This window comes from Aeromonas sp. PI_26, from assembly GCF_027854445.1.
In the GTDB taxonomy this organism is placed as follows: domain Bacteria; phylum Pseudomonadota; class Gammaproteobacteria; order Enterobacterales; family Aeromonadaceae; genus Aeromonas; species Aeromonas veronii.
Genome location: NZ_JAJNOE010000006.1, coordinates 1 through 56,256, shown reverse-complemented (window position 1 = coordinate 56,256; position 56,256 = coordinate 1). Strand labels below are relative to the sequence as shown.

The following is a 56,256-nucleotide window of genomic DNA, read 5'->3' as shown; positions in this document are numbered from 1 at the left end:
TTTCAACAAGATAACGTTTTCAGACTGAAACTTCGATCCGGCTCACAGACCTCGCGGCCATTTGGCCTCATATCTGGAAAACGGCAGTCACGGGGTCAGAAAAGCAATGTCTGATCAAGTGGATACACAAGGAGTAAGCAATGAAACGGATTGAAGAGCAGGCAAGACGACTCGATCAGGAGTATCAGGCGATCGGGCAGCTGTTCGACCAGTTCTGCCAGCAGGCTGGCGCCCTGGCCGAACAGTATCACTTCTTCAACTGGCCCGATTATGAAGACTCACCCCCGCTGAGCCGCGCCTTTACCCTGCTGGGGGAACCCCGCGAACTGCGGCTGCGCTGTCAGCCCGGTGAGCGCTCCGCCCTCAATGGCCTGATCCAGGTGGTCTCGGAGGATGGCACCATAGATGCCAGCCTCGGATTTCGCGCCGATGGCCAGTTGCTGCTGGAGTCCGGCAAACTGCTGGACAACCCGCCCGGACTGCTGCTCAAGTTGCTGCTCGGCGCTGTGTGGCAACACAAACCCCAGGATGAGCTCACCGGGCAGCCGCACTGACATCAGAGTGCCAACGGCACTGAAACCAAGGGGGCCAACGGCCCCCACTATTTATCCTATTCGCTGGTGATTTCGATGGTCACATGCACCAGCTCTTCATGGATCGCCAGCCGCTCGCGGATCTGCTGCGCCGGTAGCGGATTGACCATCAGCAGAGAGAGCACGCAGGCATACTGCTGCTGCCCTACCCGCCAGACGTGCAGATCGCGGATATCAGTGCCCGGCAGCTCGGCAATCACCTCGCGGATCTCCGCCACCAGCGGGGTATCCATCTCGGCATCCAGCAGCACCCGACCAGAGTCGCGCAGCAGTCCCCAGGCCCACACCGCGACCAGCCCGGCACCCACTATGCCCATCAGCGGATCCAGCCAGTCGGCCCCCCACAACATACCCCCAGTCAGCGCCAGAATCGCCAGCACGGAAGTGGCCGCATCCGCCAGCACGTGGATATAGGCGGCGCGCAGGTTGAGATCCTGATGGCCGTGGTGATCGTCATGGTCATGATGATGATCGTGGTCGTGATGCTCATGATGGTGGTCATGGCCGTGGTGATGGTGGCCGTGATCATCCTTGAGCAGCCAGGCACAGGCGAGATTCACCAGCAGCCCCACCAGCGCGATAGCGATCGCCTGTTGATAGTGGATCGGGCTGGGATCGAGCAGCCGGAACACCGACTCGAACAGCATCAACCCGGCCACTCCTACCAGCAACAGGGCGCTGGTGAAGCCACCCAGCACCTCGATCTTCCAGGTGCCGAAGCTGAATCTGTGGTCACGGGCGAAATGGCGGGCGGCGCGGTAGGCCAGCACAGAGAGACCGAGCGCCAGTGCGTGGGAGCTCATGTGCCAGCCATCCGCCAACAGCGCCATGGAGTTGTAGAACCAGCCGCCGCCAATCTCCGCCATCATCATGATGACGGTCAACAATACGGCCCAGCGGGTCTTCTGTTCGGCCAGCGGATTGCCCTCGTGGATGACGGGTTGATGGCAGTGGGATTGAGCGAGGGATGACATGGATTTCTCCTGAGAGCGATGATGCAATATACTATACCCCAGTATAGTTTTATTGATCGAGAGGATCCGTCATGTCCCACACCATTCACGACAAAAAGAAGTTGCTGGCACGGGTGCGCCGCATCAAGGGACAGGCCGGTGCGCTGGAGAGCGCGCTGGAGCAGGAGAGCGACTGCACCGCCATTTTGCAGCAGATCGCCGCCATCCGCGGCGCCGTCAACGGCCTGATGCTGGAGGTGCTGGAGGGACATATGCGCGAGCATCTCGGCGCCCCCGATGCCACCCCTTCCGAGCGGCTGGAGGATCTGGATCAGGTGGTCAACGTCCTGAGATCCTATTTGAAGTAAGCAGGATTGCGGCGCCATCCCTTCAGGCTCGACCAGCGTCGGGCTTGAGCCACCGCCAGCTTTGCGCCATGATGTCCAGCCCGGCTGACCGCCGGTTTTACTGGACAGTCAATTTCAAGGATCCCCCATGTTTGAACACGTCGATGCCTATGCTGGCGACCCCATCCTGACGCTAGTCGAGACCTTCCACAAAGACACCCGCGAGCAGAAGGTGAACCTGGGGATCGGCCTCTATTACGACGAGCAGGGGCGCATTCCGCTGCTGCCGTCGGTGCAGCAGGCCGAAGCCCAGCGCGCGGCCGCCCCTGCCCCGCGCCCCTACCAGCCGATGGAAGGCGCCGCCAACTACCGCACCGCGGTGCAGCACCTGCTGTTTGGTGCCGACCATGAAGCGATCAAGGCGGGACGTATCGCCACCATCCAGACCATCGGTGGCTCGGGCGCATTGAAGATCGGCGCAGATCTGCTCAAGCGCTACTTCCCGGCCTCCGAGGTGTGGGTCAGCAATCCGACATGGGACAACCACAAGGCGATGTTCGAGGGCGCCGGCATCAAGGTGCACGACTACCCCTACTACGATGCGGCCACCGGCGGCGTGCAGTTTGATGCGATGATCGACTGCCTGAGTACCCTGCCGGCCAAGAGCATCGTGCTGCTGCACCCCTGCTGCCACAACCCGACCGGGGTGGATCTCTCCCGTGCCCAGTGGGATCGGGTGATCGCGCTGGTGGTCGAGAAGAACCTGATCCCCTTTATGGATATCGCCTATCAGGGCTTCGGCGACGGGCTGGAAGAGGATGCCTACGCCATTCGCGCCATGGTGGCCGCCGGCGTAAGCTTCTTCGTCAGCAACTCCTTTTCCAAGAACCTCTCCTTCTACGGCGAGCGGTGCGGCGGCCTGTCGGTCATCTGCAAGGATGCCGAAGAAGCCAGCCGCGTACTGGGTCAGATGAAGGCCACCGTGCGTCGCAACTACTCAAGCCCGCCCACCCACGGTGGCCAGATCACCGCGGCTGTGATGAGCCAGCCCGAGCTGCACGCCATGTGGGTCGACGAAGTGACCGAGATGCGCACCCGCATCAAGGCCATGCGCCAGAAGCTGTTCGAGGTGCTGAGCACCAAGGTACCGGGCCGCGATTTCAGCTACTTCATCAACCAGCGCGGCATGTTCAGCTACACCGGCTTCACCCCTGAGCAGGTAGATCGCCTGCGCGAAGAGTTCGCAGTCTATCTGGTGCGATCCGGTCGCATGTGCGTGGCGGGCCTCAATAGCCGCAACGTCGACTATGTGGCTGACGCCATGGCGGCGGTGCTCAAGGGCTAATCCGCATCAGCCCCGCTTTGGCGGGGCTTTCTTGTCTTGTCTCTTCCCTTCGCTTGTGGAGTACTTATGGATCTGATCGCACTCTCTCGGCTGGGAGGTCGCCATCTGGTCACCCTGCATCTGCTGCTTGACAACCAGAGCGTCACCCGCACCGCCGAGCGGCTCTGCACCACGCCTTCCACCGTTAGCAAGACCCTCAACCAGCTGCGGGGTCTGCTGGGGGATCAACTGCTCTACCGCCAGGGCAACCAGCTGCTGCTCACCCCCATGGCCGAGCGACTGGCTCCCACCCTGCACCGGTTGTTGGGGGAGCTGAACGGCCTCACTCGCCAGAATGCCTTCAACCCCCAGCAGTGGCAGGGCTGCTTGCGGCTGGGATTGCGCGAGAGCGTGATGACCTGGCCGGTGGGCCCCATTCTGGGTCAGCTGATGAAAGAAGTCCCGGGCATGGTGCCGGAGATCTGGAACAAGGATGAGCAGGGGCTGGAGGCGCTGGCAGCGGGCAAACTCGACTTCGTGATCCTGCCCCATGACCAGAGCCAGCCGTTACCGCGCCAGCCTGGGCTGGTGTGGGAGACCCTGCGGGAAGAGAAACTGGTCTGTCTGCTGCGCAAAGACCACCCGGCGCTGGCCAAGCCCTGGGATCTCGATGCCTACCTGAGCTGGCGCCATATCGCCATCCGGGATCAGGAGCTGGCCAACCCCTTCTTCGAGCAGAGCCTTGCCCAGCAACAGGTGCGTCGCCAGATTGGCGCCACCCTGCCCGATTTTGCCAGCGCGGCGGCCCTGCTGCCCCAGACTGATCTGATCCTCACCGCCATCGGTGGCTGGGCGGCCTGCATGGCCAGTCAGCCGGATCTGGTGATGCGTCCGGCACCGTTCGATTACGGCAAGGTGAGTCACAGTCTGGTCTGGTATGGCCCGGCCGGTGATGGCTCGGCCCGTCACTGGTTCCGCCAGCGGATCCTGCAACTGGGTCGCGAATTGATTGAGCCCTGAGCCGGATGACAGCGAGAAGAGATGGATGTTTCACCGCGGCGAAACATCAACGGCAAGTAGGGACTAGGGACGTTTGGTATAGATGGGGCTGGGGAAGGAGGCGACGTTGCTACCCAGATCCGTGATGCGGGCAGCCCCCTGCTTTTTCACCTGATCGATGCGCAACACCTGATGCATTGGGATAAGGGTGTGACGCACATCGGCAAATTCGCTCTTGAGCTTTTCATGGCTGGGATCGACGATAAGCGCCGTGTGGTTGTCCCAGACAAAATCGGCGATCTCGATAAAACCGAACAGTTGGCCCTGATTCACCTGGCGCACATAGACCTCGTAGCGCTCGTTGTGGCAAATAAACTGAACCCGATATAACGCCTTGCTTTCACTCATGATTTATCTGTGATGGAGGAGGGACGGATGGGCAATATCATAACGAGCCCCAAGGCCCCCTCCAATAGACAGAAGTCACAGTTGTGTGCTTTTACTACACAGCAAGGGAATCGATCAGACCTCTTTAGATCAGCGGTGGCAAGGTCACCGCCCCCACTCCCGCAGCACGCAACCGACTCGCCAGCCACTTCAGCTCGCTGCGGGTCGCCTCTGGCCATTGCGCCGCCTCCCCCCGCACCCCGTGGTGGCGAAAACCGTTGAGGCGAATGGGCACAGGCCCAAGCTGCTGCAAGAAGGCGGCGAGATCCACGTCCAGCTCACCACTCGCATCCAGAAAATCGCTTTTGCCCGGCACATGGAGCAGCCGCAGTTCGGTCAGCTTGCCGTGGCGTGCCAGTAGTTGCAGCGACCCCAGCACCCGCTCGCGGCCATAGCCGGTCAGGGTGTGATGGACCGAGTCGCGCCAGCCCTTGAGATCGAGCATGGCGCCGTCGAGCACCGGCAGCAGCCGCTGCCAGCCGGTTTCGGCCAGAGAACCGTTGCTGTCGAGCAGGCAAGTGAGATGGGTCAGATCCGGCGCGCCCTTGATGGCAGCAAACAGCGCAACCACAAAGGGGAGCTGGGTGGTCGCCTCACCACCGGAGACGGTAATGCCGGTCAGCAAGGGGCCGTAGCGTCGCAGTAGAGCCAGCACGTCGGCCACCGTCATGGTGGCCGTCTTGGGGTTGGCGCTGCGCGGGCAGGCCTCCAGACAGGCGTCGCAGTCGGTACAGAGCATCGCCTGCCAATGAACCTTGCCTTCGCTCATGGATAGGGCGCCGCTCGGACAGACCGCAAGGCAGTCGCCACAATCGTCGCACAGCCCTATGGTGTGCGGGTTGTGGCAGCCGGGGCAGCGAAAGTTGCAGCCCTGCAGAAACAGCACCAGCCGGTTGCCCGGCCCGTCGACACAGGAGAACGACAGCACCCTGCTCACCAGAGCGCTGCGTGTTGGCAAGACATCAGCCATCGGTGCGAACTCAATACTCGCCGATGGTCGATTCGTGGGCGACTACCCGCGGAGCCCGCTGACGAATGGCGGTCACTTCACTCGCCTCGGCACCGAGACAGGTGGTCTGCAAGCGCGATCCCTCCTCTGCGAAGCGAGCCACGTCGCTCTTGCGGATCATGTAGCCGGTCACCCGCACCAGATCGCTGTCGGCCACGTTGGCGGTGAACTCGCGCATACCGATGGCGAGCGCCCCCTTGCAGAGCTGCAGCAGCGCCTGCGGGTTCTGGCGGATGGTGGGATCCAGCGTGAGGATCTCGCTGATCCCCGAATGGTAATAAGTGTGGTGCGGCGCCAGCGCCAGCACATGGCTGGCCGGATCCGGCTCCTGCCCGTAGGGGATGCGCACCCCGGGGGTGACTGCCACATCGATGCTGAGGCCACCTTGCGAGTGCAGCAGGGCGCGACCACCCCAGGCATGGGTTTGCGGCGTCGCAGTGACATATTCCGAGAGCTGGGCCGAGATGCGATAGCCAAGCTGGTTCGCCTCCTCGCCGTGACCATAGCGATCCGGCAGATTCTCTTTATCCATCAGGATATTGACCGCTTCCGCCATGCCGTAGATGCCGAACATGGGGACGAAGCGATCCTCATCCAGCAGCCCCTCTTTCACCAGGAAGCTGTTGAAGAAGCCGGACTCCTGATGCAAGAAAGCGGCCCGCGCTTCGATCAACTGGGAGGCCAGACGGCAGTAGTGGGGCAGCAGGCAGCCGAGGAAGTCATCGATCCCCTGGCACTGCTCGGCGACCCGCTTGAGGGAGATGCGCACCAGGGTATTGGCGCCACCGGCCTGCGGCAAGGCGTTGTAACAGCTGACGATGCCAAAACCACGCTGGTCAAAGGTATCGCGATGGATCGGGTAGTTGGCGATGTGCGGCTTGCTGCACTCGGCGATGTTCTTCACCGCCTGCAGCAGCAGGCTGTCCGGGGTCTGCTCCGGATCGTGGAAGAAGGTGAGGTTCGGCGCCACCTGCTTGAGCTCGTTGTCGATGCGCAGGATCAGGCGGCAGATGCGGTTGTCATCAGGCCCGATGTTGACGTGCATGAAGGCGTCCGGCAGCACCCGATCCAGATAGACCCAGAACCCCTTCAGCTTGCGATAGAGGCTCTCGTCATCCAGTTCGCCGACAAACGGCAACAGCAGATGGTCGAGCCGTCCCAGCCAGACCGGCATGCCGGTGACGGAGGGGACATGGTGATAGAGGATGCGCAGGGCGTTGAGCGCCTCGTCGAAATCCTGCGGCGCCGTCAGCTCCAGCCAGGCAGAGCCCTGAGTCAGGAATTTTTCATAGTCCGGCAGCACATAACGCGGCTTGTAGGGGGCATGCCCTTCGAACATGTCGCAGATAAATCCCTGCTCCATCGCCTCGGCGACTGCGGCAGGCAGGTCGGGGTAGGGCAACGCATTCTCGGCGGCCAGCGCCAGTGCGTGGCTCTTCTGAGCAGCGGAGAGATGGGGATCGCGCACGATGCGCTGACAGGTTTCGGTCAAAGACATGGGACACTCCTTCACGGATAGAGCACATATCCTCACCATTTGCAGGCTTTTTTTGAAGTGACATTCACAACAATGCGAATGTCTCAAAAAGACATCCGTTAAAGGGGATCACAACCAGAACAGAACGGGGGCCTTGTCTGCCGACAAGGCCCCCGTTGTGCGGATCAGGGCTCGATGATGATGGGCGTACCCGGGTCAATGGCATTCCAGAGCTCATCCATCTCGTGGTTAAGTACCGCAATACAACCGTTGGTCCAGTTGGAGGGCTGTACCCGACGGTTACCCATCCGGTTAAGCTGACCATGGATCATGATCATGCCACCCGGGTTCACCCCCAACTCATTGGCGCGCTTGATATCGTCCAGATTCGGGTAGTTGATATGTATCGCTTTATAAAAGCCGGAGTTGCTCTTCTTGTAATCCAGGGTGTAGCGCCCCTCCGGGGTACGTTGATCCCCTTCCCGCTGCTTGTGCCCCTTGGGCGCCGGGCCCAGTGCAACCCAGTAGCGCTTCAGTTCCTTGCCATCCTTCATCAGGGTGAGGCTGTAGGTAGACTTCTTGACCACCACCAAATCGGCTTTTTCGGTAAAGGCAAAACTCAGCGCGGGCCACAGCCCCAGCACACACAACAATACGGCTCTCATTCCATCCCTCGACAAGCCTCTGGCAGGGCTTTTTATGGTTGTCACATCATCTGAATAGGCTCGCCCGTTGGCGAGCGAGCGCCATGATATTGGATCGCCATCAATACTCAATAGACCCAATAAAACATATCTTGGCTGCGAACGGTGAATGGTCCATGAACGACCTGCGCAAACATGACTAATTGACAATAAAAACAAAAACATAGATTACATTTTCTGGCTAGCCATGATGCCGCAGATCGGTAAATATGTAACAATTGAACCTGATTCAGGATGACATCATGCCTCTGCACTTCTTGCCGAACTCTTCGCTGACCCGCCTGCTGCTGGTCAGCGCACTGCTCTGGCTGCCCGCCAGTGTCGCCGCCGATGCACTCTGGCTGCGCGAGCCCGCCCTCTCCCCCGATGGCAAGCGGCTTGCTTTCACCTGGCAGGGGCGCATTTTTGTCGCCAGTGCCGAGGGTGGCCCCGCTACGGCGCTCACCGGCAGCGACTACCTGAGCCAGCGGCCAATCTGGTCACCGGATGGCAAACAGCTCGCCTTTGCCGCCAATCTCTACGGCAACGAGGATGTGTTCGTGGTGCCTGCCAGCGGCGGCGAGATGGTGCGCCTCACCCGCGATTCGCGCACCGATCTGCCGCAAGCCTTCAGCGCCGATGGCAAACGGCTGCTGCTGAGTAGCCAGCGCCTGGGGGCGCCCGATGCCGACCATTTTGTCGCGGAAGGCTACCAATGGGGTGAGCTCTACTGGACCCCGCTCAACGGCGGCACCTTGCAGGCCGATCTGCCGCTGCCTGCGACCCTCGCTCGCCCCCACGGGGAGCGGCTCGTCTATCAGATGCCCGCGGCGGATCAACCCTTTCGCAAGCATCAGCACTCGTTCGCGGTGCCCCGTCTCTGGCTGTTTGATGGCAAGCAGCACAAGCAGCTGACCGAAGATCGGGTGGCGGCCACCGATCCGGTCTGGAGCGACAAGGGGGACACCCTCTTTTACCTGAGCGAGCGCAGCGGTGATTTCAACGTCTGGCGCCGGGATCTTGCCAGCGGCAAGGAGCAACAGCTGACCCACTATCAGGGCCATCCGGTGCGGGGGCTCAGCGCCTCTCGCAATGGCGATCTGGTCTGGTCATGGCTGGGCGAGCTCTATCGCCTCGATGCCGGTAGCAGCGAGCCACGCAAGCTGACCCTCACACCGCAAGTGGCGAGCACGCCGGATGAGGCGAGCGAGGCCCTGACCCTGGCAGACGAAGCGCTGGTCAGCGAAGAGGCGGACGAGCTGATCCTGGTGAGCGAGGGCAACCTGTTTGCCGTCGACCCCGAGCGGGAGCGGGTGCGCCAGCTGACCCGCGATCCGAGCGAGCAATCCAGCCCCCTCTTCGCCGAGCAGGGCCGCGCCCTCATCTATCTGTCGGAGCAGCAGGGGCACGCCGCCCTCTATCGCCTGCGCAAGGGAGATCCGGATCTGCTGTTCAGCGATCCCGGCACTCTGACCGAGAGCCTGCTGCTGGCCATTCCCGACAAGGGGATCAGCCGTCCGGTGCTCTCCCCCGATGGCAAACAGCTCGCCTTCGTGGTGGATGGCCAGGCCATCCACCTGCTCGATCTGGCGAGCAACAAGCAGCGGGAGCTGGTGCCTGCCAGCTTCAACCCCTCGCGCCACGAGGTGCATCTCGCCTTTGCCCCCGACTCCCGCCATCTGGCGCTCACCTTCCGCCCCGATGCGGCAGAGCAGGAGATCGCGGTGATCGACACGGCCAATCCCAAGGCCAAACCGGTCAATGTCAGCCTCAACGGCTATCAGGATGGGCAACCGGGCTGGAGTCAGGATGGCGCCATTCTCTACTGGCAATCGACCCGGTTTGGCGCACTGGGGCCCGATGGCGAGCCCCTCGTCACCAACCTGCTCGGCATCTACAGCAGCCGCGCCGCCAAAGCCGATGCCATTGCCGAGCTGGAGCCGCCGAAAGGGGGATACGGCTTTGAGAGCGATCGTCTCAACCATAGAGAAGCGCTGCTGCTGCAACCCACCGGCACCCTGCTCGCCAGCCGCATCATCGGCGACCAAGTGATCTATCTGGTGGAAGAGATGGGGGTCAACAGCGAGAGCGAGATCAAGGGCTACAGACAGGATCTGCGCAAGGGCAAAACCAGCGAACTGTTTGGTGAGCAGCCCGGCCCAGCGCTGGCAAGCCTCAACCAGCAGGGCACCCTGGCTACCCTGGTGCGGGATGGGGAGATCACCCGGATCCATCTCGACTCCGGCGAGACCACCTGTGCCCCCTTCGCCTTGCAGCCCACCAGCCGCTGGCAGGCACGCATGACCGCCGCCTTCGATCAGATCGCCCGCCTAACCCGGGACGAGTTCTATCTGGACGACATGAACGGGGTAGATTGGGAGAGCTATGTCGCCGCTTACCGCCGCCTGCTGCCAGGCATCGGCAACCCGCGGGACTTTGGCAACCTGTTGGCAGAGCTGGCTGGCGAGCTCAATGTCTCCCACACCTGGGGCAGCGGCCCCGCGCCTTTCCCGCGCATGGCGGACGAGACCGCCAGCCTGGGCGGCTACTGGCAGGATGGCGAGCAGGGGGTGATGCTCACCGCCATGCTCTCTGGCGGCCCGCTGGATCAGGAGAGCGATATCGCCCCGGGCGCCCGCCTGCTCACCATCAACGGCGTCCCGATTGCCAATCTGGCCGAGCTGGATCAGGCCCTCAACCATCAGGCTGACGCCCGGCTTGCCCTCACCTTCCAGCAGGCGGGCAACAAGCAAACTGACGAGGTGGTGCTCACCGCCATCGACAAGCAGCAGGAGTACCAGCTGCAACAGGATCGCTGGATTGAGAAACGGCGGGATCTGGTGGCCAGCCTGAGTGGAGGACGGGTCGGCTACGTCTATCTGCCGGCAATGAATAGCGAGGTCTACGATGCAGTGGTGGCGGATGCCCTCGGCAGGCAGCGCAATCGCGAGGCGCTGATCGTCGATGTCCGCTTCAACAGCGGCGGCTATCTCGCCAATACCCTGGTGGAGTTTCTGACCGGCAGCGGCAGCGCCAAGGGAATGGCCAGCAGTTGGCCCCGTCAGGGCAAGGGTGAAACCGACGCCGCCACTCGCCAGTGGACCAAGCCCTCGGTGGTGCTGGTCAACGCTGGCAGCTACTCGGAAGGCTCCGCCTTCCCCGAGTACTACCGCACCCTCAAGGTCGGCCCCATCGTCGGCGATCCGGTGCCCGGCACCGGCACCATGGTCTACAGCCACGACTCCCGGCTGATCCCGGGCCTCTCCTACGGCATCCCGACCCTGGGGCTGCGCAAACCGGACGGCACCTTCTACGAGAATCAGGAGCTGATCCCGGATCTACAGGTGCCACTCACCCCCGCCGACATGGTGGTCGGGCGCGACCCGCAACTGGAGGCGGCAGTACAAGCCGCCCTCAAGCAGTTGCCAGCCAGCGCCAAATAACGGCGACCGTCGAGCTCAACGAAAGCGAAACAGCTCGCGATGCAGATGCCCGTCCGGCAACAGCCGGGTCAGGGCATCTGCCATCCCCTCCGGCCCGCAAAACCACACTTGCTCGGGCGCATCCTGCGCGATGCGGGCCAGATCCAGCCGCCCGGCTGTCTTGTCCAGATGCAGCTGATAGCGCACGCCGGTGCGATGGCAGAGCTCGGCCAACCGTCGGTGGTAGACGGCGCCTGCCAGATCCGGCGCACACTGGATCAGGGAGATCCCCTCGCTGCGCTCCCCACGGGCAGCCAACCCCTCCAGCCAGGCGACGAACGGTGTGATACCGATCCCGGCCCCCAGCCAGAGGGCTCTACCTCCCCCTTGCGGGGCGACAAAGGCGCCATAGGGCCCGGTCACCACCACCCCATCCCCGGCGCGCGCCTCTGCCACCAGCTGACGGGTATGATCCCCGAGCGCCCGCACCGCGATCACCAGCTGGCGCCGATCCGCCGACACCCGCACCAGGGTAAAGGGGTGCGGCCCCTCCTTGGCGTCAAACTCGAAGAAGGCAAACTGGCCCGGGCGGTAATGGGCGATCGGCCGCTCCAGCTGCATGGTCAGCTCGCAGGTGTGATCCGCCAGCGTGCGCACCGCAACGACCAGGCCTGGATGGCGATCCCGCGCCCCCACTTGTCCCAACAGGGAGTAGAGGGCCCCGATAGCACCGATCCCGCCGATCAACCAGATCGATACCCCAATAGGCGTCATGGCTCCCACCTGAGGCAGCAGGCAGAGCCCGTGCCCCCACCCCGCAAGATAGATGAGCGGCGCCAGCCGGTGGATCAGCCGAAAACGGCCATAACTCACCAGCGCCAGCAAGCTCACTACCACCAACGCGATCAGTAGATAGAAACTCCACTCACCCAGGGTATTGCCAAGGGCATGGAGCGAGATGCCATTACCTGCACCAGCTCCAGCTGCACTGGCCCCACGCCGGGCGGGACGACTCAGCCAACCCGCCGAGACTGCCCACTTGGGCACCTCCACCACCAGCCAATGCGCAGTGAGCGCCAATGCACCGCCAATGGCCGTCTGACGGTGCAATCGCAACATCCGGTCCAGACCGCCACACCACACCTCCAACTGCGGCAGACGCAAGGCCAGCAGCAGCGAAATGGCCATATAGGCCATCCCCAGCAGGCCGGTCAGTAACAACATCTCATGGCGCCAGGGCCACACCCCGTTGGCATCCCCCGCATAACCCAGCCACCAGACCCCGACCGCCAGCAGCGGCAACAGCCACCACATCCATTTGTTCGTCATAACATGCTCCCTGGTTCCATCGCGGCAGGGCCTGATCTCCCTGCTGATGGCACCATTGCACACCTGTCTGGTCACAAAACTTTGCCAGTGGGGGAAGCTTGTGTGGCAATGTGTGACAAACGGAAACAAAAGAGGGGCCGACTGGCCCCTCATGATCACCCTTGTTGGCTCGCCCCTTTTCACAGGAGATGGCGCACAATCCATCTCCGCTGTGATTGACGACCTGCCAGAAAAAGGAATCAAATGGGGACGTTACATATCTGCGGCGGAAAACCTGCTGCCCACTCTTCCAGACAAGGAGATCCCCCTTGCTTTCATCCACCGAACAACGCGTCTGCCCCAGCTGTCAGCGCGAGACCAACCATGTCGTAGTACTGGTCGACAAATCCTATGGAAAAGAGGTGAAACCAGAGCAAAAGCGCAAAGCGTTTATCAAGGACTTCATTACCGGCTGGGCCGCCGACCCCTTTCTGGCCAACATGGATCGCTTTGAACGCCATGCCATCTGTGAAAAGTGCGGAAATAAAGTCATTGATGAATCGTGAATAATGAAAAAAAGAATGGCAGGAAGGTCGCCCCTCCTGCCAATTGCCTATTCATATCAAGCCTGCCTTCATCACATCACTTACTGCACGCAGCTCAGCGCCTCTCTGACATCTCCAGCAAAGTAGCACCGGGTAATCCACGCCTCGAAGTCGGCCAGCATGCGGGTTTCCGACTCGCGGTTGTCGGCGATAAGCTCGGCGCCGTGTACCACCCGGATATGGGCGTCGAGCGGGCCTCCCTCACCCGCCGCGGGACGCTGCTGCGCGGCGGCCATGCAGGCTTGCGCCTGTTGCCACGATTCGGCGGCGCTCAGGTTGCACGCCTCGGCCAGCGGCACCGCGCTGAATCCCTCGCCAGTCAGGCTGCGCAGGGTCTCATCATGAGTCATGCCATTGCCCGGCCCCCAGTAGTGGGTAGCCAGATCCGGCCCGATACGCGGGTTGTCGGTAAGGTAGCCATCACGTTTGAGGAAAAAGGCGCGGGTCTGCTCCACCGCCATCAGCGCTAGCAGGTAGCCGTGATAGGCACAGGCTGACTCCTGATTAAGAAGGTGCGGAATGGCCAGCAGCGGGCGCGGGCTCTCCACCCCGAGGATCTTGCGCTCCCACTGGCGGGCCAGCGCCAGCACAGCCTCGGGGGTGCGTTCCGCCTCATCCATGGCGTAGAGATCCCGCTCGCAGTAGGCCACCAACGCGATCTGGCGTTCGTTAAACGCGCGAAACGGCTGACGCGCTTCAATCATCTCCTTGATGAGGGCATCGGGAACAGCCTCTCCTGCCGCATTTCTAGCGTAACGTTTGAGCCAGTCGGCATCGTCCAGCAGGCTGTCGCAGAACATCGACTGGGTCTCGGCATAAGCCATGGAAGTTGGCGGGAACTCCTGGGAGAAGCAGGGGGCGTTGCCGGTGACATTGGCAAAATGCGCGGCGTGCCCCCCCTCGTGGAACAGGGTGTTGAGGCCACTCCAGCCGCTGCCCACCTGCGCCGGATCGGCCAGGCTGGTGAAATTGACCACCGCAGGCACCCAATCCCCTTGCTGGAAGAAGCTCGGAACCGGGCCGTGGCAGAAGCCGTTCTCATACTTCCCCTCCCGTGTCAGCAAATCCAGGGTCAGGGTCGCCCCGCGATACTGGATGCCGAGCCGGCGGAAGCTCTCGACCCAATCTCGCAGCGCCCGCGAGAAGGGCACGTAAGGATCGAGCTGACGGGTCACGTCACCGCTCACGCTGTAACGCAGGTTGTGAGGCAGCAGGGCCGCCTCGCCCTTGGCGGCCTTCAGCTCGGCCAGGCTCTGCTGCAACCGAGCGTCGGTGCGGGCAATAAAGTCGTCGAGGATGGCGAACAGCTGCTCCGGGCTCATCTGCTCGTTCTTGCGCACCTTGTAGTCGAAGTAGTCGCGATAGCCCATGGCGCGGGCAAAGCGGTTGCGGATCGCCACCACCTCGAGAAAACCGTTGCCGACCACCCACTGCTCCAGGGTGTGTAACATGGCGAGCGCGCTCTGGCGCACCGCCTCGTTCGGGCTGGCGGCAAGGGACGTACTCGCGGCGGGCAGGCTGCCTGCGACCTGCTGGCCCTGCTCATCCAGCAGGGTCAGTTTCAGCCCCTTGCGGCGGGCGAACAGCGCCGCCTCAGCAGCCACCAACTCATCCATCAGGGCGGATGCGGCGGGATCTTCAATCACATTGCACTCGAAGAAGGCGATCCAGCCTTGCAGACCGCGCTTGAGATCATCCTCGTCGGCCTGCGCCAACATCTCCCGCAATTCGGGCAGACGGGCCGGATTGGCACAAAAGGCCTTGTAGGCCTGCTCGGCCGCGGTGAAACCGGCCTGATCGTCGCTGGTGCCCATATAGGTGGACCAGAAGAGATCCTCCTTGCGCCTGTGCACCTGCAGGTAGTCGGCGTTGAGCTGGTTGAAGTAATTCCTGGCAATGGAACTCATAAATTCCCTCTTGTTATGGGGTCACCCGCAGCGGGGCCCACTCCTTTTTTTAGTGAAATGCCAAATGATTCACACTCTTTGGCAAAAATTGCGCAGGGATGCGCATCAACACGCTACCAAAAAGTGGGGGTTGCTGTCTGCTGACTATACTGATGTTAAAACGCTCATTTGAGAAAGGTCGGCAAGAGACTGAAAGTAAATGAGTTGTTAACTCTTACGAACTGGCTGCCGCGGTACAGAGCCACATAAAATCAACAGGGAAATGAGGGTTTAGTCATGTTCAAGCTCGGTGATATTACCGTGAGCCGCAAATTGATTTTGCTGCTCGCACTGGCGTTTGTCGGTTTTGTCTCGCTGCTACTTATCTCGGCCAACGCGCTCCAGCGCAATCTGATGAGCGAGCGAGAGGCGCGGCTCAATGCGGTTCTGGAGCAGGCCATGAGCCAGATCCAGTTTCTGGCCAGCACCATGCCAGCAGAGCAGGCTCAGCAGCAGGCACGCAAGCTGCTGACCAACACCCGCTTTGATGGCAACAACTATTTATTCGTCATCGACGAGAACCGCACCATGGTGGTTCACCCCATTCGCCCCGAACTGGTCGGCCAGAAGATGGGTGAAGGGGGCGCCGCCACCGCCGGGCAGTTCTGGTATCAGATGGTGGATATCGCCAAAGGGGGCAAACAGGGCACTCTGCAATATGTCTGGACAGGCCCATCGGGCGAAACCGCCGACAAGCTATCCATGGTCTCCGGCTATCAGCCTTGGGGCTGGATCCTCGGTTCCGGCATGCTGCTGCAGGATATTCAGCAGACCATCTGGGCCCAGTACATGAAGATGGGTACCGCCACCGCCATCGTGATCCTGCTGATGGGGCTGCTGGGCTGGCGCATCACCCACTCCATCGTCTCCCCCCTCAGCCAGATCAACAACGCCATGCAACGGGTCGCCAAGGGGGATCTGGTGGTGAGCATCCCGGTACAGGGCAAGGATGAGTTGGGCGTAGTCGCCCGCTGCACCAACCAGAGTCTCGATGCCATCCGTCACGCGCTGCTGGAGGCCAGCCAGGGAGCTCGCAACGTGGCCGATGCCGCCCTGCGCATCGCCGCCTCTGCCGAGCAGACCAATCAGGCGGTGACCAGCCAGCGGGATCAGCTGGCCCAGCTCGCGACCGCCATGAACGAGATGAGCGCCACCATCTCCGATGTGGCCGGGCACGCCGAAAATACCGCGCGGGATACCCAGGAAGCGACCGGTGAAGCAGGACTCGGCAACCGCGACGTTCACGCCAGCGTGCACGGCATCAAGGCGCTGGCCACCGAGGTGGAGCAGGCCACCCAGCAGGTCAACCAGCTTAAAGAGGGAGTGATGCAGATCAGCGAAGTGACCGCCGTCATCAGCGCCATTTCGGAGCAGACCAACCTGCTGGCCCTCAACGCCGCCATCGAAGCAGCCCGCGCCGGTGAGCAGGGCCGCGGCTTTGCCGTGGTGGCCGACGAGGTGCGCCAGCTGGCCAGCCGCACTCGCCAATCCACCGAAGAGATCCAGAGCACCATTGCCCAGCTGCAGCAACGGGCCGTCACCGCCGCCAACGCCATGGATACCAGCCGCAAACTGGCAGAGAGCAGCGTCAACCAGTCCCAGCAGGCGGGGCAGGATCTCACCCTGATCGTCAACCACATCCAGCATGTGAGCGACATGGCGACCCAGATCGCTACAGCCGCCGAGCAGCAGAGCATGGTGGCCGAGGATATGAACCGCAACGTCAGCGGCATCAACGACTCGGCGCTGGAGATGTCCCAGTCCGCCTCGCAACTGGCGCAGGAGAGCGAACTGCTGGCCGGTCTCTCCCGCAGCCTGGATGAGCGGCTTGCGGTGTTCAAACTGGGCAAAGAGTCCTCCACTGCGCCAATGATGGCTCCCGTATCTCCCCCCTCCGGAGAGCAGCGCGCCCGTCATTGATGGCGTCAACCCGTGTCGCCTTGTCACCCGACCTGCCAGCCAAGCTGGCAGGTTTTTTTACGCCGACAACACGCAATCAGCATGCACCTTATCGGCATATTCAACGGTATTCGACGCCATTCACAAATTAGAGAACAATTTAAAAACAGTCAGTTAGAATGATCCATGTGCCGTTGAACGGTGCATTTAAACATTTAACTTCAAATAATTAATCAATACTGTGCACAATGGTGATGGCCGAACATTTGGCCCATCACTAATCATCTAGTCATTTGGCAAACTGACCGAAAGGTCGGGACGCAAAGCCTCCGGTCTACAGACGTTTTGTCCAGGATAGCGGGGTTGCCACACGCAAGTGTGCATCGGGGATCTCCCCGGCCAACTGACTGCCCACATCTATCGAACAGAGGAATGTATGGCAGCAAAAATCCAACTCAATCACATCGCGGCGATGCTGGCCCTGCTGGCCAGCGGTAGCGCCCTGGCCCACGGCTACATCAGCCAGCCCGAGAGCCGCAACTACCTGTGCAAAACCGGTGGCAACAGCCAGTGTGGCGGCGTGCAGTGGGAGCCCCAGAGCGTGGAGGGCCCCTCAGGCTTCCCGCAAACCGGCCCGCAGGATGGTCAAATCGCCTCGGCGGGCAGCCCGCGCTGGAGCGAGCTGAACATCCAGACCAGCGACCGCTGGACCAAGCGTGAAGTACAGCCCGGCCCCTTCACCATCAGCTGGACCTTTACCGCCAACCATGTCACCCGCAACTGGCGCTACTACCTCACCAAGCAGGACTGGAACCCCAACCAGCCGCTCACCCGCGCCTCGTTCGACCTGACCCCCTTCTGCGTCATCGACGGCAACATGGTGCAGCCGCCCAAGCAAGTGACCCATAACTGTGTCCTGCCGGATCGCACCGGTTATCAGGTGATCCTCGGCGTGTGGGAAGTGGGCGACACCAGCAACAGCTTCTACAACATCATCGATGCCAAGTTCAAAGATGGCAGCCAGCCGCCGCTGGAGTGGAGCCAGGCAGGCACCATCTACCCCTCCATCGACCTCGCGGTGGGTGACAAGGCGATGACCCGGGTGTTCGATGCCAACGGCGAGCGCCCCGAGCTGCAGACCGTACTGACCATCACCACCGCCGAGCAGGGCCAGAAGAACAGCTGGGCCCATGCCCTCGCCAGCAAGATCAACGCCGAGCAGAGCCTGATCCGCGCCGGTCAGCAAGGAGCCGATGGCCAGTTCAATCCGGTCTACGGTATGAACCCCGTCTATCTGAAGCGAAACAGCAAGCTGGAACGAGTCGAGATTGACCTGCAACAGCTGCAACCGCCAGTGGTGGACAGCATCAGCGTCAGCGGTCTGGCCAGCGACTATGTGCTGGACAACGGCAAGACAACCCTCGATTTCACCGTCACCGCACAGGGCGATCTGGCTGTCACCAACACCCTCTATGACCACGGCGGCGTCGCCAAGGGTGAAAGCAGTGCCGACATCAAGGACAGCAGCCACACCTTCACCATGGCGCTGGAAGGGCTCAAGGCGGGTCACCACCAGCTGGTGATCAAGGCCACCCCGAAAGCGGGCGGCGAGACCATTCAGCAGACCATGGATCTGATGTTCAAGGAGCAGAGCAGCGGCGAATACGACTTCGTCTTCCCGAACTCGCTCAAATCCTATGCCGCCGGCACCAAGGTGCAGCAGCCGAAAAATGGCAAGGTCTATCAGTGCAAGCCCTTCCCCTACAGCGGCTACTGCCAGCAGTGGACCACCACAGCCACCCAGTACGAGCCGGGCATTGGCTCCCACTGGCAGATGGCGTGGGATGAAGTGAAGTAACTCCCCACTGGATAGCAGAAGGGGAGCCAATGGCTCCCCTTCTGTCATCTCTTCCGATTCAAATCTGGAAGTCGAGGGCGGGCTCGCTGCCCATGGCGCGGGCCTGAATATCTGCCAGCGCCAGCTCGGGGTTGCAGAGCTGGATAAACTGCCAGGCAAAGTTGTGCTGGAACTGCCCCTGCTTGAGGCCAATCCAGGCGGTGTGGGGGGCAAACAGATGGCTGCCGTCGAGCTGTACCAGCCCCTGATCCCGCTGGCCGTCGAACGCCATGTCGGCCAGTATGCCGACCCCCATCTCCAGCTCGACATAGGTCTTGATGACATCGGAGTCCTGCGCCGTCAGCAGGATCTGCGGTTCAATGCCAGCCGCAGCAAAGGCTTCATCCACCCGCACCCGCCCGGTCAACCCGGCTTGATAGGTGACGATGGGCCAGTTGGCCAGCGCCGCCAGCGTCAGATCCCGCTCACCTGCCAGCGGATGTTGCTCGGGCACCACGATATTGTGGTGCCAGCGGTAGTAGGGAAATGCCACCACCCCTTCGCTCTTGTCGAGCTGCTCGCTGCTGATGCCGATATCCACCTCGCCGGTCTGCACCAGCCGCACAATCTCCTCCGGGCTGCCCTGACGCAGCTCCAGCTGTACCAGCGGAAACTGCTCGCGAAACGCCTTCACCACCCGCGGCAGGGCATAGCGGGCCTGGGTATGGGTGGTCGCCACCAGCAAGCGGCCCGAGTCGCGGTTGGCAAAGGTACTGGCCAGTTTGCGGATGTTGTTGGCGTCATTGAGAATGCGCTCGGCAATCACCAGCAGCTCCTTGCCAGGCTCAGTCATACCGAGCAGCCGCTTGCCGTAGCGGATGAACAACTCGATCCCCAGCTCCTCTTCCAGCTCGCGGATATGGCGACTCACCCCGGATTGCGAGGTAAAAAGGGCGTTGGCCACCTCGGTCAGGTTGTAATCCCGCCGCGCTGCCTCCCGGATAATTCGTAACTGCTGAAAATTCACCTTGTCGCCTCCTGCGAAGAGTGGGTGACACAAGCTGGTCACCCCCTCATTTTTGTTATTTGGCCGGATCATGCCCCGGCAGAGCGCCTGAACCCGGGTAGCCATGCCACCCGCAACACAACATCAAATCTGGTAATCGGGATAGAACTGCGCCTGTCTGGCCACCAGCCGTACTCCCTGTCCCGGGGCAAACTGCTTGGCCGCCTCCTTGCTCAGCTCCGCCTCGTAGTGGGCCCCTTTGGTCTCGCCATCGCCACGCAGCTCCACCCGAATGCGTGGCCCCATGGGCAGCAGACGGGTGATGGTGGCGCGGATCCCGCCCGGCGCATCGGCTGGCAGAATCTCCAGTTCATGGGGACGGACATAGGCGATGGCGGCACTGCCGTTTGCCAGATGAGAAGCCGACGGCCCGCCGAGCAGCTGCTCGCCGACACCGAATCCCTGCTCCGCTACCCGACCGCGGAACTGGTTCACGCTGCCAAGAAAGCTGTGGACGAAGGAGCTGGCAGGCTGGTCGTAGACCTCGGCCGGGGTGCCGATCTGCTCGACCCGTCCGGCGTTCATCAGCACCACCCGATCCGCTACCTCCAGCGCCTCCTCCTGATCGTGAGTCACGAACAGGCTGGTGACGTGCAGCTCGTCGTGCAGCTCGCGCAGCCAGCGGCGCAGCTCCTTGCGCACCTGCGCATCGAGGGCGCCGAAGGGCTCGTCCAAGAGCAACACCTTGGGCTGCACCGCCAGCGCGCGGGCCAGCGCGACCCGCTGACGCTGGCCGCCGGAGAGCTGAGTCGGGTAGCGCTCGGCCACGTGGCTGAGCTGCACCAGATCCAGCAGCTCTTTGACCCGGGCACGAATGGCCGCCTCGGCCGGACGCTCGCTGCGCGGTTTGACCCTAAGGCCAAACGCTACGTTTTCGAACACCGTCATGTGGCGAAACAGGGCGTAGTGCTGGAACACGAAGCCGACGTTGCGCTCACGCACATGGAGATCCGAGGCGTCCTCACCGCGGATGATGACGCTGCCACTGTCGGCCTGCTCCAGCCCGGCGATGATCCGCAGCAGGGTGGTCTTGCCGCAACCGGAAGGGCCGAGCAGAGCCACCAGCTCACCGTCGTGAAAGTCGAGGTTGATGTCTGCCAGCGCCGCGTACTGATTGAAATGCTTGTTGAGTTGTTGAACCTGAATGCTCATGGCTGCCTCTTTAAAACGGTGATCAGTGAGATTTGGTGGGCTGGGCACGCAGCCGGGCCAACAGGGTTTCCCCGAGCAGGGTGAAGATCCCGAACAGAGCCAAGAGGCTTGCCACTGCAAAGGCGGCGCCAGTCTGGTACTCGTTGTAGAGGATCTCGATATGCAGCGGCAGGGTATTGGTCTGGCCGCGAATATGACCGGAAACCACTGACACGGCGCCAAACTCCCCCACCGCGCGGGCGGTACAGAGCAGCAGGCCGTACATCAGGCTCCAGCGAATGCCGGGCAGGGTGACGCGCCAGAACATCTGCAGACCGCTCGCCCCCAGCATGATGGCGGCTTCTTCCTCTTCCGGGCCGCGCGCCTCCATCTGGGGCAGCAGCTCGCGCACCACGAAGGGCACGGTAATGAAGGTGGTGGCCAGGATGATCCCCGGGGTGGCGAAGATGATCTTGATGTCATGTTCGCTCAACCAGTCACCGAACCAGCCGCGGCTGCCGAACATCAACACCAGCATCAGACCGGCGATCACCGGCGACACCGAGAAGGGCAGATCGATGATGGTGATGAGCAGCTGCCGACCGGGGAAGCGGAAACGGGCGATGGCCCAGGCCGCAGCAATCCCGAACAGCAGATTGAGGGGAACGGCGCAGAGGGTCACCAGTGCTGTCAGACCGAGGGCGCTCAGGGCATCCGGCTCGCTGATCGCGTGCCAGAAGAAGGCCAGCCCAGGGCTCAGCGCCTGAATAAAGACGGTGGCCAACGGCAGCAGCAACAGGGCGGCAAACCAGCCGAGACCCACCGTGATAAGCAGCCACTTGACCCACTGGGGCTCGCGGATCACAGTCGGAGCCTTGCGCACGGGAGCAACCTCCACAGGGGCGACTTCAAGGGCGAGTGTCGATGCGTTCATATCCGGCTCCCTCCGATACGAGACCAGCTCCAGGCCTGCAACTTGTTGATTAGCAGTAACAAAATGAATGAGATCAGCAGCATCACCACGGCAATGGCAGAGGCGCCGGCATAGTCGTACTCCTCCAGATGGCTCATGATCATCAGCGGTGCGATTTCCGAAACCATCGGCAGGTTGCCGGCGATGAAGATGACGGAGCCGTACTCCCCCACCCCACGGGCAAACGCCAGCGCAAAACCGGTGAGCAGGGCAGGCACCAGGGTCGGCCAGAGCACCCGCAGAAAGGTCTGCCAGCGATCGGCGCCGAGGCTGGCGGCCGCCTCCTCTTGCTCGGTTTCAGCCTCCCGCAGCACCGGCTGCAGGGTACGCACCACAAACGGCAATCCGATAAAGGTGAGTGCGATGACCACCCCGATAGGGTTGTAGGCCAGCTGGATGCCGAGCGGCGCCAGCAACTGGCCGATCCAGCCGTTGGGGGCGAAGATGGCGCACAGGGCGATGCCGGAGACAGCAGTCGGCATGGCAAATGGCAGGTCGATCAGCGCATCCACCAGACGACGACCGGGGAAGGTGTAGCGCACCAGGATCCAAGCCAGGATCAGGCCAAATAGGCTGTTGAGCAGCGCCGCGACAAAGGCCGCACCGAAGCTCAGGCGAAAGGAGGCGAGCACCCGGGGTGAACCGATCACCTGCCAGAACTCGGTTGCGGTCAGGTTGTTGATCGCAAACAGTACCAGGGCCGAGAGCGGCAACAGCACCAGCAGGCCCAGATAGAGCAGGCTGAACCCCAAGGTGGGGCCAAAACCGGGCAGGACAGAATAAGAACCAAATCGCATAACACATCCATCTGTTATGAAGAATTTTCGATATGGTGATTCTGCGCACTCCCCTCATCGGCAACAAACATCAATTGCGACTTTGCTAATCACTTTTTTGTCTAACCGCAGAGTCACAAGGCTCTTGGTGCACTCCAAATAAAAAAAGGTCTTTTATATAAATAAAAGACCTAAGAAATGGAGCAATACGGAGCGGAGCATTCAAAGAACGGGGCATGGAGTAGCCAGCGAACAGCGCGCCCGACAACCCTCCAACCACTTCACAGATACCTAGCGAAAGCCCAATACGACCGGCCGGGGCGATGCGGCCTTGACCGGTGCCACTACCAGCTCACCACGGCGGTAGAGAGCCCCCAGCAAATGCAGCCCCTGATGCCAGTCCCCATGACCTGACTGGGCATTGATATGGCCCGCCTCACCGGCATCGAACAGCGGCACCTGCCACTGACGGCTCCAGTATTCGGCCCGTTCAAAGCTCATCCAGGGATCATTGCGGCTGGCCACCAGCTGGGCCGATACCTGCAGCGGCCCGGCCAAGGCCTCATCCGCAATGCCAAAACGGGCGGGATCGGCGGGCGCCACCAGAAAGATCGAGGCCACCTTCTCCGGCTGCAAGCGGGCCGCCGCAATGGCAGTCAGCGCGCCAAAAGAGTGAGCCACCAGATGAACCCGGCTGCGGCGACGTTTCAGCTTGCTCGCCAGCTTGGCACTCCAGACCCTGAGGTCCGGCTTGTCCCAAGGTAGCCCGATCATCCGCTGCCATTGGGGAAAATGATCGTGCCAGCGGCTCTGCCAGTGATCCGGCCCACTGTTGTGCAGACCGGGAACCAGGAGGATCTTGTTCATCTTGGTGCTCCTATCGGCTGGCACAGGGGCCAGTTCAGTGATGGATAACGAAGCTATCAACGACCCGGCTGATAGATCTGGTCAAACAGACCGCCCTGGGCGAAGTGTTTCTTCTGGGCTTTCTCCCAATCCCCTTCCAGATCCTTGACGGTAAAGAAGGCAAGCTGCGGGAACTGGGCTGCCGTCTCCTTCAGGATCGCCGGGTTGCTGGGGCGATAGTGATGTTTGGCGACGATATGCTGCCCCTCGTCAGAGTAGAGATAATCGAGATAGGCCTTGGCCACCGCTTCGGTACCGTGCTTCTTGGCCACCTTGTCCACCACCGCGACCGGCGGCTCCGCCAGAATGGAGACCGAAGGCACCACCAGCTCGAACTTGTCGCTGGCACCCGCCTGACCAAGCACCAGCAGGGCTTCGTTCTCCCACGCCAGCAGCACGTCACCGAGACCGCGCTCGGTAAAGCTGGTGGTGGCACCGCGGGCGCCTGAGTCCAGCACCTTCACGTTCTTGAAGAGATCGCCGACAAACTGCTTGGCCCCCTCTTCACTGCCGCTCTTCTTCAGGGCATACCCCCAGGCGGCCAGATAGTTCCAGCGTGCCCCGCCGGAGGTCTTGGGGTTGGGAGTCACGATGGCGACATCCTTACGCACCAGATCATCCCAATCCTTGATCTGCTTGGGATTGCCCTTGCGCACCAGGAAGACAATGGTGGAGGTATAGGGCGAGGCGTTGTTGCCGAGACGACTCTGCCAGTCGGCAGCGGTCAACCCCTCCTTGGCGATAGCGTTGACATCGTAGGCCAGCGCCAGCGATACCACGTCGGCCTCCAGTCCATCCACCACAGCGCGGGCCTGCTTGCCGGAGCCACCGTGAGACTGGCTCACCACCACGTCGTCGCCGGTTTTGGCCTTCCACTCCTTGGCAAAGGCGGCGTTGTACTCCTGAAACAGCTCGCGGGTCGGATCGTAAGAGACGTTGAGCAGGCGGATCTCGGCGGCATTGGCCTGGCCAAATGCCAGCAGAGAGAGCAGGGTCAGGGCGGTCATTCGCAGTTTCATGGTGATACTCCATATCTTGTTGGGTTGAGAACAGCATGCCGTGGAGTTGTTATGCCCAGAAGAAAGAAATAACTCTTTGCTTATCTCTTTTGCTCATATTAACTCAGCCACCCGCACCGGAAGCCGGACGCAGACTCTGTGAGCCATGCCCCTCCGGCCCCTTGCTCGCTGTGCCATCATGGGAACAAGGCAGGCAGATGACGAAAAGGAAGTCGTTATGTGGATCAATGCAGAACCGGTCAACGGAGCCCTGGTCTCGCTGGCCATCGGCCTTATCATCGGGCTGGAGCGGGGCTGGCAGGTGCGCCAGCTGGGGGATAACCAGCGCATCGCCGGGATGCGGACCTACGGCCTCATCGGCCTGCTTGGCGGGGTCTGCGGCTTGCTACTGCCGACCCTGGGCCCCTGGCTGCCGCTGCTCGGCCTGCTGGCGGTGGTGATCGGCTGCGGCCTCTCGGTCTGGCTGGCCCAGCGCTGGCAAGGGGAGTTCGGTCTCACCAGCTCGGTGGCCATGTTGCTCACCTACCTGCTGGGGCTGATGTCGGTGCTGCTGAGCCCGAGCGAGGCGGTAGCCTGCGCCGTGCTGGCTGCCCTGCTGATGGGGCTCAAGGGCAAGATCCAGCAGGGGATGCTGTTTCTCAGCGAAACCGAATTCCACGCAACCCTGCGCTTTCTGCTTATCTCGCTGGTGCTGCTGCCGGTGCTGCCCAACGAGGAGATGGGGCCCCTCGATGCTTTCAATCCCTTCAAAATCTGGCTGATGGTGGTGGTGATCGCCGGCATCTCGTTTTGTGGCCACTTCGCAGTACGTCTGCTCGGCACCCGCGCCGGGCTGGTGCTCACCAGCATACTGGCGGGATTGGCCTCCTCCACCGCCCTCACCCTGCAGTTTGCCCGCCTCAACAAGGAGCAGGGGGGGCTGGAGCGACTGCTGGCCACCGGCATCCTGCTGGCGGGGGCCACCATGTGGCTGCGGCTGCTGGTACTGGTGCTGCTGATTCACAGCGAACTGGCGATGCGCCTCGCCGCCCCGTTCGTATTGCTGGCGGCCACGGTCTACGGCTTTGCCTTCTGGTTCTGGCGTCAGCGTGAGGAGCTGATTGACGGCCCAGTAAAGCCGGAAACCAGCAACCCGCTCGATCTTGCCACCGCCATCAAGTTCGGCCTGCTGCTGGCGCTGATCGGCTTTATGGCCACCCTGCTGCAAGACAGGGTGGGCAACTCGGGGGTCTATCTGCTGGCGCTGGTGTCGGGGATCACCGACGTGGACGCCATCACCTTGTCGCTCTCCCAGCTCTCCCACAAGGAGCTGGCGCTGGAGGTGGCGGCCCGCGGCATCCTGCTGGCCGGTCTGGTCAACTCGCTGGTGAAGGGGCTGCTGGCCCTCGGCATCGGCGGGCGCAGTCTCGGGCTGCGGGTATTGCTCCCCTACTTCGTCTCGGCCCTGCTGATCCTGCCCCTCGTCTGGCCCACAGGTTGACGGGGATCACCTGCAACAAGTGACAGACTGACGGCGCCCCTGACAGTCACGTATACTGCCTGCTCTTGCAGCATGAGGAGGTAGCAATGGCGAGCGACTGGGACAAGGTACTGGCAGGCGGGGCACTGAATAGCCAGAGCGAGGAGATAGCCAACGACCGGATCCGCGGTCAGGCGCTGCTTGCCCAGCTCAATGGTTCATCGGCGGGAGATGGCCCTCTGCGCCAGCAGATCTGCCGCGAGCTCTTTGGCCACTGCCCCGACTCCTGCTGGATCAGCACTCCCTTCACCTGCGAGTTTGGCCGCAACATTCATATCGGCGAGAAGACCTTCTTCAACTTCAACGTCACCATTCTCGACGTGGGCGAAGTGCACATCGGCAGCCATGTGCTGCTGGCCCCCAACGTGCAGATCTACACCGCCACCCACACCATGAACTATCTGGAGCGACGCAACTGGACCGCCTACAACAAGCCGGTGCGGATCGGTGACGACTGCTGGATTGGCGGCGGCGCCATCATCTGCCCCGGCGTCACCATAGGGCCGCGCTCCATCATAGGTGCCGGCGCCGTGGTCACCCGCGACATCCCGGCTGACTCGGTGGCGGTGGGCAATCCGGCCAAGGTGATCCGCACCCTCAAGCAGGACGAGGAGCGCTGCTGGGAGTTGGCCCAATGATGGCGCTGGCGCTGCTGCCACTGGGCGCCGCCCTCTGGCTCGGCCTAGGCGAACAGCAGTGGTGGCCGCTGGTCGCACTGCTGACCATGAGTCTGCTGACAGTGGCAGCCTACGCCTGGGACAAGCGGCAGGCGGTACGGGGTGAATGGCGCATTCCCGAATCTAGGCTCCATCTGCTGGAGCTGTGCGGCGGCTGGCCGGGCGCTCTGGTGGCCCGCCAGTGGCTGCGTCACAAGACCCAGAAGCGCAGCTACCGGCTGGTCTTCTGGTTTATCGTGCTGTTGCACCTCACCCTGTGGGCGCTCTGGGTCGGTCGGCCACTCTGGCAGCAATAGCTGTCTGCGTCACAAAGGGACAATGGGCCCCATTGCGGCCAATTGGCGGCTATGAGAAAACAGAACGGATCCATCAGCGTTTTCGCCGTTTATAGACGACAAGGAGTCGTGACATGACCATGTGGACAGGCATAGTCCTGATCGTATTTATCAGCATATTGTTCGGATATCTCGGCAAACGGGCTCGCTACCAGATGGGGGATGCCCGCATCACCGATCGCCTCGGCAAGCAGGATATGATCATAAGAGAGCTACAGGAGCGGATCGCCAATCTGGAGGCGATCGTCATCGAGGAAGAGAAACGGCGCCCGTTTCGGGAGCTGTGATTTTTCGCCATCAGGCGTCAGATAACCAAAATTCAAATCAAAGAAAGAGGGCTGCATGATGCAGCCCTCTCTCGTTTCAGCAAATTCAGATTGCCAGCGGCAGCAACTCCGCATAATCGCGGATCGCCGGAAAAGCGGTGATGTTCTGCTCCGGCTTGCAGCTGTCCGGATTCTGGATCGCCAGCTGATAGCCGATACCGTAGTCGGCGGCAGCCCGCAGGATCCGCTCGCTATCATCCACAAACAGGGTACGGGCCGGATCGAACGCCAGCCGCTGTGCCAGCGCCTGCCAGCAGTACTGGCTCTCCTTCGACCAGCCCAGCTCGTGGGTACTCACCATCAAATCCAGATGATCGCTTAGTCCCAACTGCGCATCCTTCACCGACAGGCTGGCAGGGTGGGCATTGGTAAAGAGCACCAACTGCTTGCCCGCGGCGCGCAGCTCGGCCAGAAAGGGGATGGCGTGAGGACGCCACTGGATCTTCGCCAGCAGCTCCTGCTTGAGGGCACGAATATCGAGCCCCAGGGTCTCGCTCCAGTAATCCACGCAGTACCAGTTGAGGGTGCCGTTGACGGCGTGATAGTGGACGTCGATCTGCGCTTTGGCTTCATCCAGCGGCAGACCGAGCCGCTCGGCGTAACGCTCCGGCACCAGCTGCTGCCAGAGGTGGTTGTCAAAATGCAGATCGATCAGGGTGCCATCCATATCGAGCAAGACGGTATCTATCTGGTGCCAGGGCAAGGTGGTGGAGCAGGAGTGTGGCATCGGGCCTCTTGATCGCTGATCTCGGAAAACGGGGCGGCAGTATAACGGATTTTTCCTCCCCCTTTGCCATCCCTGGCCCGTGGTGTTCGGTGTGAGAGTCGTTTACTCTTGAAGCACGATTTTTTAACGAGCAGCCAGCGTCCGATGAGCGACCCTCACAAGAGCAAACCCGAGCACATCTCAGCCGACCAACTGGATCACCCCAAGAGCAAGCCGGAGATCCTCAAGGCCGATATCGTGGCCGAGAGCCGACTGTTCAAGGTGGAATCGCTACACCTCAAATTCTCCAATGGCGAAGAGCGGGTCTACGAGCGGATGCGCGGCGGCAACCGGGGCGCCGTCATGGTGGTGCCGCTGTTCGATGCCCACACCCTGCTGCTGGTGCGCGAATATGCCGCCGGCACCCACTCCTACGAGCTGGGCTTTCCCAAGGGGCTGATCGACCCGGGCGAAGATGCCTTCGAGGCGGGCAACCGGGAGCTGATGGAGGAGGCGGGGTTTGGCGCCAACAGCCTGACCCTGCTCAAACAGGTGTCGCTGGCCCCCGGTTACTTCTCCAGTCGGATGGATATTTTGCTGGCGCGGGATCTCTTCCCCGAGCAGCGGATCGGCGACGAGCCCGAACCGCTGGAGGTGATCCCCTGGCCCCTCAACCGGATCGACGAATTGCTGGCGCGACCCGACTTCACCGAGTCGCGCAGCATCAGTGCCCTGCTCTTGGCCCAAAAGTGGCTGGCCGAGCAGGCAAAGTAGCCCGCAGACGGGCAGTTAACAGACAGAGGATAACGAGATGCAGGAGTTGTTGGCCTGGGTGCCGGGGGTCAAGGAGATTGCCCGCGAAGCCGGAAGGATCCTTCACGACATCTATCATGGCGGTCAGTTCGAGCGTCAGCTGAAGGAGGATGCCACTCCGGTCACCAGTGCCGATCTTGCTGCCGATGCCTACCTCAAACAGGCGCTGTCGGCGCTCACTCCCCACGTTCCCGTGCTGACCGAAGAGGCGGCCGACATCCCCTTCAGCCAGCGATCCAACTGGCGGCAATACTGGCTGGTGGATCCCCTCGACGGCACTGGCGAATTTATCGCGGGCAGCGGCGACTTCGCCACCCTGATCGCCCTGGTGCGGGACAATGTGCCGGTGCTCGGGGTCATCTACGCCCCCGAGTCCAATGTGCTCTACTGGGCGGTGCGCGGCTACGGCGCCTTCAAGGAGGTGAATGGCGAAGTGTTGCCCATCAGCGCCATGCATCACGAGCATGATCAGCCCGACTCACTGGTGGTGGCTATCAGCCGCCGCCAGAAGCTGGAGAACCTCACCCGCCGCCTCAACCCGGCCATCAACTACGAGCTGATCCCGCTTGGTTCCAGCTCCCTCAAATCCTGTCTGGTGGCGGAAGGGGCAGCCGATTGCTACGTGCGGCTCGGCCCCACCGGCGAGTGGGACACCGCCGCCGCCCAGTGCATCGTCGAGGCGGCCGGTGGCCGCATCCTCAGCCTGGCGTTGCAGCCACTCAGTTACAACGAAACCGAGTCGCTGGAGAACCCTGACTTTATCGTGATGGGGGATCCGGATCTCGCCTGGGGCAACATTCTGGCCCACTAAACGGATAGCGATATCATCACACCAGACAAGCAGGCGGCCCGATGGCCGCCTGCTTTTTCAGGGAAGTTGCCCCGGGTGATGGCCGGTGTGATCCGCTGGTCAAGACGCTCTTGAACAGCGTGATACGCTGGCAAAGCGGCAAAATGATAGTGAAACATCACAATCGGTCGGCGAGAAATGGTACGATTTTTCACGTAATTCTGAAAACACCTGATTAGCCAAAATAAAAAAACGAGAGCAGATTAAATTTTGGTTTTATATTTCACAAAAATCACAAATATTAGTTTTGTTCCATTCTGTGAACCAGATTCCATTCCCAATCTCGCTGGCTAAACCCCGCAATGGCAGTGATATGTTTCAGTCTCGCTTTTTGAGAATTAAATCCCGATAAACCACAATGAACTCAGATTAAAACACTAACAAAAAGTGAATTAGTAATGAGTTTATCTGTAGAGGCTACCAAGGAGCTATCCGGTTCCTGCTCCACCACTGCCAGCATCACCCGCTGGCGCCGTCACGACACCCACTGGGTTATCAGCCTGTTTGGCACCGCCGTTGGCGCCGGTATCCTGTTCCTGCCCATCAATCTGGGTCTGGGCGGGATCTGGCCTCTCGTCATCGTCGCGGTACTGGCAGGCCCCATGACCTTCCTCGCCCACCGCGGGCTGGCGCGCTTCGTGCTTTCCTCTTCGCACCCCCACGCCGACTTCACTGAAGTGGCGGAGGAGCACTTCGGCAAGATGGCCGGTCGCCTCATCTCGGCGCTCTATTTCCTCTCCATCTTCCCGATCCTGCTCATCTACGGGGTCGGGCTGACCAACACGGTAGAGAGCTTCATGGTCAACCAGCTCGGCATGACGACCCCGGATAGGGTGATGCTCTCCGGCGTGCTGGTGTTTGCCATGATCGCCGTGATGCTGGCGGGTGAGAAAGCGATGCTGCGCGCCTTCGCCTTTATGGTCTATCCGCTGGCGGCCATTCTGGCGGCGCTCTCCTGCTACCTCATTCCCCAGTGGCAATGGCCGGAAGTGACGGCGTTTGAAGGGGTCAGCTTCCTCAATACCGTCTGGCTGGCACTGCCGGTCACCGTGTTCGCTTTCAGCCACGCCGCCGCCATCTCCGGCTTTGCCAACGTGCAGCGTCGGGAATATGGCGAGCAGGCGGAAGCCAAGAGCGGCCTGATCCTGCGCAACACCACTGTGATGCTGGTGGGCTTCGTGCTGTTCTTCGTCTTCTCCTGCGTGCTGAGCCTCTCGCCAGCCCAGCTGGCTGAAGCCAAGGCCCAGAACGTCTCTGTGCTCTCCTATCTCGCCAACATCACAGACAACCCGGTGATCGTGACTCTGGGGCCGCTCATCGCCTTTATCGCCATCAGCTCCTCCTTCCTCGGCCACTTCCTCGGTGCCCGCGAAAGCCTCAAAAGCCTGCTCGCCAAGCCCACCGGTCTGCCGCTGGCCAAGGCGGACAAACTGGGTATCGCCCTGATGTTCTTCGCCATCTGGGGTGCCGCCGTCATCAACCCGGGCATTCTGGGACTGATGGAGACCCTCTCCGGCCCGGTCATCGCCATGATCCTGTTCATCATGCCGGTAATTGCCATCTACAAGGTGGAGGCGCTGGCCCGCTTCCGTCACGGCTGGACCAACGGTTTTATCCTGCTGACCGGTTCGCTGGCGGTATCGGCGCTGATCTTCAGCCTGTTGAAGTAACGGCGAGCAACAAGCAAAAAGAGAGGCGACCCCGGGGTCGCCTCTCTTGTCTCTGTTCGGGTATGAACTCAGCCCAGCTTGGCGCCGTTCTCCACCGCCCGCTCGGGGATAGCCATCACTACGGCGCCATCCGGCCGGTAGAAACCGGTCAGCAGAAACTCCGACTGAAACGGCCCTATCTGTTTGGTCGGGAAGTTGACTACGGCGATGATCTGGCGGCCCACCAGCTGCTCTGGCTGGTAGAGGGCGGTGATCTGAGCACTGCTCTTGCGAATCCCCAGTTCAGGGCCAAAATCCGCCCACACCTTGTAGGCTGGTTTGCGCGCTTCGGGGAACGGCTCGACCCGCACCAGGGTGCCCACCCTCAGCTCCACCATCTCGAAATCCTGCCAGCTAATCGTCTCCATTTCGGCTCCTGTTTATCGTGCACCTGCATGAGCCGCAGCATGGCCCAAAGAGAGCATCCCGTCTTCGGCGATCAGCCGTTTCGTTGCGGCAGGCGGCCGTTTTGCTGACGCCAGAGGGATGGAGTGAGCCCGCTCTCGGCCAGGAAGCGCTCGCTGAAGGCCCCCTGATTCTGGTAACCGCAGCGGCTGGCAATCTCGCCAACAGGCAGTTGCGTACCGGCAATCAGGGTGCGCGCCAGTGCCATGCGCCGACTGCGAATGTAGTGGGAGACGCTCATCCCCAGCTGCTGGCGAAAAGCGAGCTTGAACTGGCTCTGGCCAAGGCAGGCGATGGCGGCGAGTTGCTGATTGGTCAGCGGGGCGGCAAGGTTGGCCTCGATATGGCGCTGCACCTTGAGGATGCGAGCGGCAAGACGCGGAGTGGCAGTGCTCTGCATCCCCTGCCCTTCCGCCAGCAGGGAGAGCCACACCTGCTCCATGCCCGCCACCTGCCGCCCCTCGGCCACCATGCGGTGCAGAAAAGCGAGGTAGTGACGCTGGGGTTCATCCAGCTCGATAAAGGGGCGGGCCGCCAGATCGCCGGGTAGCCAGTCGCTCTCCTGCACCAGAAACGAAAGCGCCGGATCGGCGGCATAATCGTGCCGCTCGCCGGGACCGATGACGCAGGCAGAACCGGGGACAAGCCTGCGCCCCCGGCCCTGCACCTCGATCTCGAGGGGGCCGTCGAGGGGGATCACCAGTTGGGCAAAGTCGTGGCTATGACTGCAGACGTGGTGGTGATAGTGGCGCAGGCTGAAGCGGGACATGGCAGATAGCAATGACGCGGCCAGGGCCGCGTCATTGGGGGTTATTCCTTGTCGAAATCTTCGATCTCTTTGCCCAGCGCTTCCATGATGGCGCGCGCTTCGGCCGGGACGCTGTCCGGTTGATCCTTGCGCAAGTCTTCGTCGCAAGGGAGCGGCTGGCCGGTGAAAGCGTGCAGGAAGGCTTCACAGAGCAGCTCGCTGTTGGTCGCATGACGCAGGTTGTTCACCTGACGGCGGGTGCGCTCATCGGTCAACACTTTCAACACCTTGAGCGGGATCGAGACGGTAATCTTCTTGACCTGTTCGCTCTTCTTACCGTGTTCCGCGTAGGGGCTGACGTAGTCGCCGTTCCACTCTGTTCCCATGACTCACCTGTTCTCATTTAGCCGTGAGCGCGGATTTTAACCCTTAAGGAAATTAATGGCAATCCAACAGCAAAGCCATTTAGACGTCTGGAAGTGTTGACGGCTTTTTTAAGCTGGCGTAGTGTGGTTGTCCATGAGCCCACAGTGGCGGGATGGCGCGTGGCAGCAAGATGCCGGCGTGTGAAGAGACATCAAGGAGAGTGATATGACCCACAAGGCCACCCTGGCGGTTCGCACCGGGATTGAGACAGACCAGCAACACGGTGCCGTGGTGCCCCCCATCTACCTCTCCAGCAACTACACCTTTGCCGACTTTGGCGAGCCCCGTCAATACGATTATGCCCGCTCCGGCAATCCGACCCGCACCAATCTGGCGGACGCGCTGGCGGCGCTGGAAGGGGGCGCTGGCGCCGTGGTCACCGGCACCGGCATGGGGGCCGTCCATCTGGTCACCACCGCCCTGCTCAAGGCGGGGGATCTGCTGCTCGCCCCCCACGACTGCTACGGCGGCACCTGGCGCCTGTTTGAGTATCTGGCGGCCAAGGGCCACTACCGGGTGCAGTTTGTCGATCAGGGGGACGAGGCCGCTCTGGCCGCCGCGCTGGAGCAAAAGCCTGCACTGGTATGGGTGGAGACCCCCTCCAACCCGCTGCTGCGGGTGGTGGATATCAGCGCCATTGCCAGCGCCGCCCACGAGGTGGGTGCACAGGTGGTGGTGGACAACACCTTCCTCTCCCCCCTGCTGCAACAGCCACTGGCACTTGGTGCCGATGTGGTGGTGCACTCCACCACCAAATACATCAACGGTCACTCCGACGTGGTGGGCGGAGTGGCGATTGCCAAGGAGGCCGCACTGGCCGAGTCGCTGGTGTGGTGGGCCAACTGTCTGGGGCTCACCTCCGGGGCGTTCGACTCCTACCTCACCCTGCGCGGCCTGCGCACTCTGGCCCCCAGATTGCGCACCCATCAGGAGAACACCGACCGCATCCTCGCCTTCCTGCAACAGCAGCCGCTGGTGAAACGCATCTATCACCCCAGCCTGCCGAGCCATCCGGGCCACGATATTGCGCGCCGTCAACAGTCCGGCTTCGGCGCCATGCTAAGTTTTGAACTCGATTGCAGCGAGGCGGGCATTCGCGCCTTCCTCGCGGCCCTCACCCTCTTCTCGGTGGCCGAGTCTCTCGGCGGGGTGGAGAGTCTGGTGGCCCATCCGGCCAGCATGACCCACAGGGCCATGACCCCGGCGGCGCAGCAGGCAGCAGGAATCAGCGCCCAGCTGCTGCGGTTGTCGGTCGGTATTGAACACGGTGAAGACCTGGTGGCCGATCTGGCTCAGGCTTTTGAACAGGCGCAGCAGGCAGAACAGGTAGCGAAGTAATGGAACAGCAGCAACAAGGAGAGATCGCGGTGGCAGCAGAAGCAGGATTGAAGCGACGTCACGTCCACAAATTCGGTGGCAGCAGTCTGGCGGATCCGGTCTGTTATCGCCGGGTCGCCAGCATCGTTGAACAACAGGTGGGTGGCGACGAGCTGATCGTAGTCTCCGCCGCCGGCAAGACCACCAACCGACTGATCCAGCTGGTGGAGCTGGCCGAAGCAGGTGATGAAGCCGCTGGTGAAGCTATCTCCGCCCTTCACGCCTATCAGCAGAGCCTGATCGACGGCCTGCTGGAGGGTGAACTGCAGCTCGATCTGAGCAAGCAGCTGGCCGACGACATGCAGCTGATCGCCAAAACGCTGGAGGGGCAGTTTGACCGCTTCGCCCGCAACGGCTTGCTCGCCTTTGGCGAAGTGTGGTCGGCGCGCCTGCTGGCAGCCCTGCTCACCAGCCGCGGCGACAAGGCCATCTGGCTCGATGCCCGCAGCTTCCTGCGCGCCGAGGATGGCGCTCTGGTCAAGGTGGATACCGCCCTCTCCAGCGAGCTGCTCAAGGCGCGACTGGCGGAGCATGCCGGCCGCATCGTGGTAACCGGCTTTATCGCCGCCGACATGGAGGGGCGCTCCCTGCTGCTCGGTCGCAACGGCTCCGACTACAGCGCCAGCCTGTTGGCGCTGCTGGCGGACGGCGAATCCACCACCATCTGGAGCGACGTGGCCGGGGTCTACAGCGCCGACCCCCGTCGGGTGAAGGAAGCGCGTCTGCTGGAGCGCCTGAGCCTCGCGGAAGCCAACGAGCTGGCCCGCCTTGGCTCTTCGGTATTGCACTCGCGCACCCTGCAACCGGTGGCCGACAGCCGCCAGCGCCTCACTTTGCGCTGCAGCTACAACCCGGATGAGGGCTGCACCCACATCCTGCGCCGCGCCCCCCGCTCCGGTGGCGCCCGCATCGTCTCCTCGGTGGATCAGATCGCCCTCATCGAGCTGAAGGTGCTGCCGCAAACCAACTACGAGCAGACGGTGGCCACCATCGAGGCCCATCTGGCTCGTCACCGTCTCAACCCACTCACCCTGCAGCGCCAGCCGGATCGCCGGATCCTGCGTCTCGCCTATACCCTTGAGGTAGCACAGGGCGCCTTCGAGCTGCTGCGGGACTTTCAGTTGCAAGGGAACTTCACCGGCCTCATCCAGAAAGAGGGGTACAGTCTGGTGGCGCTGGTCGGCGCCGGTGTCACCGACAACGCGGAGCAGTGCCACCGCTTCTATCAGCTACTGGCAGATCAGCCGCTGGAGTTCGTACAGGTGGCCAGAGATGGCCTGAGTCTGGTGGCCGTGTTGCGTCAGGTAGTGCTGGAGCCGCTGCTCATCGCCCTGCACAGCGCCCTGTTCAGCCGCCCGACCCGGGTCGGACTGGTGGTGTTCGGCAAGGGCAATATCGGCGGCCACTGGCTGAGCCTCTACGCCCGTGAAAAGGCGCGGCTGGAACATGAGCTCAATCTGGCGCTCACCCTCTACGGGGTGTTCAGCTCGGAAGGAGGCCTGCTCGATGAAGAGGGGCTCAACCCCCTCAAGGTACAGGACAACTTCAATCCCAAGCCGCTGATCTGGCCGGAGTTGCTCTCCCAGCTTGAGCAGCACGGCTTCGATGCGCTGGTTGCGCTGGACATGACCGCCAGCGAAACGGTGAGCCGCTACTATCCGGATTTTGCCCAGCTCGGCATTCATATCATCGCCGCCAACAAGTTTGCCGGTGCCGCCGACAGCGAGTTCTACCAGCGCATCAAGCAGACCTGCCGCGACCATCAGGTGCAGTGGCGCTACAACGCCACCGTGGGCGCCGGGCTGCCAATCCAGTCCAGCATCCAGATGCTGCGCCAGAGCGGCGACCGCATTCAGGGGGTCTCCGGCATCTTCTCCGGCACCCTCTCCTGGCTGTTCCAGCAGTATGACGGCACCCGCCCCTTCTCCGAGCTGGTGGATGAGGCGTGGCAGCACGGTCTGACCGAACCGGATCCCCGCGAAGATCTCTCCGGTCAGGATGTGCGGCGCAAGCTGCTTATTCTGGCGCGGGAAGCGGGCTTCGAGCTCGACTCCGCCGATATCGAGCTGGAGAATCTGGTGCCCGTTACGCTGCGCAAGGTGACCGCCTATCAGTTCATGGACAGACTGAAAGAGCTGGATGGCCCGATCCAGACCGCCTTCGAAGGGGCCAAGCGCCTCGGCAAGGTACTGCGCTACGTGGCCCGCTTCGAGCATGACGGCAAGGCGCGGGTCGGACTGGAGGCGCTGGAGCCCCATCACCCGTTTGCCAACCTCTTGCCGTGCGACAACATCTTCGCCATCGAGAGCGACAGCTATCGCACCAACCCGCTGGTGATCCAGGGGCCGGGGGCGGGTCGGGAAGTGACCGCCGCCGCTATCCAGTACGATCTGTGGCAGATCTGCGCCAGCCTCTAAGGTGATATGCAAAGGGAGCAGCACTCAGCTCCCGCACACAATAAAAAAGCCCGAGTCGATGACTCGGGCTTTTTGCTGAATGTCGCTTCGATTAGGAGAAGCAGGCCTGCAGCACGTAGAAGATGGCGATAGCCAGAATGGCACCGGCAGGCAGGGTGATGATCCAGGAGACCACGATGTTGCGCAGTACCCCCAGATTCAGCGCCGCAATACCGCGCGCCAGACCGACACCCATCACCGCACCGACCAGGGTCTGGGTGGTGGAGATGGGCAGACCGGTGCCGGAGGCAATCACTACGGTCGCGGCAGTCGCCAGCTGGGCAGCAAAACCACGGCTCGGGGTCAGGTGAGTGATGCCGGTACCGACCGTCGCCATCACCTTCTCGCCCATGGTCGCCAGACCGATCACGATACCGATACCGCCAAGGGGCAGGATCCACCAGGCAATGGCAGCCTGACTGGAAATCTCGCCACCAGAAGCCACGATAGAGGCCACCGCAGAGAGCGGGCCAATGGCGTTGGCCACATCGTTGGAGCCGTGGGCAAAGGCCATGGCACAGGCGGTGATCACCATCAGGATGCCAAACACCTTCTCCACGTTGGCGAAGTGCATCTTGCTGTCATCCTGCGGGTTGTACTTCTGACCGCGAATGTAGATCCAACCGGCAAACGCCACTGCGATGGAGATGGCGATGGAGAGCAGAATGCCCTCGCCATCGCTCAGGTGCAGACCGACGTGGGTCAGCCCCTTCTTGATGGTCACCAGACAGATCACCAGCGCAGTCAGGAACATGTAGAACGGCACATAGCGCTTGGCGTTGTTCAGGGGATCATCGGTGTTGAAGATAAGCTTCTGCACGCTGATGAACATGAAGTAGGCGATGACACCTGAGATGGCCGGGGTGATGACCCAGGAGCCGACGATGCCGCCAAACTTGCTCCACTGCACCGCTTCCGGGCCAATGCTCACCACAGCGAAACCGACGATGGCGCCGATGATGGAGTGAGTGGTGGAAACAGGCCAGCCGAAGTAGGAGGCGAGGATCAACCAGGCGCCTGCCGCCAGCAGGGAGGCGATCATACCGAGCACCAGCAGGTCCGGGCTATCGACAAACGCATTGCTGTCGATGATGCCGTTACGGATGGTGGCCGTCACTTCGCCACCAGCCAGATAGGCACCGGCAAATTCGAAGATCATGGCAATGATGATCGCCTGACGGATGGTCAGGGATTTGGTGCCGACCGATGTGCCCATGGCGTTGGCCACGTCATTCGCGCCAATACCCCAAGCCATCAAAAAGCCGAACAAGGCCGCCACGAGCACCAGAGTGGTGCCGTAATTCGCGATAATGTCCATTAGTAGTGTTTACCCAGTCAGTCGATTACGAACGAGCCAGCATCAGTTCCAGACGGGCGCCTACGCGCTCGGCCTGATCTGCCAGGTCACCTACCCATTCGAGGATCTTGTAAAGGAACATCACATCGATCGGATTGTAATTGTGCTCAACCGCTTGCAGCTGTTGGCGCAGTCCGATCTGCATGGTGTCTGTATCGTCCTCGATCAGATCCAGCTGATGGATCATCTCGGCAACCATTTCCACTTCCCGTCCTTTGAAGCCGGTCTCGAGCAGCTCGTCGAGCTCCCCGATCGCTTTCTCGGCCTGAGCGGTCGCATCAATACAACGTTTGAGGTAAGCCATGAAATCCGTCCGCATTTCAGCGGGGAACTCCATGCGACGGCCAAGCATGCGGCCGGAGATATCCTTGGCACGGTTGGCAATCTTGTCTTGCTGGGTCAACAGCTCCAGCAGGTCGGTACGTGCAACCGGCAGGAACAGGCCGCGAGGCAGTTTCAGACGGATTTCACGCTTGAGGGTATCTGCCTCTTTTTCCAGCTGGGCGATCTGCTGCCGGATCTTCTCGGCATCTTCCCAACGGTCTTCGGCAACGGCGTCAAAGAAAGGAACCAACTGCTGGGAGCACTGGTGAACCTTGACGATATGCTTCTGCAGCGGCTTGATGGGGGACTTGGCAAAAAGCCCCAAAATAGTATTTACTGGCATGGCCAAACCTGTGTCGGTGAAAAAACACTCGATACGATTTTATGAGGCGCGCATGGTAACCGAACTGCGCCCTCAATTAAACCGCGAATTAATCTAGTCGTCTCGCGGGCATTATATCCCCGCGACCCGAATCCTGCCCCCCAAAGTTGTCTGCCAGCCCGGAATGACTATGCAAACTGAGATCGAGATAAAGTTTTTTGTCGCCCGCGACATTCAAGCCAAGTTATCCAACCTGCTGAATTCTCTTGAGATTAAAGAATCGTCACAACAGCAGCTCGGCAACGTCTATTTCGATACGCCGACCCTGGCTCTGCGCCAGCTGGAGATGGGACTGCGGATCCGCCGCTGCAACGCCTTCGCCGAACAGACCATCAAATGCCGTGGCCAGGTGGTGGGCGGCCTGCACGCCAGACCCGAGTACAACGCTCCCGTGAGCGGCGATCTGCCGACCCTCTCGGCCTTTCCCGATGAGATTTGGCCAACCCTGAGCGAGCGCGACCACATTCAGCAGCAGCTGGTCGCCCAGTTTCGCACCGACTTCCTGCGCCGCCACTGGCTGATCGCCTTCGAGGGGGCCGAGATTGAGCTGGCCTGGGATCAGGGAGAGATCGTCGGCAGTCAAGGCAGCACCACCATCAACGAGCTGGAACTGGAGCTCAAATCAGGCGCTACCGCGGCGCTGTTTGCACTGGCCCAACGCCTCGCCGGGATCGGCGGGCTGCGCCTTGGCGCCCAATCCAAGGCCCAGCGCGGCTATCGACTGGCTGGTCTTGGCAAACCGCTGGCCCTGCAGGCGCTGGTCGAACATGAAGGTATGGATGGCACAACGGGGGTAAGCGAGGGGCTGCGCCACTGGCAGCATCACGAGCAGCTCTGGCTGGAGCATCCTCAGGATAAAGGCATTCAACAGCAGGCACTCGCAGCCCTGTGCCAAGGGATCGATCTGGTCGCCCGCACTGCGGCCACGCTGCCACAACCCGCACCTTGGCTGCCAGCACTGACCAGCCTGCACGCCCATCTGCAAGCCCAATCGGACGAGCAAAACGAGTGGCCTGCCGAACTGGCCGATCTCTTCCTCTATCCGGCATATGTCGAGTTGCAGCTGGCCATCGCCGCCTGGCTGCATCACGCAGCCTGAGTGGTGCGATGTCGTAAATAAAGGCCAGAAACAAAAGCCAAAAACAAAACGGGTGAGCCTTGGCTCACCCGTTTTGCATTACAGCAGGTTGAGCTGCTGCATGGCGCTGCGAATGCGCTCGCGAGTCGCCTCCGACAGCGGCATCACCGGCAGGCGACACTCCTCGCTGCAGAAACCGAGCAGGGAAGCGGCATATTTGGCACCGGCCGGGCTCGGCTCGGCAAACATCGCCTGATGAAGCGGAATCAGCTTGTCTTGCAGTTCACGCGCTTCTTGCCACTTGCCGGCCAGCGTGAGGTTCTGCACCTCGGCCACCAGCTTGGGGGCCACGTTGGCGGTCACAGAGATACAGCCCTGACCACCGCCGATGTTGTAGGCCACAGCCGTGGCATCTTCACCGGAGAGCCAAGCGAAGGGCTTTTTGATCAGCTGGCGCTCGGTCCAGGGGCGCGCCAGATCGCCGGTGGCATCTTTCACCCCGGCAATGCGCGGCAGCTCGGCCAGACGGGCCAGGGTCGCGGGTTGCACGTCAACGATGGCGCGCGGCGGGATGTTGTAGACAATGATCGGCTTGGCGGTGGCATCGTGTACCGCCTTGAAGTGGTGGTAGAGCCCCTCCTGATTGGGGCGGTTGTAGTAACCGGCCACATGCAGAGTGGCATCAGCCCCCACCCGCTCGGCATGGAGGGTGTACTCGATGGCTTCGACCGGATTGTTGGAGCCCGCTCCGGCAATCACCGGAATACGGCCAGCGACCTGTTTGACCACCAGCTCCACCACCCGGCAGTGCTCGTCGTGGGTCAGGGTCGGGCTCTCCCCCGTGGTACCCACCGGCACAATGCCGTGAGTACCCTGCTCGATATGCCACTCCACCAGACGCAGCAGCGCCTCTTCATCCAGCTTTCCCTGTCGAAACGGGGTGATCAACGCAACGATTGAACCTTGAAACATGGGATCTCCTTCTCCTAAATGACGCGCATATGGCAATAAAAAACCCCGGTACGATGTGCGCAACCGGGGTTTGAAGCTTCTCAGGGATGAGAGGTTACGCGCGAACGTCGGCAGGCCCGAATTTCAGGCTTTTTTTGTGCTTTCGTTTCGACCCGTTGAACCGCATTTCGTCATCTCTGGTCAAAAAATGGTGTCTGGGCATATTTCGGGAACACGGCATAAATGTCAAGGCGAAAGGGGCTATGTATAATGGCCGCCCAAAATTGCGTGGAGAGACCCGATGAGCAGCCCTATCAGTGCCGTCAGCCAGATGCTGGAACGAAACCAAGCCCTCTTTGTCGGCAAGCGGCTACTTGTCTGTGGCGCCCTGGAGGATGACTACCCCCGCCAGCTGGCGAGCCTGGCCCGGACCCTGACCGTCTTTACCACCGATTACTGCTACTACCGCAGCCAGCAGGCCGCCCTCGGCGAGGCGATCCTGTTTGACCACCAGCTAGGTGGTGCCCCCCGCTTCGATGCCCTGTTGCTGCTGATGCCCAAGGCCAAGGCCGAGGCACAATATCTGCTGGCCATGATGACCCCCTTGCTGGAAGCGGGTGCCGATCTGTTCCTGGCCGGTGAAAACCGCGGCGGCATCAATGGCGCCGACAAGCTGCTGGCCCCCTATGGCGAAAAGCCGATAAAGCGCGATTCGGCGCGCCGCTGCTCGCTCTATCACGGTGAGCTGAGCAAGCCGGTTGAACCTTTCAATCTGGATAGCTGGTTTGGCCGCTATCAGTGCAAGGCGGATGATACCGAACTGACCGTGCTGGCGCTGCCCGGCGTCTTCAGCGCCGCCGAGCTGGATCTCGGCACCCAGATGCTGCTGGCCGCCGTGCCACCGATGAAGGGCGAGCTGCTCGATTTTGGCTGCGGCGCCGGGGTAATTGGGTCTGTGCTGGCCAAGCGCAATCCGGATCTGCAGGTCAACATGGTGGATATCAGCGCGCTGGCGCTCGAATCGAGCCGCCGCACCCTGGCGATCAACGGTCTGCAGGGCAAGGTCACCGCTTCCGATGTCTATTCGGATGTCTCCACCCGTTTCCAGCACATCGTCTCCAACCCGCCATTCCATGCGGGTCTCAAAACCTTCTATGCGGCGACCGAGCAGTTCCTGGCCAAGGCGCCGGAATTTTTGCTGCCAAATGGTTCGCTGACCATTGTTGCCAACGCCTTCTTGCGCTATCAGCCTATACTGGAGACACACTTCAAACGGACTGAAGTGATCAGCAGTGATGCCAAATTCAAGGTCTATCTGAGCAAAGTGTAATTAAGTGTAAGCAGTACAAGAAAACAGCTAGAGAGCCCCATACGGGATCTGGTAAGGTACTAAGAGCACGATAAAAACCACCCCTTTAGGGGTGTTTTTATACCGAGCTTTGAAAACCTTTTCATGTTGTTCATTCAGGGAGAGAAATACGATGGCAGGCATTTTGACCATGATCCTGGCTGGTGGCGAAGGTACTCGCCTGCAGCCTCTGACCACTACCCGCAGCAAGCCTTCCGTCCCCTTTGGTGGCAGTTACCGGCTGATCGACTTTGTCCTCAACAACTTCGTCAACGCCGACTTTCTGCGCATCTATGTACTGACCCAATTCAAATCACAGTCCCTCTACCTGCACATGAAGAAGGGGTGGAATATCGTCGGCATCACCGACCGCTTTATCGATCCCATCCCGGCCCAGATGCGGATGGGCAAACGCTGGTATGACGGCACCGCCGATGCTATCTACCAGAACCTCGGCTTTATCGAGCGGGCCGAACCGGATCATGTCTGCATCTTCGGCTCCGACCACATCTACAAGATGGATGTGAGCCAGATGGTCACCTTCCACAAGCAGAAGAACGCCGCCATGACGGTCGCAGCCCTGCGCATGCCCATCGAAGAGGCGAGCGCCTTCGGGGTGATCGAGGTCGATACCGAAGGGCGGATGATCGGCTTTCAGGAAAAGCCGAAGCAGCCCAAGCACATTCCCGGCGATCCGACCCAGGCGCTGGTCTCCATGGGTAACTACATCTTCGAGACCGATGCCCTCTGCCGCGAGTTGAAACGGGATGCCACCGAAGAGAACTCCAGCCACGACTTTGGCAAGGATGTGATCCCGAGCCTCTACCCGCGTGCCCCCGTCTATGTCTATGACTACAGCACCAACGTCATCCCCGGCGAGAAACCGCACGTCTACTGGCGGGATGTGGGCACCCTCGACTCTTATTGGCAAGCGCACATGGACCTGGTGGCCGACAATCCCCCCTTCTCCCTCTATAACCGCAAGTGGCCCCTGCACACCCACTATCCGGCGCTGCCGCCTGCTACCTTCATCGACAGCGACGAGTGCAAGGTGAAGATCGCCAACTCGCTGATCTCCGCCGGTTGCTTCATTCAGGGCAGCCAGATCCAGCGATCCATCCTTGGTTTCCGCTGCAATATCGGCGCGTGCAGCCATATCAGTGAATCCGTGCTGCTGGGGGATGTGAAGATTGGTGAAGGGTGCTCCATCCGGCGCGCCATCATTGATAAAAACGTTGAAATTGCGCCAGGCACCGTTATCGGTGAAAATCTGGACCACGATAGAGAGCGATTTACCGTATCCGAAGGCGGTATCGTGGTGGTACCTAAGGGAGCAAGAGTTGGCTATTAACCCACTGAAAATCCTGTTTGTTGCCTCGGAAGTTGAGGGGCTGGTCAAGACCGGGGGCCTGGCCGATGTCGCCAGAGCCCTGCCGATGTACCTGGCCCAGAAGGGGCATGATGTCAGGATCATGCTCCCCTTCTACAAGACGATAAAGCGACGGGATGAGGCCAGACTGGTGGCGTCACGCTGGTTGCCAACCCACCCCGGGCTGCCGGATATCGGTTATCGCATCTACCAGATGGAGCTGGATGGCGTCTGCGTCTATCTGCTCGACTGCCCGCAATATTTCGATCGTCCCCAGCTCTACGCCGAGAACAATCAGGCCTATCCGGATAATGGCGAGCGCTTTGCCTTCTTCTCGGCCGCGGCCCTCCATGCCTGCGAGCAGCTTGGCTTTGCCCCGGATATCGCCCACTGCAATGACTGGCACACCGGCCTGCTGCCACTGCTGCTGAAAACCCGCCACGCTCACAACCCCTTCTTCCAGCAGACCCGCAGCGTAATTAGCATTCACAATGCGGCGTTTCAGGGGGTGTTTGGCCGAGAGCAGTTCTGGGCCATGCCCGAGATCGCCGACTACGAACGCCGCATCAACTACGACTACGGTCATGTCAATCTGCTCAAGTGCGGGGTGCTTTACGCCGACAAAATCAATGCGGTCAGCCCCAACTATGCCCAGGAGCTGCTGACTCACCTCGGCGCCCACGGCATGGCGCATATCTTCCAGCAGCGGGCGGCGGATCTCTGCGGCATCCTCAACGGCTGCGACTACAAGGACTGGGATCCGGAGTTCGACGAATTCCTGCCTGCGACCTACAGCATCGACAACATGGCTGGCAAACAGATCTGCAAAGAGAGCCTGCAACAGGAAGCGGGGCTGGCCGTGGCGGACTTGCCCATCTACGGCATGGTTTGCCGCCTGACCGAGCAAAAGGGCGTTCCCCTGCTGCTCCCTGCGCTGGAGAAATTCCTCCACCATCAGGTACAAGTGGTGATCGTCGGCTCTGGCGATCCTGCGCTCGCCACGCAACTGCAAACCATGGCCCGGGATTATCCGGGCAAGCTCGCCTTCATCAACACCTATGACGATCGACTGGCTCATCTGGTCGAAGCCGGTGCCGACTTCTTCCTGATGCCCTCGCTGTTCGAGCCTTGCGGCCTCAACCAGATGTACAGTCTCGCCTATGGTACCCTGCCACTGGTGCGCGCCGTGGGTGGTCTGAAAGATACCGTGGTGGATTGGGATGCGGATCCCGAGCATGCCACCGGCTTCTGCTTCAACGATCCGACTGCCGCCATCCTGCTCGATACCATGCGCCGCAGCCTGCTCTATTTCCTGCAGGACAAGGAGCGTTTTGCCAAGGTGCAGCGCAATGCCATGAGCACCCGCTTCAACTGGCCTGACTCAGTCACCCAGTATGAACGGATGTATCAGAGCGCATTGGGCCGTTACTGAACGCCAAACGTCAGCTGATTGCTGAAGTTTTGTACCCTTGGCGCCACTTTGGGCGTCAACAGCGAAAAAAGTCCCCTTTGGCTGTTGACGCTCCCCCAAAACTCTATAGAATCCCCCTCCGCAGTGATGCGAAGGTGGCGGAATTGGTAGACGCGCTAGCTTCAGGTGTTAGTGTCCCACGGATGTGAGGGTTCGAGTCCCTCTCTTCGCACCATGCTTTATCCAGACAGCATGTAAATCCAGACTGGAAACCCGAATGTGCGAAGGTGGCGGAATTGGTAGACGCGCTAGCTTCAGGTGTTAGTGCCCCCCGGGTGTGAGGGTTCGAGTCCCTCTCTTCGCACCATGATTCTGACATGTAAACACAGATCAATGCGCTCCAACCGCATTTAAAAACCAGCTGGAGAAAATCAGTGTGCGAAGGTGGCGGAATTGGTAGACGCGCTAGCTTCAGGTGTTAGTGTCCCACGGATGTGAGGGTTCGAGTCCCTCTCTTCGCACCATTCATTACGCAAAAGGCCCATCACGAAAGTGATGGGCCTTTTGTTTTTACTCCTTGTTATGGCTATGCTTTTGACGACTCCCCGCTCATCGTCATGCCAAGGAACGCATATGATACTGGATACCGACATTCACAACTTTTACGAACATCTGGTGCTCAAGGAGATTGAGAAACAGAGTCTGCAGCAGAAGCTCAACAGCGATCAGATGGCCGACCTCTGCTGCCTCACCCTCAACCAGCTTCCGGCCCACTATATTCGCCACAATGTCGACATGATCTACTTCCTGACCGACGCCAAGCGTACCGAAATGGAGAAACTGGTGGTCGAATCGCTCAAGGTGGCACAGCAGAAGATCAAGCAGGCTCCCGTCAAAAGCTCATAACCAGGGCTGCTGCCAGAGCAGGGTAACGATACCGGTCAACCCGGCCACTGGCAGCAAGATCAAGGCGGGCCGCAATCCGGGCTCCAGCATCACCCAGGCAGCCAGCAGAAAACCGGCACTCCAGGTGCCGTACTCTTTATCCTGACCCCATGCGAGTACGGCCACCGCCACCAGCAACATCATCCCCCGCAATATCCAGCGCATTGTTTTCTCCCCAACCAACAATTGATAATAATTATCATCTTCATCTACTGGGGATGCAAGTGGCGTCACAGGCAAGCTTCGTATGTGACCCCTTGTGTCAACAGGCCGCTCAAAAACGGGTTATGAGATCAACTAATTTGTGATTTTTTCAATCAAATGTGCATTTTTGCCAATTTGATGGGGCTTTAACCCGTCGGGTTTGTGGTAGATTGCGGCCTCTTTTTGGGTTGCCTCCTCGGGATCGATGTATCCACAGGACGAGAGGGAGTGACCTTGGCGAGCAAGAGTTTAGGAAGTATCTATGCAAAACCAACAAAACCACATCCGACTACCGGGCATGGCACAGGTGTTTGCCTGTCTGGCCATTTTCCTGGCCCTGGCATTCTCGTTCACCAGCGTGCTCGATCTGCCGATCCAGCTGGCGTTGTTCATCGCCTGGTTCGTCATCATGGGGCTTGGCATCAAACTCGGCCACGATTACAAATCCCTGGAACAGGCAGCCGTTGACGGCGTTGCCAAGGGAATGGGGGCCATCCTGATCCTGGTCTCCGTCGGTGCTCTGGTCGGCACCTGGATTGCCGGTGGCATAGTCCCCAGCATCATCTACTTCGGCCTCAAGGTGATTCACCCGTCCATCTTCCTGCTGGCAACCCTGATCATCTGCTCCCTGACCTCGCTGGCCACCGGCACCTCCTGGGGCTCTGCCGCCACCGCCGGTATCGCCATGATGGGGATCGGCCACAGCCTAGGCGTGCCTGCGCCGCTGGTAGCCGGTGCCGTGCTCTCCGGCGTCTATTTTGGTGACAAGCTCTCTCCGCTCTCCGACTCAGTAGTACTGGCTTCGACCATGTCCAACGTCGACGTGGTGGAACACATCAAGGGGATGCTGCCTATCAGCCTGCTCTCCTATGTCATCACCGCCGTGCTATTCACCGTGATGGGCATGCAGTATTCGGGCAACGTCAGCCTGGAGCAGGTCAATCTGGTGATGGAGGCGCTCGACAACCAGTTCAATATCACCCCGCTGGCCATAGTGCCGGTGGTGCTGGTACTGGGCCTGCTTGCTAATCGCAAGCCCGCCTTCCCGGTGATCAGCTTCGGCGCCCTGCTGGGCCTGATCTGGGCCATCGCCTTCCAGGGCATGGATCCGGTCAAGGCGATGCACTCGGCTTATAGTCCATTTGCCATCACCTCCGGCATCGACTTTATCGACAACATTCTCGGTCGCGGCGGCATGGAGTCCATGCTGGGTTCGGTTGCGGTCATCATCTTCGGTCTCGGGTTTGGCGGCCTGCTGGAGAAGGTCGGTATTCTGGAAGTGATCGCCAGCGCCTTCGAGAAGCGCATCAATAGCGTCGGCAGCCTGACCAGCCACACCATCGGCACCGCGTTTCTGGCCAACGTGTTCGGCTCGGCCATGTATGTGTCGCTGATCCTGACCCCCAAGATCATGGCCAAAAACTACGACCGACTGGGACTGGCGCGCAAGAACCTCTCTCGCAACGCCGAGTTTGGCGGCACCCTCACCTGCGGCATGGTGCCCTGGAGCGACAACGGCATCTTCATGGCCGGGGTTCTGGGGGTGGCAACCCTCGACTACCTGCCCTACATGTGGCTGAGCTTCACCTGCATCATTGTTACCATCACCCTCGCCTACATGGGCAAGGCAGTGAACCGGATCCCGCTGGTCGCGGCGGCAAGCTCCCGCTAAGCCATTCTGCAAACAACAAAGGCGCCATCGAGGCGCCTTTGTTGTTTCAGAGAAATGCTGTTTGATGGAGCGCACTGGGCACCACAAACAAAAACAAAAACAGCCCTCGTTGCCGAGAGCCGTTTCATCAGGCCGATAACGCCGATCAGATGGAGAAGCTGGAGCCACAGCCACAGGTCGTGGTGGCATTGGGGTTGGTCACGGTAAAGCGTGAACCTTCCAGACCCTCGGTGTAATCCACACTGCCGCCTACCAGATATTGCAGGCTCATGGGATCGATCACCATGGTGACGCCATTCTTCTCGACTACGGTGTCCCCGTCGTTGATCTTCTCATCAAAGGTAAAGCCATACTGGAAACCGGAGCAGCCCCCACCCGTGATGTATACCCGCAGCTTCAGCTCGGGATTCTCTTCCTCGGTGATCAGGTTCTTCACCTTGTTGGCCGCCGCATCCGTCATCTGGATGGGCAGCGGGGCTTCTGCTACTGCACTCATTACTGACCTCACAACCATTAGATCCACAAACATGGAAACCGCGAAATTATCCAATACCCGACCATTCAGTTCAAGTATTCACCACGTTTAACCGGCCGCGGGAACCGGAGCAGGCGGCGCGGCGACCAGCGGCTTGATCACCTCGCCCCACTCAACCAGCAGCTCTTGCGCCGGTTGCCTGCCATCCTTGTTGATGGTGACACGGATCCGATCCGGCACAAAGCCTTCCGGCAACTGCCAATTCCCTTCCAGCAGCTGAAAATAACGCAGGGCATAGCGCCACTCACTCACCTTCATCCCGAGATCGCGGCCGGTTAGCGTCTTCGGCTTGTCAGCCAGACTCCCCTCGACCCGGATCTGCACCTGACCACGGAACAGCTCCCGCTTCTTGGCGGGCTGGGTCAGGGCGAGACGATAGTGGTAGCGACCGGGAATGCTGGTCTCCTGCAGAGTCAGGTTGTCGATCACTACCCCCACCTGTTCGCCGGTGGGGCGCATGATCCGCTCGAAAAAGGCCAGCTGGCGTTTGAGCTCCTGCACCTGCGCCTCCTGACTCTTCAGGGTGGTCTGCAACTGCTCGAAGGCCGCTTTCTGGGTCGCCAGCTGGGTATCTTTCACCCCCAATTCGGTCTTGAGCTGGCCGATGGCCTTGCCCTGACGATCCAGCGTCTCCTGCTGTACCACCAACAGACTGCTCTGGGCCAGCTCCTGACGGTTCCCGACAAAGTAACCAATGAGCCCGCCAACGGCTAACACGACCAATAACTTCAATAGATTGGACATAGCCCCTCATCCCGTTATCACGCCATTTACGGCAGCGCCTCTCCCTTCACTATACCGCCCGGACCGGGGTCACAGGCGATAAAGGGAAAAATTAACTGGCCGTGGCGCTGCCATCACCCCGCTTTTGACGCGCGGCAAGCCGTAAAGTTCGCTCCAGGATCTGGGAATAGATGGGCCGGCCACCCAGCCACTGGGCAACCAGAGTCGCCCCGACCGTGGTAATCATCATCGGCAGGATCAGCTGATAGTTGTCGGTCATCTCGGTGACCAGCACGATACCGGTGATGGGGGCACGCACGGTGGCGGCAAACAGCGCCCCCATGCCGGCAATGGCAAAGGCACCGGGCTCGATGCCCAGCTCGGGAAACGCCGCATGAAACAGATGGCCGAACACCACGCCAAACAGGGTGCCTAGTGCGAGGGTCGGCGCAAACACCCCGCCCGGGGCACCGGAGCAGAAGCAGATGAGGGTCGCCACCAGCCGCACCGAGAAGATGAGGAACAGGGTCGCCATCGCATACTCATCGCCCATCAGATGGGGGATGAGTTCAGTGCCGCCGCCGGTCACCGCGGGAGCAAACAGCGACAGCACACCAAACGTTCCGGCGACCAGCATGCCGATGGCCACGAAACGGTGGCGCTTGTTCTGATGCAGCGCCAGATAACCATCCTGACAGGCAAGCACCAGCTTGTTGAAGACAAAACCGAGCACCCCGAAGGTGGCCCCCATAAAGAGGAACAGCCAGAGCGCCTTGAGGGCTGGCGCATCGTAGTGAGGCAGGGTGATCACCGCCCCCTGCCCTTTCATGTTCTGCAGCATCAGGGTCGCCATGATGGCGGAGATCCCCACCGCCTTGATGGCCAGAAAGGAGTAGCGGAATTGCGGTCGCATCTCCTCCATCACAAACAGGATGCCCGCCAGCGGCGCATTGAAGGCTGCCGCCAGACCGCCCGCCGCACCGGCGGCCAGCAGGGCGTGACCATGCTCCTTGGGTAGCCGGAAGATATCCGCCACCATCTTGCCAAGGTTGCCACCGATCTGCACCGAGGGCCCCTCCCTCCCCAGCACCATGCCGGAGCTCAGGGTGCAGATGCCACCGAAGAACTTGACCGGCAACACCCGCCACCACCGCACCGGGCGCAGATCGTCCATCGCCCCCTCGATCTCGGGAATGCCGGAACCGCCCGCTTCCGGGGCAAAGGTATGAGTGAGGAAGTAGCCGACAAATCCCAGCAAGGCGCTGAAGCCAAAGCCGAGCAGACCGAGCTGCCACCAGGGACGGTCGGCCAGCAAGGCAATGCGTTGCTCTGCCAGCCAGTGGACTCCCGATTCGAACAGGCCGCACACCAGTCCGGCCAGGGTGCCGACCAGCGCCGCCAGCAACAGAACCAGCAAGGGCATCTTGTCTTGCCGGATAATGCGGGAAAGCGGCCCCCGCGAAGAGGTATCGGCTTCAGAGGAGAGAGCTTGTTGCGCCATCTTGTTACACCAACTTGGAAAAACCATATCGTCAGCTAGCTGAGATCAGGATCACCCGGTGCGTTGCTCGGCTGCCCAGGGCTGGGGCTTTCTGCTATAGTCGGCCCGTTAAATTTTTGTCACGGGAGCAGACCGAGAGTCCGGGTGGCGAGAGCGCAAAGCATACTCCTGATGCTCCGGCCTGCCGAGTCTCAATCGGCTGCAATCCCTTGTGTGACGACCAAAATCCCATTAAGGATGATCCATGTCAAAATCAGATCAGCTGTTTGAACAGGCCCGCCAGACCATTCCGGGTGGCGTCAACTCACCGGTCCGCGCCTTCAATGGGGTCGGCGGCACGCCCCGCTTCATCGATCACGCCGACGGCGCCTATCTCTATGATGTGGATGGTCAGGCCTACGTGGATTACATCGGCTCCTGGGGCCCCATGCTGCTGGGTCACAACCACCCGGCCATCAAGGCCGCCGTCATCAATGCCGTTGAGAAAGGGCTGAGCTACGGTGCGCCAACCGAGATCGAAGTGCTGATGGCCGAGAAAGTCCGCCAGATTGTCCCCTCCATGGAGCAGGTGCGGATGGTCAACTCCGGCACCGAAGCCACCATGAGCGCCATCCGTCTGGCCCGTGGCTACACCGGTCGCGACAAGATCGTCAAATTCGAGGGTTGCTACCACGGCCACGCCGACTCCCTGCTGGTCAAGGCCGGTTCCGGCGCCCTGACCCTGGGTCAGCCCAACAGCCCGGGCGTTCCAGCCGATTTCGCCAAACACACCTTGACCTGCGTCTTCAACGATCTGGATTCGGTGCGTGAAGCCTTCACCCAGTACGGCAGCGAGATCGCCTGTATCATCGTCGAGCCGGTCGCAGGCAACATGAACTGCATCCCGCCGGTGCCGGGCTTCCTGGAAGGTCTGCGCGCCATCTGTGACGAGTTCGGCGCCCTGCTGATCCTGGACGAGGTGATGACCGGCTTCCGCGTCTCCCTGCGCGGTGCCCAGGGCCACTACAACATCGACCCGGACCTCACCACCCTCGGCAAGATCATCGGTGCCGGCATGCCTGTGGGCGCCTTCGGCGGCAAGAAGAAGGTGATGCAGCACATTGCCCCGACCGGCCCTGTCTATCAGGCGGGGACTCTCTCCGGCAACCCGGTTGCCATGGCAGCCGGTCTGACCATGCTGGATCTGCTGCTGGAGCCGGGTCTCTATGAGCAGCTGAGCGCCAAAACAGCTCGTGTTGCCGAGGGACTGAAGGCGGCCGCCACCAAACACGGTATCCCGCTCGCCATCAACTATTTGGGCGGCATGTTCGGCTTCTTCTTCACCGAAGAGAACGAAATCACCCGCTACGAGCAGGTCACTCGCTGCGATATGGAACGCTTCAAGCGCTTCTACCATCTCATGCTGGAAGAGGGCGTCTATCTGGCGCCGAGCGCCTACGAGGCGGGCTTCCTGTCACTGGCTCACGGTGACAAAGAGATTGAACACACTCTGGCGGCCGCCGAGCGCAGCTTCGCCAAGCTGGCTGGCTAAATCGCCGCTGGTTGTCGCAAAGGGCCCGTCATGGGCCCTTTTCTATTACAGAGACTCCATCACCACACTGGGCGGCAATACGCCCAGTTCTGGTGCATTACCCCCTCGTCATCCACCGATTTGTCATTCTCTGGTGCAACTTGCCCTGCCATCCCTGTCATAAAGCAGGCCCACTATTTGCACATCCTCTACAGAGCCCACGTCACCGAGGTCCATATGGCAGAGATGAGCCCCATCGATGTGCTGCGGCGCTATCAGGAGTATCAGGAGGAGCTGACCCCGCTACTGCAGGGGCTGCTCAGCGCTCCCCTTGCCTCGCTCAAGGGGTATCCCTTTGTCGTCAGCATTGACGACTATCAGGGGCCGATGTGCATCCAGCCTGCGGCACCGGCGGCCCATAACCGGCTGCACCTTATCGTGCAGGGGCAAGGACGGGAGATCACCGTCTGTCTGAATCAGCTGATTGGCTGGTTGATGGGAGACAGGGAGCGCCGCCGCGCCATGCCCTGGTTCAAGGCGGTCTATGTGGTGCTCAGCATGGCGCTGTTTTTGATCGTCGCGACGCTCATCTGGCACGGGCTGGAGCAGCTCTACCAGCTATTGTGCGGCGAGCAGCAGAACCAGCTCGGCGCCTTTAGCGCCATCATCTTCCTGACGCTGGCACTGGCGGTGTTCGATCTGGGCAAGACCATTCTGGAAGAGGAGGTACTGCTGCATAAGGATATCTTCCGCCACAGCGCTATTCGCCGCACCATCACCCGCTTTATCGCCGCCATTCTGATCGCGGTCTCCATCGAGGGGCTGTTGCTGCTATTCAAAGGCTCGCTCGGCCAGAGCGAGCTGCTCTGGCCAGCGGTCGGAGTGATGGGGTGTGCGGTGGGTTTGCTGCTGGCGCTTGGCCTCTATGTTTTTCTGGGGGCCAAGGCCGAAGCGGCACTGGTACAGGCTAGCCTGCGCTCTCCACCGTCAGTTGCACAGGGGAGCGACGCGCCGCCCGCCAGGAGGCGTACATGGTCCAGGAGGTATAGATGACGATAAAGGCAACCAGCCACTTCAGCATCTCCATATCCATGGATTTGACCAGCATGGCGGCCAGCACCACACCGATGGGGCCAAAGATGGCCACCGCCAGCACCGCCTTGGCATCGAATGCCCCTTTACGGATAAAGGTGCCTGCGGAGAAGACGCTGAGCACGGCGGTGGAGCCCATCATGATGGGAAACGCCACCAGCGGATTCATCCCCAGCAGATAAACCAACGTCATGCAGGGGGCAAACAGGCCGATACCGACATTCATCAGCACCCCGAAGATGAAATTGCCAAGCAGGGCGATCGCCAACTTGTAGCCGCTGAGCCCCATCGCATCGCCACCTACAGGGAAAAGACCCAGCAGACCGGCAAAGATCAGTCCTGCGACGACCAGTAAGGAGATAGCCATCACCAGCCGGATGGTCTGCCGATCAAACGAGGCCACATGGCGAGCCCCCCAGGCCGCGCCCGCTGCGGCGGCCATCATCATGCTGATCAGCGTCAGCGGATCCACCGCGACTGCACCGACGAAGATCAGCGACTGAGTCACGGTCGGCAGCACGCACTGCCCATTGAGGGTACCCGGCAGCACTCGATCATCGATCAGCTTGAAGTGCTTGTAGCAGGCGGTCTTTACCGCAAAGCTGCCCACCCCCAGGGTATCGAGGAAGTTGGCAACCCCACCGATCAACGCCACCGGCCAGAAGGGGGTCGCCTCAAAGGATCCACTCTGCTTCTTCCGCCAGCAGGCTTGCACCAGCATGAAGACAAATACGAGGCCTCCGGCTATAAAAACCAGCCGTAAAATATCAACTAACATAGGGGTTTCTCCTGCAACGGGCGGCGATTCTAAGGCAAGCAGCAGAAAAAATCTTGACCGGAATTAAGCAATGCTCACGACACACCTCTGCGAGGCGAAATATTTATCAATAGACTCCGAACGACTCTGCTAATACTTGTTACTGAGGCCAATAGGCCGGGTCCTGAGCACGTTGTTATGGTCCTTTCGCGACGACCACTTGTGCCAAAGGACATAATAAAAAGAGGGCCGGTAGTGATACCGACCCTCTTTCTGTATCTGGCCGGGGCGCTGGGCCCTCGACCATGACAACTGCCTATTGAATGCTCTTGCCGGCACGCACGTCCTTGATAAACCCCTTCAGGCTAGCCAGGTCACGGGGGGCACCGCGCAAGATCTGATCACCGATGATGAAGGCCGGGGTACCGGAGATACCGAGCGCTTCAGCCAGCGCACGGTTGGTACCGAGGTTCTGGTCAATGCTGCCATCCTTGATCTTGGCTTCCACCTTGCTCCAGTCCACACCGGCCGCCACTGCCAACTGCTTGACCTGCGCTTCATCTGCGAGCGGGCCCTGATGGGTATAGAGCTTCTCGTGGAACGCCTGGTATTTGTCAGGCTGACCCAGCTGGACCGCCAACGCAGCACGGGCTGCGAAGTAGGAGGACTCGCTCAGAATGGGGAACTGCTTGTAAATGTAACGGATATCTTTATCTTCCGCCATCAGCTGCTTGACCAGCGGATGGGCCCGCTTGCAGTAACCGCAGTTGTAATCGAAAAACTCCACAATGGTCAGCGACGCCTTCGGATTCCCCATCTCGGGATCCTGATTGGCATAAAGCTGCTTGGAGTGAGCCTTGATCAGCGCCTTGTCACTCTCGGCCTGCTGGCTCTCCTGCTTGGCACGCAGGGCATTGGACATCTCGACCAGGATCTCGGGGTTCTTGACCAGATAGTCGCGAACGATTTGTTCGACATCGCTTTTGGTCAGCTCGCTTGCATGTACCGGCATCGCCAGCAGGGTCACACCAGCCAGTGCGCAAAACAGGGCATTTTTAATAGTCATAACGTTATCTTGCAGAGGATATGATAGAGGCCACTATAGTGGTTGAGTCTGTTTTCAAGTCAAGCTATCTGGCCAAAAAAGCGCTTGATACGCTCTGATTGCCACTTTTTCATGTCATTTAGCGCAATTAACCAGCAATCGAACCGGACGGGGATTTACAAGCCGGATCAGCATGGTAATATTCGCCGCACTGCTGCGGAGGGGTGGCAGAGCGGCTGAATGCACCGGTCTTGAAAACCGGCGATGGGCGACCATCCGTGGGTTCAAATCCCACCTCCTCCGCCATTCATACCGAGCCCATGCAACCATGTTGCATGGGCTTTTTATTTGTCTGCTATTTGCCACTCCTCATAGCTCTTAACACATTAGCCTTCTTCAGCGCGCCCATTAATTTTCCCACCTGCAGGCTCAATAGCCACCACAAGATCCCTTATCAACATCGAACCTCTGAGTTCCTGCGCACATCCTTGCCCATTTTCTTATTACCCCAAACTACAACGACCCAACGCAGCGACCACGGCTCCAGCATGTTGCTACCGCCAATAACCCCTCTTCTGAATAAAGTCAGGGCCGGTTAACACAGTCTTAGAAAAGCAGGGACTATGGAGCCGCGGCTTAAAAAGAGGGGACGGCTAACTCAGGAAGCCTAGACCCCAAGCAAGAGAGCATGACGTATAGGCGATCATGGGATTCACGGGTTATGGCGATGCCAGCCCTGCCATACAGAGCAATGGCTTTACATGAAGAAAGAGTAAAAGCGTAACATCAGGCTATTCGTTGAACAGAAAGACAACAGCGAGTAACAATAAAAACAGAAGAAAGGAATAAGTCAGGTCAAATATCAGACGATTTGCTGAATTGCTGGTAATAAAAAACCCCGCTTGATGAGCGGGGTTCTTAAGTTGGGTGCCTAGCAGTGTCCTACTCTCGCATGGCGAATGCCACACTACCATCGGCGCTACCG

General features: G+C 60.7%; 51 protein-coding genes, 4 tRNA genes and 1 riboswitch. Of the genes, 29 read left to right on the top strand and 26 right to left on the bottom strand.

Annotated features, from left to right (window positions below; all coding sequences use genetic code 11):
• Positions 1–140: 140 nt before the first annotated feature.
• Positions 141–554, top strand: a complete 414-nt coding sequence (locus LRL22_RS08600; protein WP_270905188.1) for a hypothetical protein — start codon at positions 141–143, stop codon at positions 552–554.
• Positions 555–610: 56 nt separating this feature from the next.
• Here LRL22_RS08600 and dmeF read toward each other — a convergent pair whose 3' ends face one another.
• On the bottom strand, positions 611–1,567 hold the full coding sequence (gene dmeF / locus LRL22_RS08595; RefSeq protein WP_270905187.1) for a CDF family Co(II)/Ni(II) efflux transporter DmeF: 957 nt from the start codon (positions 1,565–1,567) through the stop codon (positions 611–613).
• Between the two features lie 71 nt (positions 1,568–1,638).
• Here dmeF and LRL22_RS08590 point away from each other — a divergent pair, with 71 nt between their 5' ends.
• The 3 genes from LRL22_RS08590 (at position 1,639) to LRL22_RS08580 (ending at position 4,237) form a co-directional block, all read left to right on the top strand.
• Complete coding sequence (locus tag LRL22_RS08590) at positions 1,639–1,914, top strand: metal/formaldehyde-sensitive transcriptional repressor (protein ID WP_270905186.1); 276 nt, start codon at positions 1,639–1,641, stop codon at positions 1,912–1,914.
• 127 nt (positions 1,915–2,041) lie between these two features.
• Positions 2,042–3,238 carry an amino acid aminotransferase gene (locus LRL22_RS08585; protein WP_270905185.1) on the top strand — a complete coding sequence of 399 codons (1,197 nt, stop codon included), beginning with the start codon at positions 2,042–2,044 and terminating at the stop codon, positions 3,236–3,238.
• Positions 3,239–3,304: 66 nt separating this feature from the next.
• Positions 3,305–4,237, top strand: a complete 933-nt coding sequence (locus tag LRL22_RS08580) for a LysR family transcriptional regulator (protein WP_270905184.1) — start codon at positions 3,305–3,307, stop codon at positions 4,235–4,237.
• Between the two features lie 63 nt (positions 4,238–4,300).
• Here the strand turns inward: LRL22_RS08580 and LRL22_RS08575 are convergent, their stop codons facing one another.
• From LRL22_RS08575 to LRL22_RS08560, 4 genes are all read right to left on the bottom strand, one after another.
• Entirely contained in the window at positions 4,301–4,624 is a 324-nt protein-coding gene (locus LRL22_RS08575; protein WP_216952118.1) for a DUF1820 family protein, read from the bottom strand.
• 124 nt (positions 4,625–4,748) lie between these two features.
• Complete coding sequence (locus tag LRL22_RS08570; protein WP_270905183.1) at positions 4,749–5,633, bottom strand: YjjW family glycine radical enzyme activase; 885 nt, start codon at positions 5,631–5,633, stop codon at positions 4,749–4,751.
• A 10-nt stretch (positions 5,634–5,643) separates the two neighbouring features.
• The gene (locus LRL22_RS08565; protein WP_270905182.1) at positions 5,644–7,170 is read right to left on the bottom strand and encodes a YjjI family glycine radical enzyme; all 1,527 of its coding nucleotides are present in this window, start codon (positions 7,168–7,170) and stop codon (positions 5,644–5,646) included.
• A gap of 164 nt (positions 7,171–7,334) precedes the next feature.
• Positions 7,335–7,814 (bottom strand): L,D-transpeptidase family protein, encoded by a 480-nt coding sequence (locus LRL22_RS08560; RefSeq protein WP_227341454.1) that lies wholly within the window; start codon positions 7,812–7,814, stop codon positions 7,335–7,337.
• Positions 7,815–8,095: 281 nt separating this feature from the next.
• Between LRL22_RS08560 and LRL22_RS08555 the strand changes: the two genes are divergently transcribed.
• Positions 8,096–11,275 (top strand): S41 family peptidase, encoded by a 3,180-nt coding sequence (locus tag LRL22_RS08555; RefSeq protein ID WP_270905181.1) that lies wholly within the window; start codon positions 8,096–8,098, stop codon positions 11,273–11,275.
• A 15-nt stretch (positions 11,276–11,290) separates the two neighbouring features.
• On the opposite strand, the gene LRL22_RS08550 is transcribed toward LRL22_RS08555, so the two are convergent.
• Positions 11,291–12,583, bottom strand: a complete 1,293-nt coding sequence (locus LRL22_RS08550) for a ferredoxin reductase family protein (RefSeq protein ID WP_270905180.1) — start codon at positions 12,581–12,583, stop codon at positions 11,291–11,293.
• Positions 12,584–12,891: 308 nt separating this feature from the next.
• Between LRL22_RS08550 and LRL22_RS08545 the strand changes: the two genes are divergently transcribed.
• Positions 12,892–13,128 (top strand): hypothetical protein, encoded by a 237-nt coding sequence (locus LRL22_RS08545; RefSeq protein WP_270905179.1) that lies wholly within the window; start codon positions 12,892–12,894, stop codon positions 13,126–13,128.
• A gap of 80 nt (positions 13,129–13,208) precedes the next feature.
• On the opposite strand, the gene LRL22_RS08540 is transcribed toward LRL22_RS08545, so the two are convergent.
• Entirely contained in the window at positions 13,209–15,074 is a 1,866-nt protein-coding gene (locus LRL22_RS08540; protein WP_270905178.1) for a M3 family metallopeptidase, read from the bottom strand.
• Between the two features lie 276 nt (positions 15,075–15,350).
• Between LRL22_RS08540 and LRL22_RS08535 the strand changes: the two genes are divergently transcribed.
• Together LRL22_RS08535 and gbpA are read left to right on the top strand one after the other, a co-directional pair.
• Positions 15,351–17,033 carry a methyl-accepting chemotaxis protein gene (locus tag LRL22_RS08535; protein ID WP_270905177.1) on the top strand — a complete coding sequence of 561 codons (1,683 nt, stop codon included), beginning with the start codon at positions 15,351–15,353 and terminating at the stop codon, positions 17,031–17,033.
• A 264-nt stretch (positions 17,034–17,297) separates the two neighbouring features.
• Positions 17,298–17,383, top strand: a riboswitch (cyclic di-GMP riboswitch).
• A 65-nt stretch (positions 17,384–17,448) separates the two neighbouring features.
• Positions 17,449–18,870, top strand: coding sequence for an N-acetylglucosamine-binding protein GbpA (gene gbpA / locus LRL22_RS08530; protein WP_270905176.1), 1,422 nt, complete (start codon positions 17,449–17,451; stop codon positions 18,868–18,870).
• Positions 18,871–18,928: 58 nt separating this feature from the next.
• Here gbpA and cbl read toward each other — a convergent pair whose 3' ends face one another.
• The 6 genes from cbl to LRL22_RS08500 form a co-directional block, all read right to left on the bottom strand.
• The gene (cbl, locus tag LRL22_RS08525; RefSeq protein WP_270905175.1) at positions 18,929–19,876 is read right to left on the bottom strand and encodes an HTH-type transcriptional regulator Cbl; all 948 of its coding nucleotides are present in this window, start codon (positions 19,874–19,876) and stop codon (positions 18,929–18,931) included.
• A 123-nt stretch (positions 19,877–19,999) separates the two neighbouring features.
• A complete protein-coding gene (locus LRL22_RS08520) occupies positions 20,000–21,067 on the bottom strand; it encodes a sulfate/molybdate ABC transporter ATP-binding protein (RefSeq protein WP_216995079.1) in 1,068 nt (355 codons plus the stop codon).
• A 22-nt stretch (positions 21,068–21,089) separates the two neighbouring features.
• Entirely contained in the window at positions 21,090–21,980 is an 891-nt protein-coding gene (gene cysW, locus LRL22_RS08515; RefSeq protein ID WP_042030335.1) for a sulfate ABC transporter permease subunit CysW, read from the bottom strand.
• A complete protein-coding gene (gene cysT, locus LRL22_RS08510; protein ID WP_236361398.1) occupies positions 21,977–22,816 on the bottom strand; it encodes a sulfate ABC transporter permease subunit CysT in 840 nt (279 codons plus the stop codon). Before cysT ends, cysW begins: the two co-directional genes overlap by 4 nt.
• Before the next feature lie 270 nt (positions 22,817–23,086).
• Positions 23,087–23,662, bottom strand: a complete 576-nt coding sequence (locus tag LRL22_RS08505; protein WP_151286175.1) for an RBBP9/YdeN family alpha/beta hydrolase — start codon at positions 23,660–23,662, stop codon at positions 23,087–23,089.
• 56 nt (positions 23,663–23,718) lie between these two features.
• A complete protein-coding gene (locus tag LRL22_RS08500; RefSeq protein ID WP_058056498.1) occupies positions 23,719–24,720 on the bottom strand; it encodes a sulfate ABC transporter substrate-binding protein in 1,002 nt (333 codons plus the stop codon).
• Positions 24,721–24,937: 217 nt separating this feature from the next.
• Here LRL22_RS08500 and LRL22_RS08495 point away from each other — a divergent pair, with 217 nt between their 5' ends.
• The 4 genes from LRL22_RS08495 to LRL22_RS08480 all read left to right on the top strand — a co-directional run bounded on the left by LRL22_RS08495 (position 24,938) and on the right by LRL22_RS08480 (position 27,538).
• Complete coding sequence (locus LRL22_RS08495; RefSeq protein ID WP_270905174.1) at positions 24,938–26,200, top strand: MgtC/SapB family protein; 1,263 nt, start codon at positions 24,938–24,940, stop codon at positions 26,198–26,200.
• An 86-nt stretch (positions 26,201–26,286) separates the two neighbouring features.
• Positions 26,287–26,877 (top strand): sugar O-acetyltransferase, encoded by a 591-nt coding sequence (locus LRL22_RS08490; protein ID WP_270905173.1) that lies wholly within the window; start codon positions 26,287–26,289, stop codon positions 26,875–26,877.
• Entirely contained in the window at positions 26,874–27,212 is a 339-nt protein-coding gene (locus LRL22_RS08485) for a DUF1294 domain-containing protein (protein ID WP_202002874.1), read from the top strand. The genes LRL22_RS08490 and LRL22_RS08485 overlap by 4 nt, the downstream gene beginning before the upstream one ends.
• 113 nt (positions 27,213–27,325) lie before the next feature.
• A complete protein-coding gene (locus LRL22_RS08480; RefSeq protein ID WP_245148109.1) occupies positions 27,326–27,538 on the top strand; it encodes a hypothetical protein in 213 nt (70 codons plus the stop codon).
• 85 nt (positions 27,539–27,623) lie between these two features.
• Here LRL22_RS08480 and yrfG read toward each other — a convergent pair whose 3' ends face one another.
• Complete coding sequence (gene yrfG / locus LRL22_RS08475) at positions 27,624–28,304, bottom strand: GMP/IMP nucleotidase (protein ID WP_219264772.1); 681 nt, start codon at positions 28,302–28,304, stop codon at positions 27,624–27,626.
• Between the two features lie 144 nt (positions 28,305–28,448).
• Between yrfG and nudE the strand changes: the two genes are divergently transcribed.
• From nudE to LRL22_RS08460, 3 genes are all read left to right on the top strand, one after another.
• Positions 28,449–29,057: an ADP compounds hydrolase NudE gene (gene nudE / locus LRL22_RS08470; protein WP_064338850.1), complete on the top strand. Its 609-nt coding sequence runs from the start codon at positions 28,449–28,451 to the stop codon at positions 29,055–29,057.
• Positions 29,058–29,094: 37 nt separating this feature from the next.
• Positions 29,095–29,907, top strand: coding sequence for a 3'(2'),5'-bisphosphate nucleotidase CysQ (gene cysQ / locus LRL22_RS08465; RefSeq protein ID WP_005357849.1), 813 nt, complete (start codon positions 29,095–29,097; stop codon positions 29,905–29,907).
• A gap of 437 nt (positions 29,908–30,344) precedes the next feature.
• Entirely contained in the window at positions 30,345–31,616 is a 1,272-nt protein-coding gene (locus LRL22_RS08460) for an aromatic amino acid transport family protein (protein WP_270905172.1), read from the top strand.
• A 68-nt stretch (positions 31,617–31,684) separates the two neighbouring features.
• Here LRL22_RS08460 and LRL22_RS08455 read toward each other — a convergent pair whose 3' ends face one another.
• The 3 genes from LRL22_RS08455 to metJ form a co-directional block, all read right to left on the bottom strand.
• Entirely contained in the window at positions 31,685–32,023 is a 339-nt protein-coding gene (locus LRL22_RS08455) for a tRNA-binding protein (protein ID WP_040067328.1), read from the bottom strand.
• Positions 32,024–32,094: 71 nt separating this feature from the next.
• Positions 32,095–32,829, bottom strand: coding sequence for an AraC family transcriptional regulator (locus LRL22_RS08450; protein ID WP_270905171.1), 735 nt, complete (start codon positions 32,827–32,829; stop codon positions 32,095–32,097).
• A 41-nt stretch (positions 32,830–32,870) separates the two neighbouring features.
• The gene (metJ, locus tag LRL22_RS08445; RefSeq protein WP_005340251.1) at positions 32,871–33,194 is read right to left on the bottom strand and encodes a met regulon transcriptional regulator MetJ; all 324 of its coding nucleotides are present in this window, start codon (positions 33,192–33,194) and stop codon (positions 32,871–32,873) included.
• A 205-nt stretch (positions 33,195–33,399) separates the two neighbouring features.
• Between metJ and metB the strand changes: the two genes are divergently transcribed.
• Both metB and LRL22_RS08435 read left to right on the top strand, forming a co-directional pair.
• Positions 33,400–34,572, top strand: a complete 1,173-nt coding sequence (metB, locus tag LRL22_RS08440; protein WP_159157706.1) for a cystathionine gamma-synthase — start codon at positions 33,400–33,402, stop codon at positions 34,570–34,572.
• A complete protein-coding gene (locus LRL22_RS08435; protein ID WP_270905170.1) occupies positions 34,572–37,028 on the top strand; it encodes a bifunctional aspartate kinase/homoserine dehydrogenase II in 2,457 nt (818 codons plus the stop codon). Before metB ends, LRL22_RS08435 begins: the two co-directional genes overlap by 1 nt.
• 91 nt (positions 37,029–37,119) lie before the next feature.
• Here the strand turns inward: LRL22_RS08435 and LRL22_RS08430 are convergent, their stop codons facing one another.
• The gene (locus LRL22_RS08430) at positions 37,120–38,385 is read right to left on the bottom strand and encodes an inorganic phosphate transporter (protein ID WP_005343043.1); all 1,266 of its coding nucleotides are present in this window, start codon (positions 38,383–38,385) and stop codon (positions 37,120–37,122) included.
• Between the two features lie 25 nt (positions 38,386–38,410).
• Complete coding sequence (locus tag LRL22_RS08425; protein ID WP_005340244.1) at positions 38,411–39,091, bottom strand: TIGR00153 family protein; 681 nt, start codon at positions 39,089–39,091, stop codon at positions 38,411–38,413.
• A 169-nt stretch (positions 39,092–39,260) separates the two neighbouring features.
• Here LRL22_RS08425 and LRL22_RS08420 point away from each other — a divergent pair, with 169 nt between their 5' ends.
• On the top strand, positions 39,261–40,229 hold the full coding sequence (locus tag LRL22_RS08420; protein WP_270905169.1) for a CYTH domain-containing protein: 969 nt from the start codon (positions 39,261–39,263) through the stop codon (positions 40,227–40,229).
• Positions 40,230–40,307: 78 nt separating this feature from the next.
• Here LRL22_RS08420 and dapA read toward each other — a convergent pair whose 3' ends face one another.
• Entirely contained in the window at positions 40,308–41,180 is an 873-nt protein-coding gene (dapA, locus tag LRL22_RS08415) for a 4-hydroxy-tetrahydrodipicolinate synthase (protein ID WP_043820620.1), read from the bottom strand.
• 280 nt (positions 41,181–41,460) lie between these two features.
• Between dapA and rsmC the strand changes: the two genes are divergently transcribed.
• The 7 genes from rsmC (at position 41,461) to LRL22_RS08380 (ending at position 46,193) form a co-directional block, all read left to right on the top strand.
• Positions 41,461–42,489 carry a 16S rRNA (guanine(1207)-N(2))-methyltransferase RsmC gene (rsmC, locus tag LRL22_RS08410; protein ID WP_270905168.1) on the top strand — a complete coding sequence of 343 codons (1,029 nt, stop codon included), beginning with the start codon at positions 41,461–41,463 and terminating at the stop codon, positions 42,487–42,489.
• A 151-nt stretch (positions 42,490–42,640) separates the two neighbouring features.
• Positions 42,641–43,858 carry a glucose-1-phosphate adenylyltransferase gene (glgC, locus tag LRL22_RS08405; protein WP_236562243.1) on the top strand — a complete coding sequence of 406 codons (1,218 nt, stop codon included), beginning with the start codon at positions 42,641–42,643 and terminating at the stop codon, positions 43,856–43,858.
• Entirely contained in the window at positions 43,848–45,308 is a 1,461-nt protein-coding gene (gene glgA, locus LRL22_RS08400) for a glycogen synthase GlgA (protein WP_005343039.1), read from the top strand. Before glgC ends, glgA begins: the two co-directional genes overlap by 11 nt.
• Positions 45,309–45,436: 128 nt before the next feature.
• A tRNA-Leu gene (locus tag LRL22_RS08395) sits at positions 45,437–45,522 on the top strand.
• A gap of 46 nt (positions 45,523–45,568) precedes the next feature.
• Positions 45,569–45,654: transfer RNA gene (locus LRL22_RS08390), tRNA-Leu, on the top strand.
• Positions 45,655–45,725: 71 nt separating this feature from the next.
• Positions 45,726–45,811 (top strand) — tRNA-Leu (locus LRL22_RS08385).
• A 109-nt stretch (positions 45,812–45,920) separates the two neighbouring features.
• A complete protein-coding gene (locus LRL22_RS08380; protein WP_270905167.1) occupies positions 45,921–46,193 on the top strand; it encodes a late competence development ComFB family protein in 273 nt (90 codons plus the stop codon).
• On the opposite strand, the gene LRL22_RS08375 is transcribed toward LRL22_RS08380, so the two are convergent.
• Positions 46,188–46,397: a hypothetical protein gene (locus LRL22_RS08375; RefSeq protein ID WP_005357820.1), complete on the bottom strand. Its 210-nt coding sequence runs from the start codon at positions 46,395–46,397 to the stop codon at positions 46,188–46,190. The genes LRL22_RS08380 and LRL22_RS08375 overlap by 6 nt on opposite strands.
• A 301-nt stretch (positions 46,398–46,698) precedes the next feature.
• On the opposite strand from LRL22_RS08375, the gene nhaC reads away from it, so the two are divergent.
• Positions 46,699–48,108 (top strand): Na+/H+ antiporter NhaC, encoded by a 1,410-nt coding sequence (nhaC, locus tag LRL22_RS08370; protein WP_270905166.1) that lies wholly within the window; start codon positions 46,699–46,701, stop codon positions 48,106–48,108.
• Positions 48,109–48,253: 145 nt separating this feature from the next.
• On the opposite strand, the gene erpA is transcribed toward nhaC, so the two are convergent.
• The 3 genes from erpA to clcA all read right to left on the bottom strand — a co-directional run bounded on the left by erpA (position 48,254) and on the right by clcA (position 50,867).
• A complete protein-coding gene (erpA, locus tag LRL22_RS08365; protein WP_005340225.1) occupies positions 48,254–48,604 on the bottom strand; it encodes an iron-sulfur cluster insertion protein ErpA in 351 nt (116 codons plus the stop codon).
• An 87-nt stretch (positions 48,605–48,691) separates the two neighbouring features.
• Entirely contained in the window at positions 48,692–49,387 is a 696-nt protein-coding gene (locus LRL22_RS08360; protein ID WP_005343032.1) for a DUF6776 family protein, read from the bottom strand.
• Between the two features lie 91 nt (positions 49,388–49,478).
• Positions 49,479–50,867: a H(+)/Cl(-) exchange transporter ClcA gene (gene clcA / locus LRL22_RS08355; protein WP_033136489.1), complete on the bottom strand. Its 1,389-nt coding sequence runs from the start codon at positions 50,865–50,867 to the stop codon at positions 49,479–49,481.
• Positions 50,868–51,111: 244 nt separating this feature from the next.
• On the opposite strand from clcA, the gene hemL reads away from it, so the two are divergent.
• Together hemL and LRL22_RS08345 are read left to right on the top strand one after the other, a co-directional pair.
• Positions 51,112–52,398 carry a glutamate-1-semialdehyde 2,1-aminomutase gene (gene hemL, locus LRL22_RS08350; protein ID WP_270905165.1) on the top strand — a complete coding sequence of 429 codons (1,287 nt, stop codon included), beginning with the start codon at positions 51,112–51,114 and terminating at the stop codon, positions 52,396–52,398.
• A gap of 216 nt (positions 52,399–52,614) precedes the next feature.
• Positions 52,615–53,430 carry a hypothetical protein gene (locus LRL22_RS08345; RefSeq protein WP_270905164.1) on the top strand — a complete coding sequence of 272 codons (816 nt, stop codon included), beginning with the start codon at positions 52,615–52,617 and terminating at the stop codon, positions 53,428–53,430.
• Here the strand turns inward: LRL22_RS08345 and LRL22_RS08340 are convergent.
• Positions 53,345–54,247 carry a sulfite exporter TauE/SafE family protein gene (locus LRL22_RS08340; protein WP_270905163.1) on the bottom strand — a complete coding sequence of 301 codons (903 nt, stop codon included), beginning with the start codon at positions 54,245–54,247 and terminating at the stop codon, positions 53,345–53,347. The genes LRL22_RS08345 and LRL22_RS08340 overlap by 86 nt on opposite strands.
• 295 nt (positions 54,248–54,542) lie before the next feature.
• Positions 54,543–55,292, bottom strand: coding sequence for a DsbA family protein (locus tag LRL22_RS08335; protein WP_270905162.1), 750 nt, complete (start codon positions 55,290–55,292; stop codon positions 54,543–54,545).
• Between the two features lie 197 nt (positions 55,293–55,489).
• Between LRL22_RS08335 and LRL22_RS08330 the strand changes: the two genes are divergently transcribed.
• Positions 55,490–55,577, top strand: a tRNA-Ser gene (locus LRL22_RS08330).
• Positions 55,578–56,256: the final 679 nt, after the last annotated feature.

Excerpts from the sequence above, each read along its gene's own strand:
- LRL22_RS08600 (WP_270905188.1), top strand. The coding sequence starts at position 141 with ATGAAACGGATTGAAGAGCAGGCAAGACGACTCGATCAGGAGTATCAG.
- dmeF (WP_270905187.1), bottom strand. The coding sequence starts at position 1,567 with ATGTCATCCCTCGCTCAATCCCACTGCCATCAACCCGTCATCCACGAG.
- LRL22_RS08590 (WP_270905186.1), top strand. The coding sequence starts at position 1,639 with ATGTCCCACACCATTCACGACAAAAAGAAGTTGCTGGCACGGGTGCGC.
- LRL22_RS08585 (WP_270905185.1), top strand. The coding sequence starts at position 2,042 with ATGTTTGAACACGTCGATGCCTATGCTGGCGACCCCATCCTGACGCTA.
- LRL22_RS08580 (WP_270905184.1), top strand. The coding sequence starts at position 3,305 with ATGGATCTGATCGCACTCTCTCGGCTGGGAGGTCGCCATCTGGTCACC.
- LRL22_RS08575 (WP_216952118.1), bottom strand. The coding sequence starts at position 4,624 with ATGAGTGAAAGCAAGGCGTTATATCGGGTTCAGTTTATTTGCCACAAC.
- LRL22_RS08570 (WP_270905183.1), bottom strand. The coding sequence starts at position 5,633 with ATGGCTGATGTCTTGCCAACACGCAGCGCTCTGGTGAGCAGGGTGCTG.
- LRL22_RS08565 (WP_270905182.1), bottom strand. The coding sequence starts at position 7,170 with ATGTCTTTGACCGAAACCTGTCAGCGCATCGTGCGCGATCCCCATCTC.
- LRL22_RS08560 (WP_227341454.1), bottom strand. The coding sequence starts at position 7,814 with ATGAGAGCCGTATTGTTGTGTGTGCTGGGGCTGTGGCCCGCGCTGAGT.
- LRL22_RS08555 (WP_270905181.1), top strand. The coding sequence starts at position 8,096 with ATGCCTCTGCACTTCTTGCCGAACTCTTCGCTGACCCGCCTGCTGCTG.
- LRL22_RS08550 (WP_270905180.1), bottom strand. The coding sequence starts at position 12,583 with ATGACGAACAAATGGATGTGGTGGCTGTTGCCGCTGCTGGCGGTCGGG.
- LRL22_RS08540 (WP_270905178.1), bottom strand. The coding sequence starts at position 15,074 with ATGAGTTCCATTGCCAGGAATTACTTCAACCAGCTCAACGCCGACTAC.
- LRL22_RS08535 (WP_270905177.1), top strand. The coding sequence starts at position 15,351 with ATGTTCAAGCTCGGTGATATTACCGTGAGCCGCAAATTGATTTTGCTG.
- gbpA (WP_270905176.1), top strand. The coding sequence starts at position 17,449 with ATGGCAGCAAAAATCCAACTCAATCACATCGCGGCGATGCTGGCCCTG.
- LRL22_RS08520 (WP_216995079.1), bottom strand. The coding sequence starts at position 21,067 with ATGAGCATTCAGGTTCAACAACTCAACAAGCATTTCAATCAGTACGCG.
- cysW (WP_042030335.1), bottom strand. The coding sequence starts at position 21,980 with ATGAACGCATCGACACTCGCCCTTGAAGTCGCCCCTGTGGAGGTTGCT.
- cysT (WP_236361398.1), bottom strand. The coding sequence starts at position 22,816 with ATGCGATTTGGTTCTTATTCTGTCCTGCCCGGTTTTGGCCCCACCTTG.
- LRL22_RS08505 (WP_151286175.1), bottom strand. The coding sequence starts at position 23,662 with ATGAACAAGATCCTCCTGGTTCCCGGTCTGCACAACAGTGGGCCGGAT.
- LRL22_RS08500 (WP_058056498.1), bottom strand. The coding sequence starts at position 24,720 with ATGAAACTGCGAATGACCGCCCTGACCCTGCTCTCTCTGCTGGCATTT.
- LRL22_RS08495 (WP_270905174.1), top strand. The coding sequence starts at position 24,938 with ATGTGGATCAATGCAGAACCGGTCAACGGAGCCCTGGTCTCGCTGGCC.
- LRL22_RS08490 (WP_270905173.1), top strand. The coding sequence starts at position 26,287 with ATGGCGAGCGACTGGGACAAGGTACTGGCAGGCGGGGCACTGAATAGC.
- LRL22_RS08485 (WP_202002874.1), top strand. The coding sequence starts at position 26,874 with ATGATGGCGCTGGCGCTGCTGCCACTGGGCGCCGCCCTCTGGCTCGGC.
- LRL22_RS08480 (WP_245148109.1), top strand. The coding sequence starts at position 27,326 with ATGACCATGTGGACAGGCATAGTCCTGATCGTATTTATCAGCATATTG.
- yrfG (WP_219264772.1), bottom strand. The coding sequence starts at position 28,304 with ATGCCACACTCCTGCTCCACCACCTTGCCCTGGCACCAGATAGATACC.
- nudE (WP_064338850.1), top strand. The coding sequence starts at position 28,449 with ATGAGCGACCCTCACAAGAGCAAACCCGAGCACATCTCAGCCGACCAA.
- cysQ (WP_005357849.1), top strand. The coding sequence starts at position 29,095 with ATGCAGGAGTTGTTGGCCTGGGTGCCGGGGGTCAAGGAGATTGCCCGC.
- LRL22_RS08460 (WP_270905172.1), top strand. The coding sequence starts at position 30,345 with ATGAGTTTATCTGTAGAGGCTACCAAGGAGCTATCCGGTTCCTGCTCC.
- LRL22_RS08455 (WP_040067328.1), bottom strand. The coding sequence starts at position 32,023 with ATGGAGACGATTAGCTGGCAGGATTTCGAGATGGTGGAGCTGAGGGTG.
- LRL22_RS08450 (WP_270905171.1), bottom strand. The coding sequence starts at position 32,829 with ATGTCCCGCTTCAGCCTGCGCCACTATCACCACCACGTCTGCAGTCAT.
- metJ (WP_005340251.1), bottom strand. The coding sequence starts at position 33,194 with ATGGGAACAGAGTGGAACGGCGACTACGTCAGCCCCTACGCGGAACAC.
- metB (WP_159157706.1), top strand. The coding sequence starts at position 33,400 with ATGACCCACAAGGCCACCCTGGCGGTTCGCACCGGGATTGAGACAGAC.
- LRL22_RS08435 (WP_270905170.1), top strand. The coding sequence starts at position 34,572 with ATGGAACAGCAGCAACAAGGAGAGATCGCGGTGGCAGCAGAAGCAGGA.
- LRL22_RS08430 (WP_005343043.1), bottom strand. The coding sequence starts at position 38,385 with ATGGACATTATCGCGAATTACGGCACCACTCTGGTGCTCGTGGCGGCC.
- LRL22_RS08425 (WP_005340244.1), bottom strand. The coding sequence starts at position 39,091 with ATGCCAGTAAATACTATTTTGGGGCTTTTTGCCAAGTCCCCCATCAAG.
- LRL22_RS08420 (WP_270905169.1), top strand. The coding sequence starts at position 39,261 with ATGCAAACTGAGATCGAGATAAAGTTTTTTGTCGCCCGCGACATTCAA.
- dapA (WP_043820620.1), bottom strand. The coding sequence starts at position 41,180 with ATGTTTCAAGGTTCAATCGTTGCGTTGATCACCCCGTTTCGACAGGGA.
- rsmC (WP_270905168.1), top strand. The coding sequence starts at position 41,461 with ATGAGCAGCCCTATCAGTGCCGTCAGCCAGATGCTGGAACGAAACCAA.
- glgC (WP_236562243.1), top strand. The coding sequence starts at position 42,641 with ATGGCAGGCATTTTGACCATGATCCTGGCTGGTGGCGAAGGTACTCGC.
- LRL22_RS08380 (WP_270905167.1), top strand. The coding sequence starts at position 45,921 with ATGATACTGGATACCGACATTCACAACTTTTACGAACATCTGGTGCTC.
- LRL22_RS08375 (WP_005357820.1), bottom strand. The coding sequence starts at position 46,397 with ATGCGCTGGATATTGCGGGGGATGATGTTGCTGGTGGCGGTGGCCGTA.
- nhaC (WP_270905166.1), top strand. The coding sequence starts at position 46,699 with ATGCAAAACCAACAAAACCACATCCGACTACCGGGCATGGCACAGGTG.
- erpA (WP_005340225.1), bottom strand. The coding sequence starts at position 48,604 with ATGAGTGCAGTAGCAGAAGCCCCGCTGCCCATCCAGATGACGGATGCG.
- LRL22_RS08360 (WP_005343032.1), bottom strand. The coding sequence starts at position 49,387 with ATGTCCAATCTATTGAAGTTATTGGTCGTGTTAGCCGTTGGCGGGCTC.
- clcA (WP_033136489.1), bottom strand. The coding sequence starts at position 50,867 with ATGGCGCAACAAGCTCTCTCCTCTGAAGCCGATACCTCTTCGCGGGGG.
- hemL (WP_270905165.1), top strand. The coding sequence starts at position 51,112 with ATGTCAAAATCAGATCAGCTGTTTGAACAGGCCCGCCAGACCATTCCG.
- LRL22_RS08345 (WP_270905164.1), top strand. The coding sequence starts at position 52,615 with ATGGCAGAGATGAGCCCCATCGATGTGCTGCGGCGCTATCAGGAGTAT.
- LRL22_RS08340 (WP_270905163.1), bottom strand. The coding sequence starts at position 54,247 with ATGTTAGTTGATATTTTACGGCTGGTTTTTATAGCCGGAGGCCTCGTA.
- LRL22_RS08335 (WP_270905162.1), bottom strand. The coding sequence starts at position 55,292 with ATGACTATTAAAAATGCCCTGTTTTGCGCACTGGCTGGTGTGACCCTG.